The organism is Acinetobacter sp. WCHAc060033, assembly GCF_004209125.1.
Classification (GTDB): Bacteria; Pseudomonadota; Gammaproteobacteria; order Pseudomonadales; family Moraxellaceae; genus Acinetobacter; species Acinetobacter wuhouensis.
Genome location: NZ_SGSW01000032.1, coordinates 1 through 51038, shown reverse-complemented (window position 1 = coordinate 51038; position 51038 = coordinate 1). Strand labels below are relative to the sequence as shown.

Sequence of the window (51038 nt, the reverse complement as noted above, 5' to 3'; positions counted from 1 at the left end):
TGCTTGCCAGCGTTGTACGTGGACGGCTGTGGGTTGTAGGCTGCGTTGTCCGATAAAACTGGTGATGCTGTCTTGTTTTTCTGTGGCACTACTTCGGTGGTAGCGGATGTTTCTTCGATCTAGGGCTTTGTATTGGCTGTTGTCATCAATGAGGCGAAGTTTTTGTGCTTGGATTTGTGTTGCTGAGTTAGGGACTTGCAGTTGTACTTCATCAATCAGCCAGTTGATGCCTTCACTGCGCATTAAGCGAGTCAGAAAGTCGTAATCACTTTCGTTACTTTGCATGATGAATGGACGAATGTCGTAGTCTTTTTGCAATCCGCTTTTATCAAGGCTTAGGCTTGATGCGAATAAAGGGCTTTTGTCTTGCCATTCTTTAAAGATGGTTTCGATGACTTCGACTGCCGATTTGTTCATAAACACACGGCTATTACGGCGTTTGTGCCATAGTGAGGTGGCATCTTGAAGTTTGAGTTTGTAAATCGTTAGTGAACCATCACTTTGTCCTTGAGCTGCTTCGGTGATGATCCCTGTAGTACGGAACAGTTGTCCTGCATCGGTGACTTGGTCGATGGCAACTTGTGTACCAATGAATTGTTTCAGAGGAATGGTTGCAGATGTTGATAGGCAAATCAGTTCAGCAGACACGCCTTGATTCAACGCATGTTGTCCGTCGATGCGTTGTAAGTAGACTTGTTGGTTTAAGTCTGTATTTGTAAATTGGATATGGATGGCACGTTTTTGGGCAGTGAGTCCAAGTTGTTCTAATGCCTTAAATATATTGGCGAACATAATGATATTCTTATAATTAATTTAATCTTAAAAATTACTATTATTTAATCAAATTTAACGACAAAAAACTACAAATGATACAATTTAACTAATAAATAAAAAACCAGCACCAAGGTGCTGATTTTAAAATAAATTCAATGCTTTATTTTTAAATTGAGTAAAAAATTATTCGGCATCCATCATTGATGCACTCATACCGACGGTATTAAAGCCTGCATCAACATAAAGGATTTCACCTGTAATCCCATTCGCCCAAGGTGAGCAAAGGAACAATGCAGCATTACCTACATCTTCAATCGTCACATTACGTTTTAATGGTGCAATTTTTTCATTGGCATCTAACATTTTACGGAAAGATTTAATGCCTGAAGCTGCCAAAGTACGGATTGGACCTGCTGAGATTGCATTAACACGAATACCTTCGGCACCAAGGCTAGACGCCAAATAACGCACACCCGCTTCCAAAGATGCTTTTGCCATACCCATAACGTTGTAGTTCGGCATTACAGACTCAGAACCTTGATAAGTTAGGGTCAATAAGCAACCTTGGCGAGCCAATAACAAAGGTTTTGCAGCACGTGCCATCGCAACAAAGCTATAAGCACTAATATCATGCGCAACTTTAAAACCTTCACGATCTGTTACATCTGTAAAGTCACCGTCAAGGGTATTTGCAGGTGCAAAGCCGATCGAGTGAACCACACCATCTAAACCATCCCAATGTTTTGCAAGTTCAGCAAAAGCATTGTCAATGTCTGCATCGACAGCAACATCACAAGGAAAAACTAAAGTTGAACCGAATTGTTCAGCAAACTCATCTACACGTTTTTTAAGTTTGTCATTTGGATATGTAAATGCAAGCTCTGCGCCCTCACGGTGAAGTGCTTGAGCGATACCAAATGCAATTGATAATTTACTCGCAATACCTGCAATTAAAAAACGCTTACCTGCCAATAGTCCTTGTGCCATGAAATTCTCACTTGATCAATTTTGTAAGCATAATGCCAAGAGTTGACACAGAACTAAATTGCATAATGCATCTTTTTTTAAAAGATTACCAAAAACATAAAAAAACGCGCTATATCAAGCGCGTTTTATTTTGGTCAATAACAATATAAAAATTAGTCATCACCAGAAATTAAACTGAATAAACGTAGGAATGAATAATACATCCAGACCAATGTTGCGAGTAATGCGATACCACATAACCATTCGTATGATTTAGGGGCGCGTTGTGCTGCTGCCGATTCGATTAAATCAAAGTCTAAGATCAAGTTTAATGAAGCAATCACAGCAACAAAAGCAGCAAAACCAATGCCTAACCAAGAGCTTTCAAATAGACCTGGAATGCTGCTTCCAAATGCTAAACGCATGATGATCTGCACAACAAATACCAAAGCAATCGCAATTGAAGCAGAGATCACGATCGATTTAAATTTTTCAGTTGCACGAATGATTTGGAACTTATATAAAGCAAATAAAACCAGTGTCGTCACAAATGTTGCCAATAAAGCTTGTAAAGGTACGCCTGGAAATTTCATCTGAAAAATAACAGAAACACCACCTAAAAATGCACCCTCAAAAAATGCATAAGGAATCGCTAAAACACGAGCTGTATTCGGTTTAAATGTGGTAATCAAGCCTAGAATCAGACCACCCACTGCACCGACAATAGCAGATGCAACAGCAATTCCTGCATTTAAGGTGAGCATACAATAAAAGAAAATACCTAAACCAAGTACTGCTGCAATCACAGTCAATAAAACTGACTTCTGAATTGCACCTTGAATCGTCATTGGTTGTTCATAATCCGCATAGGTTTCCGCACGGCTTAAAATCGGGTTATTACTTTGCATAAGCGATCTCTTTGTAATAATTCAAATATATAAAAGGATATTAAAACGTTTTATATGCAAACAAATGTACTGCTTGCTATTTTTTGTAACGAGTTGTCGTAAATGATACGCACTCAGTATAACTGAAAATTCCAGAATACAAAGTGAATAAAAAAGAGGCAATAAATGCCTCTAATTTAACTTTACGACTTAAACGAACATTACGGTAGATTTAGTCTTGATTCGCAATGAAAAAATATTGACGATAATATTTCAATTCTGCAATCGAATCACGAATGTCATCCATTGCCAAATGTGATGCGTTCTTTTTCAAACCACCCATAATTTCAGGTCTCCAGCGTTTCGCCAACTCTTTAACAGAAGACACATCTAAATTACGATAATGGAAGAATTGTTCAAGCTCTGGCATTAAGCGATGCATAAAACGACGGTCTTGGCAGATCGAATTCCCACACATTGGTGAAGACTTCGCATTTACCCATTTCTTTAAGAATTCTAAAGTCTGTTGTTCCGCATCTTGAGCTGTCAATTTGCTACGACGAACACGTTCAATCAAACCCGACTGACCATGTTGTTTGGTATTCCACTCATCCATTGCGTTCAGAATAATATCTGATTGATGCACAGCCAGCACAGGCCCTTCCGCCAAGATGTTGAGATTATCATCGGTCACAATTGTTGCGATTTCAATGATCTTATCATTATCGGTATCCAACCCTGTCATCTCAAGGTCGATCCAAATCAAGCGGGTATCTGGAGTGCTGCTCATATCATGCAATCTTATTGGGCTAATAAAACAAGAATAGTAGCAAATTTCTTGCAACTTCGCTGTAATTCATTCGCCCATCATGGTATTTTTGCGTTCTAATTTTCAAGGTTTTTAGGATATGAATGGCTTTAATTCGTAAACGTCGTTTAACTGAACAGCAGCAACGTCGCATTCAGAAACAACATCAAACACGTCAAGAAGACCTCGATACCTCCAATGACCTTGAAGGTCTAGTTGTTCAACATTATGGACGACAACTCGAAGTACAAGCCCTTTCTACGCCTAGCCCACATCCGCAAAAGCCGATTGTCAATGACGGCGAACCTGAACCGTTTTGGAAACCCATCGAGCTCAATAGCGTTTGGCGCTGTCATACCCGTACCAATTTAGAACTTTTGGTCACAGGTGATCGCGTCAAATGGCAAGCTGATCCCAATACGGGTTTAGGCATTATCACTGCGATTCAGCCAAGAAATTCATTGCTGACACGCCCAGATCGTTATCATAAAGTTAAGCCTGTGGCTGCCAATATCAGTTTAATTGTCATTGTATTTGCACCACTTCCAGAACCTGCACCGACATTGATCGACCGCTATTTAGTGGCATGTGCAGATGCAGATATTCCTGTTTTATTGGTCTTAAACAAATCAGACTTGCTCAAAGAAAATGATCCAATTCTAGATATGCTCAAAGAATATCAAGACTTAGACTATGAAGTGTTAATCACTCAATCTGAGGGTGATATTAGCGAGCTTGAAAAGCGACTAGACAATGAAACAGTTGCATTTGTTGGGCAGTCTGGTGTTGGTAAAAGTACCCTGATTAATATCATTGTTCCTGACGCAGCACAAAAGACCAATATTATTTCTGAAAACTCTGCACTGGGACAACATACCACCACCTCAACCCGTTTAATTCGTTTTGGTGAAAATGGTGCATTGATTGATTCTCCAGGAATCCGAGAGTTTGGTCTGTGGCATTTAGATTTAGAAAAAATCGATGCAGGATTCCCAGAAATTTCAAACTTAATTGGACATTGCCAATATCGCAACTGCACCCATACCCATGAAAAGCAATGTGCAATTAAAAAAGCCGTGCAAGAAGGTGAAATATTGGGCAGACGACATGAAAGTTATTTACGATTAATTGAAGAAATAACTGAGGCACAACAAAAAAATTAAATTTCTTTGTTGCTGACCTTGAAGCGGTGATTTTGATCACCATATATATACGCTATACTCGACGCAATTTTTGATTGTAATTAGGTGACTTGTGGAACGTTGGTTTGAGTTTATGGGGAATCACCCCTTCTTATTTGGTATTTTAGGGGCACTGATTATTTTGTTCTTTATTTTTGAAGGGCAACGTAGTGGTCGTAAAATTTCACCACAATCACTCGGTATTTTAGTAAAAGCTAAAAATGCGATGTTGATTGATTTGCGTGATGCTAAAGATTTCCGTGAAGGACATGTCAGTGGTAGCCGTAATATTCCATATAGTCAAATTGCAACGCATATTGAAGAGTTAAAAGCTGCGGATCGTCCGTTGGTGTTCATCTGTAACTTGGGTCAAGTTGCAGGAAGTGCCTTACAACAAGTCGGTCATGCAGATAGCTATCGTTTAGATGGTGGTATTAGTAACTGGAAAGCCCAAGGCTTACCATTGGTTAAAGCTAAAAAATAAGCTATAGGAGCTCAACATGACTGCTGAAGTAAAAGTTTATTCAACAACTTTCTGCCCTTACTGTGTACGTGCAAAGTCTTTACTTGAGCGTAAAGGTGTAACTTTTTCTGAAATCAATCTGGATCAGGAAGCACCAGAAGTTAAGCTTGAGCTCATGCAAAAAACCAAGCACCGTACCGTGCCACAAATTTTTATTAATAATGAATTTATCGGTGGTTTTGACCAGCTTTATGCTTTAGAAAAAGCAGGCAAGCTCGATGAATTACTTGCATAATGAATTGTTTTACAAATCACTTCTGAGAATTTAAGGAATAAAGAATGAGTGAAGAACAACAAGCTCAACCACAATTAGCTTTAGAACGTATTTATACAAAAGATATTTCTTTTGAAGTGCCTGGGGCTCAAGTTTTTACCAAAGAATGGCAACCTGAACTCAACATCAATTTGTCTTCTGCTGCTGAAAAAATTGATGAAACACACTTTGAAGTATCTTTAAAAGTTGTGGTTCAAGCGAATAATGCCGGTGATACTGCATTTATCGTCGATGTAACTCAATCTGGTATTTTCTTGATTGATGGTATCGAAGAAGACCGTCTTCCTTATATCTTAGGCGCTTACTGCCCGAACATTTTGTTCCCATTCTTACGTGAAGCGGTGAATGATCTTGTGACTAAAGGCAGCTTCCCTCAATTACTTCTTACTCCAATCAACTTTGATGCCGAGTTCGAAGCGAATATGGAACGTGCTCAAGCCGCTGCTGCTGAAGGTCAAGCTTAATTCTCTTGGATTAAGTTTTGATTCAAAAGACCGCTTTATGCGGTCTTTTTTGCTTTGAAATAATTGTTCTAAACGTCAGATTAATTCGTGATGTCTTCACTTTCTTCGTCGGTGGTAAACCGTGTAACCAAAAGCTTTGGGTACAATCTTTCATGACCAATAAACTGCCATGTTCCAATAAGACTTCAACTTTTTCTTGCGTATTCTTATGCTTAAATAAAAATCTTCGTTCTGCACCAAAACTCAACGAAGCAATTGCCCCATTCTTTTTTAAATCTGTTTCACCATCACTGTGCCATGCCATCCCCTCTTCACCTGAGTGATAAAGGTTCAATAAACATGAATTAAATGTTTCGCCAGTTTGAGATTCAATCAACTGCTTTAATGCCAATAACTCACTCGTCCATGGCAATGCATGTTTTTCCGTTCCAGAATAACGATAAGAAAAATCCTGTTCTCCATACCAAGCCACTTTCCGCTTCGTTACAATCATTTTTCCAAAAATAACTGCACGATCATGTTGCCACTCTATAGTTTGCAATAACTGATTGAAATAATAGTTTGCACTATCATGATCTAAGACTTTGCCAAAATAATGAACTGTTCCATCTTGAGGTAATAAATTTTTATTGATACGCATTTCAGAGTTTTCTAAATCAAAGCCGATTTGTTCTGAAATTATCTTAGACTGGCTCATGACAGTGCCCTGCTTCCCAACCGATCATTGCCGTTTTTCGAGCTTTCCCCCAATGATATTCACCTAGAACACCCGTTGCTTGAATCACTCGATGGCAAGGAATTAAAAAAGCCACAGGATTTGAACCAATGGCTGTGCCCACTGCACGAGAGGCTTTTGGAGCATCTATATGTTTGGCGAGCTCGCCATAAGTAGAAAGTTGTCCCATAGGAATTTTTAACAAACTTTCCCAAACTTTAAGCTGAAAATCCGTGCCTTTCAGATGTAATTTAATTTGTGGTAAATCTACATTCTCCAATGAAAATATGGAGAGCGCATTTTCTTGTAACTCATCTGATTGCCAAATAAATTGAGCTTTTGGAAATTGTTCAACTAATTCATTTAATGCCTCTATATCATCCTGAATAAAAGACATTTTACAAATGCCTTTTGAGGTTGAAGCAATAAAAACTCTGCCAAATCGAGTATCTGTACACTGATAATTAATTTTAAGATTTTCCCCACCATTTTTATATTCAGCAGGCGTCATGCCTTCAATTTGTACAAATAATTCATGTAAGCGGCTGGTACTGGATAATCCTGTTTCAAAGGTTGCATCAAATACACTACGATCTTGTTTTAGAATATTTTTAGCATGCGTCAAACTGATATATTGCAAAAATTTCTTCGGGCTAGTTCCCGCCCATTCCGTGAATAAGCGTTGAAAATGCGCGGGACTTAAATGCAAATGCTCGGCAACCTCATCTAAATTCGGCTGATCTTTAAAATGGTTTTGAATATATTCAATAGCTTTAGTAATACGTTCAAACTGAATCTGTGCTTGCATCATATTTCCCTCATCTTCTTGTTTTAACTTAGCAGTAACATCGAAAAGAAAAAATCCGAATCATGTGCAGTTTGAATATTTTTATGTTTTAGCCTTAAAAAATAAAAACCGCTAGTAATCCAACTAGCGGTTTTTGAATTATCACTGGCAAGAATTGATATCAATTAATGATAAATTTTATGCCCTTGATCACGAATCTCTGCAATTTTCTTGCCTTCCATTTTGGCATGATCTAAATGCCCTGCTTTTACCACAGCCTGTGTTTTGTCAATTTGAGCAATCAATTGATCATATAACTGTGTTGAAGTTGGTGCTTTGGCATCACCCCGACCTTTCAACTTCACTTTTTTTGCATCCGTTGCAGCAGCACGCATATTATCGAGTGCTTTATTGGCTTCTGCAGCATTATTGGTTTGGTTAAACGCTTTATAATTTTTTCCAAGCGTTTTCATATTGTCTTCTAAACTTGCAGCAAAACTCATTGAACTGATTGCAACAGTTGAAACAAGCATCATCGTGGCTAACGTTTTTTTGATCATTTTGATCTTCCTTAAAACTTTGGCTATTTGAATGATTATCCATTTTTAAGATTAAACATAATTTAAAAGTTCAAAAAATACCAATAAAAAATGCAACGAATTCGTTGCATTTTTTATGTCTAAAATTCAGTACTAAACAGGCTCTATTTCATTGTGCAAAGCATCATGAATCGCTTCCACCAATTGCTGTGCAATTTCTTGCTTAGAGGCTTTTTCAAGATCACGTTTTTCCATTTGATATTGCTCTGCAAAGAACACAATCATGGCATTTTCATCAGAAGCAAATCCAATGTCTGCACGGGACACATCATTACACGCAATCATATCCAGTTTTTTCGCAACTAATTTCCCAGCTGCGTATTCTTCTACGTTACGTGTTTCTGCTGCAAACCCCACCATAAATGGGCGCTTTTCTTGCTTGGCAATGGTTGCGACAATATCAGGGTTTTTAATCAAAGAAACATTCAGCTCATCGCCTGCTTTCTTGATTTTATGTTCAGCCACTTCTGCCACACGATAATCAGCCACCGCTGCTGTTGCGATAAATACATCACAACCTTCTTCGAGTTGATGCAAACTTTCATCTAACATTTTAATAGCAGAAGAAACATTAATTCGTTTAACACCATTTGGGGTATCTAGGCTCACTGGACCTGCCAATAAAGTCACTTTTGCCCCTGCGCTATAACATGCAGCGGCAATCGCAAAGCCCATTTTACCAGTACTGTGGTTAGAAATATAACGTACAGGGTCAATTGCTTCTCGTGTAGGTCCAGCGGTAATCACCACACGCTTGCCTGCCAATAAACCAAACTTTTCAGCAATCGCACGCTGCGCTTGATGGAAATAATCTTTGACTTGTTCTGCTAGATCTTCAGGTTCAGGCATACGTCCCAAACCGACATCACCACATGCTTGTGAGCCTGATTCAGGCAAGATCACATGCACACCATCTTCAACCAAAGTATTTAAATTGCGCTGAGTTGGTTTTGCCGCCCACATTTGTTGATTCATTGCTGGTGCAACCCAGACAGGTGCTTTGGTGGCTAAGTATATGGTGCTGAGTAAATCATCTGCCAAACCTGCTGCAAACTTAGCAATCGTGTCACAACTTGCAGGAGCAACCAGAATCAAATCCGCCCATCGTGCTAACTCAATATGCCCCATGCCTGCTTCCGCTTCTGGGTCTAATAATTCAGTATGCACAGGATTGCCAGATAAGGCTTGAAAGGTTAATGGCGTAATAAATGCTTGAGCGCCTTTGGTCATGACCACACGTACATTAAAGCCATAATCCTTTAAACGGCGTACTAGAATGGCACTTTTATAGGCAGCGATACCACCAGTAACAGCGAGAATAATGTTTTTATTAGAAAATACACTGAGATCGAAACTCACGATCAAGTCACCTTTCTGTTGCAGTGGCGCTCACAATAGCATTAAATAGAGCATCTCCCAAGCAGTTCAGAGGAGAAATATGAAAAGTAAAATAATTTTAAAATGTGAACAATAATGAATAATTCCACAACATCCTTGCCTCACCAGTCCATTAAACAATGGCCAGAACAAGAGCGCCCAAGAGAACGCTTACTTTTACAAGGTGCGCACAGTTTATCCGACGCAGAACTACTGGCTATTTTTCTACGCTCAGGCTCTAAGCAACACTCTGCAGTGGAGTTGTCACGTTTATTGATCCAACACTTTGGCAATTTAAATGCGGTCTTTGATTCATCTTTAGAAGATTTAAGACAATTTCATGGCATTGGAGATACCAAATATTCACAACTCATGGCAGTGAAAGAACTCGGTCGACGTTATCTAAAACATCAGTTAGATCAAGGTTTAGATCTCAGCCGTTCTGATTTAATTCGTGATTATTTACGTTATGAATTGCTCGGTGAAGCACAAGAAGTTTTTGCTGTACTTTGCTTAGACAGTCAGTTACGCAAAATCAGTTTCAAGAAATTATTTTTTGGTTCCATCAATTATTGCAATATTTCCATCAACCAATTATTGCGTTATGCCATTCAAAAGCATGCCACCTTTATTGTGATCGCACATAATCACCCCAAAGGTTTTGCCAAACCTTCACGTGAAGATTACGATTTAACTCAACAAATTTTGACTGCATGTCAACTGCTTGAAATAGAATTATTGGATCATATTATTATTGCTTCTGAGCAAAGTTATTCGTTTGCTGAACATGCGCTTATCAAATCGAAGACTTTCCCTGCGAATACTGTTGACAAGTGCCCATGAAGCAGTGAAGATCACTTAAAAAATATAGATACAAATGCAATGATTGTTCGTGAACAAAACGACACCCTAAAACTGTTATTTTCTTGGCGTGGAACGATTTTACCCAAGGTTTTACCCCCGCTCGGCTTTGTGATGCTGATTTCAGCAATTGTCGGAGGTATTGAATATACTGACATTTACCGTTTTCCGGAACTTCCTCTTGTCGGCTTCACCCTGATCGGTGTAGTGCTTTCGATCTTTTTAGGTTTTAAAAATACTGCATGTTATGACCGCTGGTGGGAAGCGCGTAAGCTCTGGGGCATGCTCATCGCCAATGCACGACACTTTGACCGTGACTGTCGTATTTTCCCTCAAGGTCGTCGTGAACGAATCATTCAACATGTGATTGTCTATGCCAATGTGTTACGTGATCGCTTAAGACATCAAACCATGAATCCTGATGCACTTGTACAAACCAGTGGCATGAGCCAACAGGCTTTAACACAGCTGTACCAACAGAATAATGCACCACAATACACGCTCAGTTTGATTCAATGGGAACTGATGCAAGCACTAAAAGAAGGTGAAATTTCCGATATTATTTATACGCAGTTAAATGAGCATGTCAATGAACTCAGCCTTGTTCAAACGGGTTGTGATCGTATTGCAACAACGCCATTACCTTTTGCATATTCAGTATTACTCAATCGTACGGTGTACTTTTTCTGCTTTATGTTGCCATTTAGCTTAGGTTCTTTATTAGGTCTTGCAACTCCACTTTTAGTCGGAATTTTGGCTTATACTTTTTTAGGTTTAGATGCACTGAGTTCAGAAATCGAAGAGCCTTTTGGCACACAAAGCAATGACTTACCGCTTGATTCGATGGTACGTATGATTGAAATTGAATTACTAGGAACGCTCGGAAAACCAACACCGCCACCAATTCAAGCACATGATAATAATTTGTTGTAGTCAAACCATTATCTGAATCAGCAATAAGGAATCATTGTGAAATATGTTGTGATTTTTAAAGCCAAAGTAAAACAGCTAGATCCTGAATATTTTCAAACAGCGCAACGTTTACGTGATAAAGCCTTAAGCCAATTTAATTGTAAACAGTTTGAATCTATCGCTGAAAATGGTTTTGAAATCGCACTGTCTTATTGGGACTCACTTGAAGATATTCAGGCTTGGCATAAAGATGCAGAACACCAAGCAGCACAAGGCATCGGTAAAGAAAAATGGTATGAAAGTTTTAGTGTTGAAATCTGTGAAGTTTTAAGACGTTATCCTTAATAATTGACTCAATTAGATTGATGAATGAATCATTATTCATCAATCAACGTACTTCAAACTCAGCTTCCGCAGGATCAAAGCGCCAAGTTCGAATAATACGTAGCTCTGAAATGTCCTTCATTTTGGAATCAAAGCGCCCAAACGGCGCACCCTTACGGACTGAGTTCTTGGCTGCTTCATCCAAGATTGAATGCCCTGAGCTTTCTACCAGACGGATTGCTCGTATTCCACCTTCATTATTTAAAATCACCATCAAACGAACCTCACCAGAAAGGCGTTGTTGCTTCGCAAGATCAGGATAATAACGGTTGCCATACATTTCGACTTTTTCACGAAACTTATCTAAATAACCAGCTGAAGCATCTTGTTTAGCTTGTATACCATCGAGGGTTTTAATTTTCTGTTGCTTACTAAAATTTTGTTGTTTCTGTAAATATTGCGCCTCTAAGCTTGCCACCATTGCAGCCTTAGCTTGCATTTGGCTTTGCAACTCTTCCATGGCTTTTTTACGATCATTTTGTTCGGCTTGTTTCTGCCAACTTAAAACCGTCATCAATACTTTTTCTTCAAAGTTTAATTCACGCTTTTGTTGCATTTGTTCCAAAGCTTGTAACTGCTGATCCCCAGCACTTTGATCTTCTGCTTGAGCAGGCATATCGCTGGACATACGATGTTCTTTACGGAATGTCCCTGAACCCTGCTGATCAGCTTGAGCGAGAAAGTCCGCATCTTTGACTTTGTCTTCACTTGGTCGAATTGAGATCGCGATTTCTTTGGTCGCAGCATCATTTTGTTGAGGCATGCCAAATTGGATCGATAAAAAAAGCAGATGCGTAATGACTGCAACTGAGACAGCACCGATAAATAACGGATCTTGCCACCAATAGTCTGAATGCTTGGTATCTGCATATAATTTTTTTATCATGACATTTATCCGACAAAATTCCCCAACCGCCAAATTTAAAACGCATTAAAATAAGCTTAATCTGACATTATTCAGCAACTTTGCGACTGAATGAGTGTAAATAACGACGTAATTTTAAAACACTAAAAATGGTGCAATGTTTTTTGTTAAACTGCAATCCTTAGACTTAATTTTTTTAATGATCGACAAGTTTATCACCTTAAAATGTTGATGATTTGGGACAATACTTATGCCGACGCTGCTTTCTAACATTGCTAAACGTATTCGACAAGTATACCAAAAAGCCGAAGGTTTTATAGAAGAAGAACGCGAGTTTCCAGTTTCTCAAGTATTTTTAAATGCAACCTTTCAGCGCTATGTCACAGACAACGTAAAAATTTTAGAAGACTTACACGCTGACCTACATGATGACTGGTTAAGACTCTATGCAACACTGAATGTAAAAGGCATGCATCTGGTACTTTCTGTAGATCTAAAATTGATTCAAATGGAACTCAATAAAGATATGCAACTGATCGTATTTGAACAGATTAGTAATACCCAAGTGATTGAAGCCCAATATCCAAGCTGGTTCTATAAAATTGGGGTTAAATCGGCGCTATTTTTCTATCAGAAAATATTAAAAAAAGATCCACTCGGTATGATCTTAGAGAAATTTGAAGTTGTCACAGTTAAAGATGAATTACTTCATTTAGACCTGAATCGCTGGTTAGGCAAAAACCGTTCTATCATCGATGCATTGAATAAAGTTCATGTTAATCATGCTGAATTACGAGAAGCGGAATTGGTGGTGATTGGCAATGTCAATCTCACTGCACTATTTAGTAAATTCCGTGAAGATCGTTTTGATGATTGGGAAGATGATGATGACTATATAGACAGCGAAGTCACACCAATCAAACAAAAGAATGATGATTAACTGATGTTACGCAGTAACATCAAAATCACAAATTGCATCTCGATAAAAAATAGATACGCGATAACGTCATCCGCAACGTGTTTGAGGCAGGACTACATCTGTAAGTTAACGTTTCTGCAATATATCAATCAAAAGATGGTAGTTGACGAGTTTTGCGGTGAGGAGCAACGCTCCGCAAGGTGGTTTTCTTACGAAGCTTCGCTTCTCATTTTCCCGAAAGAAAAGTAAGTCCAGCGGAAGGCTAATCCCTAAATCAAAACTTTTGATGTAAGACTCCGCTGAGTAAGCTTCAAAACAGTTTAAAACGATACTTTACTTTTGAAGTACGTAATATCAGTAATTAAATTTCAAGGCTAAATACTCAAAACTTATACATAAGTTCACAGTTTTAATTAAAAATTTGATATTTTATACCGAATTAGCCTCCATAATAGACTCAGACTTTTAAATGCATAGGACATTTAATGATGGCAAAAACATTATTCAAAACATTGAGCATGGCAACAGGTCTTTCAACTGCAATGCTTTTAGTGGGATTTTCAAGCAATGCGCTTGCCATGAGTCCATTCCAAGCAAGTTATCAGTTTGCTTACAATGGTAAAAACTTAGGTTCAGCTACACGTACTCTGAGCCAAAGCGGTAATAATTGGAAATATGTCTTTACTGCCAAAGCGATTGGTATGGCATCTGCTAGTGAAACCAGTAACTTTAACTTTAGTAATGGTCAAATCACTTCAAATAGTTTTAGCCGTACCAGTAAAATTTTGGTACATAGCGATACCATGACCATTAACTTTAATCCAAACAGCAAAACCATTAACACCAAGAAAAAAGACACGCCGCGTTCTTTTGCTTGGAAAGCAGGTGCATTGGATGAGTTAAATGCTGAACTTCAAGTTCGTGAAGACTTAAAAGCGGGTGGTTTAAAATCAAGCTATTTGATCGCGGATGCCAAAGGTTTAGATACTCGTCACTTTGTTAAACAAGGCACTGAAACAGTAAAAACACCTGCGGGAACATACAACACCATTAAAGTTGTACTCACCCATGACAATAAAGCTAAAAGCTCAATCTTTTGGTTAGCACCACAATTAGACTATGCACCTGTGAAAATGTCACACGTCGATGGCAATACTTCTTATAACTTAACCTTAACAGGTTACAAAAAATAAGAGATTTTTCACCATTTAGTTAAATTCAGCTTGCATTTTTTTGGGTGCTTTTTAAAATACGCCTTTGCTTTAAAAAGCACCTTGCCCTTAGAGGATTCTCCCTGTGTACGCACTAGAACAGAAAATCTTAGCTGAAGGTATCGTTCTATCTGATCAAGTTCTGAAAGTCGATTCTTTTCTAAACCATCAAATTGACCCTGCGATGATGCAGCTCATTGGTCAAGAATTTGCTCGTCTTTTTAAAGACGCAGGTATTACCAAAATCATCACAATTGAAGCTTCAGGTATTGCACCTGCTGTGATGGCTGGTTTGGAACTTGGTGTACCCGTTATTTTTGCCCGTAAATATCAATCTTTAACACTTAAAGATGATTTATACCGTTCAAAAGTATTCTCTTTTACCAAACAAATTGAAAGTACCATTGCGATTTCTAAAAAGCACATTGTCAAAGGCGACAAAGCTTTAGTGATCGATGACTTCTTGGCAAATGGTCAAGCAGCATTAGGTCTTGCAGATTTGATTCATCAAGCTGAAGCTGATGTTGTCGGTATTGGTATTGTGATTGAAAAATCTTTCCAACCAGGTCGTCAACTTTTACTTGATAAAGGTTACCGTGTTGAATCATTGGCTCGTGTTGAGTCATTGGCAAATGGTACTGTGACTTTTGTGAAAGAATAATCTCGAACAAAGCCTTGTATCTAAAATCGAGCGCGCTATGCGCTCTTTTTTATACTTTTTGAAAATATAAGCATCATTTTGACCATTCATTTAACCTACATTTTCAACTATATTGTTTTTAGAAATAAAATTTAGGTCAATAAAATAGAATGGAATCAATTACTCAGAATCTTATTAACTTACTCAATGTGCAGAAAATGGATGAATACCTTTTTCAAGGGCAATGTACCAATCTATTTGGAACACATTTATTTGGTGGGCAAATTCTTGGGCAGTCTCTAATTGCTGCCTCCAAAACCACAGATCGCCCTGCACATTCACTACATGCCTACTTTATTCGTAGTGGACGAACTGACCTACCTGTGCTTTATAAAGTAGAAAATTTACGTGATGGTAAAAGCTTTGCCACTCGCCAAGTTTACGCACTACAAGATGGTGCAGTAATATTTTCAGCGATGATTTCCTTTGCCAAACCTGAACAAGGCTTGGAGTATCAAACTGCTGCACCAGAATATCCTTTGCCAGAAAGCTTTAAATCAGAACAAGAGCTTAAAATACTCAATCAAAATGATATTCCTGAATTCATGCGTGAAGTTGTCATGCGCCAGTTCGATTTAAGAATGCATCCTGTGAATCCCGTCAATCCATTTCGCCCAGAAAAAGCAGATGCACAATACGCAGAATATGTTCAGACTTTTGATCCATTAACCCATGACTTTGATATTCCCATGTTCCACCAAGCCATTTTGGCATATTACTCAGACTACAATCTGCTCACCACTTCGCTACGACCACATGGCATTAGCTATGTCAATGGTGGTGTTCGCAGTGCAAGTCTAGATCATGCGATTTATTTTCATAGTGAATTTCGTGTAGATGACTGGTTGCTCTATGACATGCATGCGACACGATCAAGTCAATCACGTGGTATTAACTATGGTCAATTTTGGCAAAATGGTAAATTGGTGTGTAGTGTGACCCAAGAAAGTTTAATGCGAGTCCGCCCATAAAATTCATGTTTGTAAGAAAATGACTTGATTCATGTTTCGATTGTATTCACATAAAATATAAAGACTTATCTGGTCTTTCGTTTACAATCAAAAATATGTCATGTATCTGACATGGTTGTTTCAAGAGTTTTGAGTGATTAAATATTCTTAAATCACTATAAAATCAGATACTTTGAATAAAAATATAGATTAATCATGGCTTAATAAAGAAAAATGGACTTTATTGAGTGAGTACAAATCAATGACTGATGAACAAAGTGTAAGTTGCCCAAAGTGTGGCTCTACAGACCTAGAACGACGTGATCACGAACAACTTTTAGGCAAAGCAGGCAGTGTGTTACTGACTTCCGCAGGTGCTGCCGCAGGAACAGTTGGTGGCGCAGCTTCTGGCGCTTCAATCGGTGCGGCAATTGGAACGGTTGCTGGCCCTTTAGGTGTCATCGTTGGCGGAACTGTCGGAACATTTGTTGGGGCAATTAGTGTCGGAATTACAGGTGGTTTCCTTGGTAATCGCTTTGGTAAAAAAGCAGGTGTGATTGTCGATCAAAATATTTTCTTTGATTATCAATGCAAAAACTGCAAACACCGGTTTAATGTAAATTAATACGATTATAGAATTCCTGTAAAAGAACGATGCTCTTTTCAATGATTATTTACATCACAAAAGAGCTTTGTTTATTTAGCATTCCAAATTATAAAATCTATACATAATTAAAATTTTGGAATCTTTGTGTTCCAAATTCAGGGTAAATTATAGAAAATGCACATTAAAATTGAGCAATCTAAGCCATCCACAACAACATTAGAATTCGAGAATCATCAATTTTCAGACGAGGAAATTGAATATATCTTACAATGTAAACGCTTATTGGGGCTATCTTTTAAACAATGTATTCTTTCAGAACATCATTTCGAAAAAATTGCACAACTTCCGAAATTGGTTAATCTAAATTTTGAAAATACCCAAGTTTCTGATGTCGCCCTAACCCACTTGTCTCAAATTCAAAGTTTAAATTACTTATTCATTGTAAATTCAAAATTGACTGGAGACGGTTTCAAATCTTTTACAAATCATAAAAAGTTGGATTGTATTTGGGTCTGCAATACTCAGGTGAATGATCAAACCTTGCAATACTTTCTCAACATCCCAAAACTTTCAACCTTGTTACTACATGATACCCAAGTGAGTTTTGATGGCTTAATGACTTTAGCACAACATCCTAAATTGCGAGTGATTGCTAATATGTTTAGTGCTGCACAAATTGCAGAATTCGAACAAAACCAACGTGATTTACAAAAGAAAAATAAACAATATTTTAGTCATACTCAAATTGAGGACGCCAAAGCTAAACTAATCCATTTCTTTGAAGCAATAAATCAATGGGAAGCATCTGCTGAACAAATCGGTTTCTGCGACGAACTTCAACAAAAATGCCAACAGATTTTTCAGCAATATTGCACAGATAAGCCACGTCATGGCTATCGCCCAGATGGTTTACATTATTCACATGCACCTAATTTCAGCTATACCGATGAAATCATGACTGATATTGACCATGCAAGTAAAAAGAAGCTGTATATTTTTACCCGTGATCGTTTAGAAGGGCAAAATCGCTATACATTGCTTCTCATCGAAGGTGAATGGCGTATTGATGAAAAACATCATTTTTCAGGTGGTTGGAAAAAATATGGGCTTTGATGCTAATTATATATTAGGCTCAATTAGCATCAAATTTAAAACTTAAACACTCAGTTTTCTCACCACCTCACCCAAACGCTTCCCTTGTGTTTCACACAATGACTTTTCATCTGTACTCAAACTTTGATCATGGCGTGGTCCACTGACATGCGTTGCACCATACGGCGTTCCGCCTGATTTAGTATTCGATAGTGCTGGATTGGCATTGGTCAGCCCCATAATCATCATCCCGTGATGGAACAGAGGTGGCAACATGGTTAATAGTGTACTTTCTTGACCACCATGCATCGAACCTGAAGAAGTGAATACACAGGCAGGTTTATTGTGCAAAGCACCATTGAGCCAAAGACTGGTGGTTTGATCCCAAAAATACTTCATTTCCGAAGCCATATTGCCAAAACGGGTTGGCGAACCTAGTGCCAAACCTGCACAATTTTGCAAATCATCCAAAGTACAGTAAATATCACCCTCTTCTGGAATACTTGCAGCAGCCTCAGTCACGACAGTCGCTAAATTGGGCACTGTACGAATTTTGACTGTAACACCTGCGCTTTCAATTCCATTGGCAATCAAATGTGCCATTTCTTTGGTTGAGCCATATTTACTATAATAAAGAACAAGAACATAAGGTTGCATAGTGATAATTTAAATTTGAATTAAAAGAAAACTATACGGTATTTCTCTGTATTTTTGGGTAAGCTATTTGAGTAAATAGCGAAAGATAAATTAAAAAGCAATTGAAGAATAGCTGAGATCAAAGATATATGATTGAATTACTTAAAAAATTACCCTTTTATCAGAAAACTTGGTTTCAGTTTATTCTTTTCGTGATTCGTCGTTTTGAAGCAGATCGCTGTCGTGAACAAGCAGGTTCCTTGACCTATACCACCTTGTTCGCAGTTGTACCGATGTTGACAGTTTTCCTTGTCATCATTTCATCGATTAAAGCCTTAGAGCCTGCACGACAACAGCTTCAACAGATGATTTATAGCAACTTCCTGCCGAAAACCAGTATTGCATTTGATAAAGCCTTTAATGTCTTTACCGATAACTCCAGTAATTTAACAGTCATCGGGGTATTATTTCTATTCGTAACTACTGTGCTCATGCTGACCAGTATTGAAACTGTATTTAACCGTATTTGGCGTGTCCAAGAAACACGGAATGGTATTATCGGCTTTATGCGCTATTGGACAATTATTTCGCTTGGACCTATTTTACTGGGAAGTGCCTTTGTCATTTCGTCTGCAATGGCGTCAATGAGTGTCCTGAGTAATAATTTTGCAGGTTATCAGGTGGATAGCTCCATCTTATTGATGTTGGTTTCCTTTGGCTTAACTGTTTTAGGCTTTTTCATTCTCTATTGGACTATTCCAAATCGCAGCATTCCAATTCAAGCTGCGGCAATTGCAGGATTATTTGGTGCAATCGCTTTTGAATTATTGAAAAATCTTTTTGGTTTTGTCATGGCGAATTTCACCAGTTATACCATTGTGTATGGTGCATTTGCAGCGATCCCAATTTTCCTACTCTGGATTTTCCTCTCATGGAATATCGTGCTTTTGGGCGTTGAGATTAGTTATGCACTGACCGCATTTCATACAGGGAAAATTCAGACTCGCCACCCTGTTTTGATGATGCTGGATATTTTAGAACTGTTTTATAAAAAACAAAAAACAGGTGAAGTAGTCACCGATGTCGAAGCCCTAGATATTTTAGGACGCGGTGAAATTGGACGTTGGCCTGTCTATGTACAATTATTAGAAAAACAGAACCTCATCAAACGTACTGATAATAATGAGTATGTTTTGGTGAGAAATCTTGATGAAATTGATTTTTGGTCATTTTATACCTCATTACCATATACCTTGCCACGGCGTAAGGATGTCGAACATGTCCATGACGATGATGTGTGGATGAAGCATATCGGACCAACATTGATCGAATCTGATGAATATTTGGCAGCGAAGTTATCTATTCCGCTTTCAACCATTTTAGATGATAAATAGCTGATTATTTGTCAATAAATAATACGATTCTCAAGTGCATGCTTCACTTGAGAATCTTGCACTTGAGAATCATCGCACAATACATTGAAAATAAGATCACTCAGAAATGTGCAATACTTTACGCTGAATCCATCCTTGTAAGCTCACCACTAAAATTCCCAACATCACCAAAGCAGTGCCAATCATAAAATTCACTTCAAGCTTTTCATCTAAGAAAATAATACCGAATGCGATCCCGAACAGCGGTGTGAGGAATGAAAATACCCCAAGATGATTAGCTAGATAGTTTCTCAATAACCAAAACCAAATCATCAAACTAGCAAAAGACATAATCAAAGTATGAAATGCCAAACTTGAAAAGGTGAGTAAAGTCCAACGAATTTCAGTTTGCCCTAAAGCAAATGCCATAGGCATGAGTAGAATAAAACCGCCCATCAACTGATAAAACAAAGTTTGTGTCGGATGCGCTTCGGCAAGTTTGGTTAAACGCAATGAAATCGTGGTTAAAGCCCACATGATCCCTGCAAGTAATGCCATCGCATCGCCCAAAAGCACTTTGGAGAATTGCCCTGTTTGAGTGTCTTTTCCCATAAAAGTAACGACAATTCCCACAAAGGCAATAAAGATTCCTGTCCATTGCAAAGCAGAAAGTCGTTCAGAGGCAAATTTCCAATTTAGCCCCAATGCGACAAAAATCGGTGCGGTATAGAGTAAAACTACGGTATGTGATGCAGAAGTAAAACGTAAAGCTTCTGCAACGAGAAAGAATTCGGCTGAGAATAAAAATGCCAACCACATCCCTGCCAGTAAATAATCTTTGGAGAATAAGCCGACACCTTGCGGAAGTCGAATCAATGGATAAACCATCAATGCAGAAAGCCCACATCGAATTGCGATTTGCATGATTGGTGCAATATCTACGGCTGCAAGCTTCAAAACCACTTGTTGCAAGCCCCAAATCATACACAGCATGATCATTAAACCTGATGCTTTGGCATCAAGTGCTTTACGCATATCCACGATATTTATCCTGACTGATACAATAGACTCACTATAATCCTGTCACTTTTATAAGATATACTCCAAGACAGACAAACCATCCTCAAATTCAGGCAAATTTCAGATGCCCCATAAAATCAATAAAAAAGCCCTACAAGCTGAAAATTACACTCAATTATTGACCAATGATGAAATTGAAGCACCACTTTGGATTGATTTTCGAGATGATCCTGCATTGTCGATTTATCCTCTTCATGGGCATGCTTGGGGAGAATTTGTCTATGCCTTTAATGGCGTGATGGAAGTGAATATTGATCAGACCAATTATATTACCCCGCCCCCTTATGGCTTGTGGTTACCCCCGAATTTGCAACATAGTGGTTTAAACCGTACCTCGGTATCCCATGCAACCTTGTATATTCACGAATCATTATGTCAACAACTACCACAACAGGCGGGGATTTTATTAACCGCACCTTTGGTCAGTGCAATTTTATTGCATTTAAAACAACACCCGATTACGGATACAGCTGAACATTTACGGCTCTTACAAGTGCTTCTTGATCAGTTGCACCATGCACAATATGTGGCAAGTTATTTACCACATACCGATCATCCGACGCTCAAGCAAATTTTGAATTATCTACATGACAATCCAGCTGATCAGAGTGCCCTGTCTGAACTGGCTATGCAGATCAATACCACAGAACGCACCCTTGCGCGTTTGGCACAAAAAGAACTGAGCATGTCGTTAAATGAATGGCGACAACGCTTAAAAGTAATGAAAGCCATGAGTATGTTAAGTGAAGGAAAAACCGTTGAAGGCATTGCACTAGATTTGGGTTATGCCAATGCCTCGGCTTTTATTGCCATGTTTAAGCGTTGGATGGAAGTGACGCCTGATCAATTTAGGAGATCACTCGAAATCTGACTCAAGCCGAAAGTTGTAATTTCCGTTTTCCACTACGGCGATATAGCACTGCCAAAATCAACGTTGGAATTACAAATCCAATCGCCACAAAAATACCATGTGTGATTGAAGCATTGGGTTCAGATAGCATTGCGACATGTTTCATTGGTGATGTCCACGGTGACATTTGCACAGCCAACAATCCAATCAAAACCACTTGCCAGAAGATATTCTCGCCCTGCTTTTTATGCTGAATAAATGCATAAGCCAATAGAACAATTGAAAATACAATTTCTAAAACCCATGCACCTATTCCCAATTTGCCCCATAACCCCAAACCTAGATGTTGTTGCGCAAAGGGATACAATGCCATATCAGCATTATGCATCGGTAAGTCTGCGATAAAATGCAGAAAACAAGATAAGGTCGCAATGATGGCGATTTGCTTATTTTTAAAAAATAACGCACCCCAAAAGAGCGACCAAATGATTGCCATCAATAAAGAATGATCCCAATCAATAAAGGTCAAATCAAAATATAAATAAGGTAAAGCATCCAAATTTGGCGTAACTTTTTCGATGCCTGTCGCCACCAAAGTCCCATTAATTAAGTCTAAAAACCCTGCTCCCAAGATGACAGGTAAAACAGGTGTTTGTGGATATTTGGCTTTTAATGCCATGCCTACTGCAAAGTGTCCAAAATACATGTGAATACCTCATGAATGAATAAAACTTACTGAACAAACGTTCAGTTAAAAATTAAAAAATTTAAGAAATCGGTGCCCAAAGCATCAAAGTATGTTCAACAATCGCCTGACGATCTTGTTGCTTTGACAATGAATAACCCACATTCATATTCAATAATTTCCCCAAAGCATATTGGATGCTCATGGCAAGAAACTGTTGTGCAGACAATTCAAAATTCATCTCACGCACTTCACCCAAAGCACAACGCTGTCTTAATAGATTTGCCAACCATTCAATCCGCGAACGAATCACATTTTGAATAATATGCACTTCTTCAAGCCCCATCACATCACTTTCACGCATGATAATTTTCAATAATTCAGGGCTTTGATTAAAAAGTTGCTCGCACATTTCATAAAGCGTTGCTAAAACAATGGCTAAGGGCTGTTGTTCTAAATTGTGATTTTTTTGGTTCAAGGCCATCAACACTTCAGCCAGACCTTGTTGCACCATGACTGCTAAAATTTCACGCTTTCCACCTGAAAAATGATGGTAGAGAATCCCTTCCGACATATCTAGAGACTTCGCCAAGGCACGAATCGACGTATTGGCATAGCCTTTTTCAGCAAATAATTTTCTTGCTTGTACCAATAATTTCTCTTTAGTTTCTTGCGCTTGGTCTTGACGTAAATTTGCCATCAACATTTTCACTGAACAAACGTTTAATGAAATATATCATGTTTCGCATCCCTTTTAAAAGTCCTGTTCTATTCACTTTCTAAAAGTCAATAAAAAAGAGCTGCAAAACTACAGCTCTTTTTGGATTTTAAAATATTGATCAATATTTTATTCAGCGACCCATTTACATGAATTGCCAAATGAAACTATATGGCTTGTTGTTCTCTGTTTTCAGTATCGAGATACGCTTCCAAAGAATCATCCAGTGCATATAACCACGGCGTATGATGTGGCTTCGACATTTTCCCTGTCATCACTGAACGATACGTTTTATCTCTAAAGCCCATAATGTTGTCTTTTTTATGCTTTTTCCATTGCATAAAAATTTCATTTACCGCATCAATGTTAAAACTTGGATAGTCGGTTTGAGTAATCAATTGCTTGATATATTCACCTTGAAACTTCACCATTTGCTCAGACGTTTTTAGCTTGCTTTCTCGTGCAATCCACTTTTGTGAATGGGCTTGCATCTCCGCTTGCTCAGGTAAATCAATTTGACCCAAAATGATGTCACGCACATACCATGCTTGCGCATCAAACATATTGAAAGTGTACCACTGGTCTTGCATACCTAAATAGAACAGTTTTGGATTATTTTCCCAAACCACGCCTTGATATAGCGATTGTGGATATAAGCAATTGTGAGTTTTAAGCTTTAAATCTTCCGCCATATACGGAAAATGATGCAAATAACCTGTACAAAGAATAATGGCATCAATCTTGGCAGAACTACCATCAGCAAAATATGCTTTGCTTTCATCGACTTTTAACAGTTGTTGCTTTTCAGCCCAGTTTTTTGGCCACTTATAACCCATCGGTTGACTGCGATAACAGCTATAAATCTGTTTTGCACCATATTTATAACACTGTGAACCGACATCTTCAGCAGAATAACTACTACCAACGATGAGTATCGTTTTGCCTTTAAATTCAACAGCATCACGGAAATCATGTGCATGTAGAATCCGACCATTAAATTGATCAAAACCCTCATATTCTGGCACTTTCGGTGTTGAGAAATGTCCAGATGCAACAACAACATAGTCGAATTGTTCTGAATACACTTGATCTTGTGCATGGTCACAGACTTGAACCGTGAATTGTTCAGTATGTTGATCATAATCAATCTGTTGAACTGCCGTATTAAAACGGACTTGATCTTTCACACCCGCTTTTTCAACACGTCCTTTAATATAATCCCAAAGCACGGCGCGTGGTGGATAGGATGCTATCGGTTTTTTAAAATGTTCATCAAACGTATAGTCTGCGAACTCCAATGCTTCTTTTGGTCCATTTGACCATAAATAACGATACATACTTCCGTGTACCGCTTCGCCATGTGCATCTACACCTGTACGCCAAGTGTAGTTCCATAGTCCGCCCCAATCGTCTTGTTTTTCGAAACATACAATTTCTGGAACTTGCAGACCTTTGGCCTTTGCTGATTGAAATGCTCTTAGTTGAGCCATGCCACTTGGGCCCGCTCCGACAATTGCAATTCTCGTCATTGCTATCTCCATTAGTTTTGAGTTCTTTGAAAAAAGCTCCTAAAGATCGACGAGTCTGCTAGAAGTAAAACTCCATAAGAATCATCTTTATTTTGAAAAAAAAAGAAAGAATAGAATCTTAATTCTAGGATAAACATCATCGTTCAAATTAGGATGCTGATACAAATGCATATGAGTTCTTAGAGAAAAGCACATTGTTTATGCAACAAAATATCTCTAAATAAGAATAAAACTCATACAAAGAAAATACACCATATCACAAAAATAGATTTAGGTTAGTCAAAATCATCAATTAAATGAATAATAATTTGTTACAAGAGTTTCTAAATATTTCAATTAGTTATTTTTAATAATCATAAAAAAAGCAGATCAAAGACATATTTGATCTGCTTTTCAATATTTTTTCTGGTGGAATAAATGGATTATTTCACAAAGGTTTTCCAAACAAAATCTTGGCTCTGACCATTTAATGTCATGGTTAATTGATCGCCTGAAGCCAAAGCACCTACGCCTGCGGGTGTACCTGTCATCACCACATCACCAGGCTCTAACGCAAACACTTGGCTAATGTCTGCAAGTAAATAACCAATATCAAAAATCAATAAAGAGGTATCACCTTTCTGGCGCACTTGATCATTGATAGCAAATTCAAAGGTGATCGCATCCCATGCTTTCACTTCATCAATACTCACCCAATCAGCCAGTACACATGAACCATCAAAAGCTTTTGCTCGCTCCCAAGGCTGGCCTTTTTTCTTTAAATCATCTTGAAGATCACGTAAGGTCAAATCTAAACCGAGCGTCACAGCACCAATCGCTTCCAACGCTTTCTCAGGATTGGTTTCACCTTTTAGTGGCTGATCAATACGTAAAGTGACTTCACACTCATGGTGCAAACTGCCCCAATTTTCATTCCAAGCAATACCCTCTTGCAAAGAAACTAAACTGCTCGGTGGTTTAATAAATAAGACAGGACGATCTGGTGTAGCATTTCCCAACTCAGCGATATGTGCAGCATAGCTACGACCGACGCAGACAATTTTAGATGGACGTGTACTCATATTCTTCCCTTCCTATTTATCATCAAAATAACAACTACATGAATTTTAAAATCATGGTTTTTTAAATGTATTTACAAAAAGTGTTTTATCTTCTGAGCTTTCAAATGCACGTTTTGGCACAATCACCACAGTACGATCTTTTAACTCAATCATATAGGTCAATTTGCCTTCAGCGAATTTCGCCACATCAGTATAGTGATGAATTTTCTTTGGACGACCACTACTGAACAATTCCAGATATTCTTGAAACAGTTCAATACCTTGCTCGCTTTTACCAAATTGATATTTCACAAATTGGCGTTTAAACATCATCGGTAAAAACCAATAACGCATCAACATTTGTAACAGCAGAAAAAAAGCACCTAGACCAATATAATACTGACCCACACTGCTGTTATTGATCACAAGATAAATCCCCCAAATGATAATCCCCACGCTCACTAAAGGCGTTAGCATTTGAGTAATTTGCTTTTTACCAAAAGTTGCTAGTTTAAAACCATCTTGTGATTCTTCTAAATTTAAATAATAACGTGCAGATAATGCAGGCTTACTGTCTGACATAGTGCTTCAATACAAAAAATTCGATGCCCAAATAGTACACCAGATTGTGCGTTGACATGATGATTTTCATCCCAAATTACACAACACCTCTATTTTTTAAAGCTAAATCATTTAAATATGTTTATTACCGATATTACGTAGCAACATCAAAATTTTGCTTTTGATCTCACTAATACAGTTGATACGCGGAAACGTCATCCGCAATTGTCTGAGGCAGGACTCATTCTAATTAAAAATGTTTCTGCGAATTAGTGAATAATTTGATGAAACTTGACGAGTTCTGCGGATGACAATGGTTTTGGGTACTTTTGCCGAAACAAAAGTACCTCGAGCCGAAGGCTAATCCTGAAATTAAAACTTTTGATGTAAGACTCCATTAAGTAAACCTTAAAATAGTTTAAAAATGAGTCACTACTTTAAAAAAGCGTAACATCAGTTATTTATAGAAAACCCTCAAATAAAAACAATTGAAAATATACAAAAGGAATTGCAATGAACCATTTTTCTGCGCCTATCTGCCTGATTTTTTTAGCAAGTATTAGTCCACTGAGTTTCGCAAAACTAGTCACTTGGTCAGATAATATTCCCAGTGCCTTAAAACCATTTGATAATAATGCCCAAGAAATTGCATCCATAGCACAAGATCAGATTTTGATTTATTCACATCCTGCTATAAAAACCTCGCTCCCTACATTGGTTAAAAATCCTCAGCCCATAGCTAAATTTTCTACCGCAGCAATCGTCGTTCCTGTCAGTACCCAAGACGTTGCCAAAACATTAAGCAATTATAATCAATATGTTGGATTATTTCCGACGCTTAAATCTGCTAAGGTTTTAGAACAAGCAGGCAATGTCAGTCAGCTCAAATATAAAATTTCGATTCCTACCCCAATTCCTGTGTTGAATTTCAATGAAGATGTCGTGATGCAACATCAAATTGGGCAAAACAGCATTTCAACCATGGTCATCAGTGGTCCTATTCCCTATGGTTTAGGTAAATTTGAATGGTTTAGTTTAGGTGAAAACAAGACCTTAATTACCCTAACCCAATGGGGTGACTTAAATCAGCCACAAGGCTTTTTATTTAAGAAAATTTTAAATGCGTTCCCTGAAGTCAAACTTGCCATTCCTAGCGGTTCAGGCGCATTTGTGATGGAGGCTTTAAAGAATAAATACACAGCTAAAAAAGTCACTGCACTGAATGCAGGACAATTACCAAGCCCTCAACTGAATACAACGCAAATCAATAAAATTGCACAAGTCAGTGCAAGTTCACAACAACCTGTAAGTTTGGTACTGAATCCAACAACTGTACCTTATACGCATGGTCGAGAAGCACTAAGATTCACCACGACATATCAATATTACAATGCCACACCACAGCAGCTGCAAAAGTGGACACAACCTTTGTCTTATAAGGAAATATTGCCCAATCAGATAAAGAATATTAAAGTTGAACCCATCACTGCTCAGGGGCAAGATACTGAGTTTAAAATTAGTGTCGGCTTAGGTGTAATCAGTATTCCGTTTGATTTTAAAATGCACTTTACCTATCCAAAACCAACTGAAAATAATTTTTATGCCAATGGTGGGGACTTGCGTTATTTAAAAGGACAGATTCAGTTTGTTGCACATGGCAATGGTGATGCTTTATTAAAAATGACCACAGCAATGAAAATTGATGACAAAGCACCTTTCCTACTTAGAGCCGCACGTAGTTTGCCATATCATGAAATGTTGCCTGCGGTTGGAGCCAATGCATTATTTGCGCAGAAAATTAAACCATAGAGTTAAGAATAGACAAGGATTATATGTTAAAGGGATGTCGCCAATATTTAGTCAGTACATGCGCATTTTTATTGGTTGCATGTGAGGAAATGCCTGAATATCAAGTTCCTATTACGCTTGAACCCGAATATACCTATGTCCCTCCACAAAAAATCGAGGCATTAGATGAACATGGTTATCTCATGTTTAACACCACAGCTTTGAGTGAAAAACCATTACATAAAATTTATGATGAATATCGCTTTCATTATGCGCATTTTCGTTGCCCTGTGAATGACCAATTTGAAGTCACAGGCTCTATTGCTGCAAATGAATTTGAAGATAACCTGATCGTTTATGAGAATCATCATTTTAAATATGATGTTTTATTTAGTATTTGTCCTGAAAATGATGCATCTAAACTGAATTGTGTCTATGAGTTTAAGCAATTAAAAACATTGCCTAAAGAACTTTCCTGTCTTGTCATTTTTGGACGAATGTTTGGACGTAGTGTGGTCATTTCAGACAATATTAAAATGGATATTTCTCAGCTTGAGCATGCGAAAGAGCATGAACCTTCCGAGCTTGAAGACACAGATCAGCTAGAAAAAACTGAATGATACTGATTGAATAATCTTATAATTTTCAGACACAAAAAAACCGCAATGAAGCGGTTTCTTGTCAATTTTACATCTTTCGATGATCAAGTTGGTGCGCTCAGAGAGATTCGAACTCCCGACCCCTTAGTTCGTAGCCAAGTGCTCTATCCAGCTGAGCTATGAGCGCGACGTCTTGATGGGACGCATTATACGCCTTTTCACTTTATTGAAAAGCGTTTTATCTATCTTTTTAGACTGTATGTTTAGGAAATAAGCACCCAATCCAAATATCGTAGATAAATCCATCAAAACATCATTAAACCCATTCAAATTTATTCTACTAGTAAATCTTTCGGATCAATCGTATCACCATAAACTGGTTTTAAGGTTTTTTCATAGGCTTGTTGAATAACACCTTCTTTAGATAATTTTTCTAAATCTTGATTGAGCCAATCCAACAATGCTTTATCACCTTTTTTCACCGCAGGGGCGATCAAGTCATGCTGACCTAGACTGGTAATGCCTACTGTATAGTTGGGATTCTCTTTTGCCCAAGCCAGAACCAAAAGATTGTCATGTGCTAAAGCCACACCACGACCATCTTTCAGTGCATCAAAGGTTTCAGTATTTTGCTCGTATTTTTGCAACTTAATTTCAGGATGTGACTTCGTGAAGAATGAATCTGCTGTTGTGCCTTTATTCACCAACAAGGTTTGATCTTTCAATTGTGCAATATCCGTGATCGGCTTGGCTTTTGGAGAAACCACTCCCAAAGATACTTTTAAATAAGGTTTCGCAAAATCAACAACTTCTTTACGCTCAGGCGTTACCGTGAAATTAGCAAAAATAATATCGACTTTATTGGCTTTTAAATATTCCACACGGTTTGCCGCTTCAGTGAGTACGAACTCAACTTTGTTTTCATCACCCAATAGATCTTTAGCAACATGCTTGGCAATTTCAACATCAAAACCTTGGTTTTTACCTTGTGCATCCAAATAACCAAAAGGTGGTTTATCACTAAATACCCCGATGCGCACCACACCATTTTTCTTAATTTGCTCAATGCTTGATACGTTTGTTTCAGTCTCAGCTTTTTTCTCCGCTGTCGGTGCATTTTTATTACATGCCACCAAACCCAAACTCAAAACTGTTGCAGCCAATACATGACTAAGATTTTTTAAAGATAAATTCATTATTTTCATCCTATTATTCACACAAAATTTACAATATCGGTTTCGCGATAAAACTAATAATTCAACATATTTAAAAAGGCTTTGGTACGTTCAGTTTGTGGATGCTCAAAAAATTGCTCAGGCGTAGCTTGTTCAATAATTTTGCCCTTATCCATAAAAATAATCCGATCTGCGACCTTTCGAGCAAATGACATTTCATGTGTGACGATCAACATGGTCATTCCCTCATGGGCAAGTTTTAAAACGACATCTAAAACTTCGCGTACCATTTCTGGATCTAAAGCGGCGGTAATTTCATCTAAAAGAATGACCTGCGGCTGCATCACCAACGAACGCACGATGGCGATTCGTTGCTTCTGTCCACCTGATAGTTGTCGTGGATAATCTTGCTTTCGCTCATACAATCCGACCCGCTTTAACAACTCATCTGCGACTTTTTCCGCTTCAGCACGACTTCTTTTTTGAACTTTAAGCGGACCAAGAAGAATGTTATCAATCACATTCATATGTCCAAAAAGTTCATAGTTTTGAAACACCATGCCGATTTTTTGACGAACATTGACCCAAGGTAAATCTGTACCTAGAACACCTGAACCTTGTAAATGAATCGTCCCACTTTGAATTTTCTCCAAGCCATTGATACAACGCAATAAGGTGCTTTTCCCACAACCTGATGGGCCGAGAATCACCACCACTTCACCTAGTTTTACGTCCAAATCAATGCCTTGTAAAATATGACTTTCTGCAAATGATTTCTGTAAATCTTGTATAGATAACAAAGTCATGGTGTCTCCCAAACTTTTTCTAAATGTGTCGCCAAACGTGATAAGGGATAGCAAATCAGAAAATATAAAATAAAGATCAAACCATAAATCCATAGCGAAGCATTCGGGACGATTAACAATGAATTTTCAATAATTTGCTGTCCGACTTTAATTACTTCCACCACACCGATCAGTACTGCCAATGAACTGGTTTTCACCATCCGTGTGAATAGATTAATTGCCCCTGGTGTAACCCGTTTTAGGCTTTGCGGAAAAACCACATAGAATAATGTTTGATTCTGGCTTAACCCCAGTGCATACGCTGAATCTCGCTGATGCTGATCTATAGACGTAATCGCAGCTCGAACCAGATCCCCCATTTCCGCAGTGCCCCAAAGTACAAAAACCACGATACATACCACCACTGCTGAAAACTGCCAATTGAACCAAGTGGCAAAACCAAAGTAGAAAACGAACAGCAAAACGAGAATCGGAATAATTCGGATGATTTCTAAATACAGACGACACAAACTTTTAATGAATAGATTTTTTGAGGTCATAATCACCCCGAAAACCGTGCCAAAAATCGCTGAAAAAAATACGGAAATAAAAGCAATTTTTGCAGTGATCCATAAGCCTTGTAGCAAGCGATAGAGATGATCTGGCTGAAATAAGTAATTAAACTCCATGGCTCACCTTCCGACTACGATATTCCAAATAACTGGTGAGAATGGACACAGGTAATAAAATAATTAGGTAAGACATAATCAGTAGAAATAATGCTTCCGTGGTTTTGTAATCCATACCAATCAAGTCTTTGGTGACAAATAACAACTCCACCACGGCGATGGCACTGACGACTGAACTTTCTTTGATAAGGAATAAACAATTCGCACCAATCGCAGGAATCGAAACAGCTAAAGCTTGCGGAAAAATAACGTATTGAAAAACTTGTACTGGACTTAACCCAATGCTTTCCCCTGAATCTATTTGCCCTTTTGCAACAGCTTGCAAACCTGCTCGAAAAGCTTCTGCCATATAGCTTCCACCAAGGAAAGTCAGCCCAATCACACCACAAGTAAAACCATCAATTTTAATACCGAGTTTTGGTAGACCGTAGTAGAGGAAAAAGAGCTGAATAAGTAGCGGTGTATTACGTGAGATTTCGATATAAATTTTGGCTATTTTGTCGAATATCTTGATTTTATACGTGATTAAGACACTGCAAATTAAACCAACCACTATGGCAAGTATGATGCTAATCATTGAAATTTTGAGTGTCGTCAGAGTTGCTGAAACAAACTGTGGCATCACACTGTAGATATATTGCCAGTTCAAAGAATTCGTCCAAATATTTTATGATGCTTTGCGCTAAAGCAGAAAAAGTGATTTGAAACAATCTTACAGTGGTTATTTTTTCTAAATAAATATTGTTATCAGATAAGCTTTTCGATAAAAATGAATGAATATTGTTTAATTTAAAAATACATTTTCTTTAAAAATATAATTCGACAGTTAGATTGCATCGTTAGTCTGTTGCAACCAACTCCAACTGCTCCATACATTCAGCACAGAAAATTACGGATTCATTATCAAAACTTTGAATCTGAAGCTCATAAACAAAGCCTGTCATTGTTCGATTACAGCCATCACATTGTTGTAGATTGAAATGACAAACAAAATCAATATGCTGGTAAATATAATATCCGTCTGTATATTTTTTCATGTTCTTTCAATACTTCTATTCTTCTCTTTATTTTAAAGCTTTTCATCTTCATTTAGCGCTTAGAAATATCACAGCGCGACAAAAATAGTCGCTCTATTCCGTTAGAATGAAAGATCGTTTATTTTAGTCCAATAGATAAAAACTTAGAAAGTAGAAAAATAATGGGACATTATTCAACACTTTGGATTGCGAAAGACAAAGAAACATACAATGAAGAAACCGATGAATATCTGGAAGTAAAATATGCCATTCCACTGTTTTGGATTGCTTTATTTACCGTTGAAGACATCACTACACTTAAAGATGAAGACGATTCAACCTATTACACATTCAGCGCATCGGTTTTAAAGGCTTGCGATACATTCAAATCAAGATTAAACATTTGGTCTACGCTTTATAACAATGATAAAGCTGAAGTTTTGGCTAAACTTTTCTTAGCGTATTTCGAACGTATTCCAACCTTTAACGTTGAATTAAATGTCACTGATATTATGGGAATGTCGATTGACCCCTTTAGTGAAGAAGCTAAAGAATGCATGATTGATATGGTTCATTTTATTGATGAGAAACAAAAAAATCCGAATTATATCTCACCATCAAAAATGTGGCTTCCTACAAATTTTAAGCTTGAAGTCCCTAAAGATCGCTATTTAGACATAGATGGTTTTGGTGAGGAATTACTGCCTTATCCTGAACTTGATCAATGGTTAAAACAAAATGAAAAAGCAAAACTAGAAATAAAACCTGTTAAATCACCATCAAAGAAACGGCTATATATCAGTATCGTTATTATGATTATTTTCACATTCATTTATTTTTATAAATAAATCAAAATTTTACAGTAATTAGCTCTCAAATCACAGACACAAAAAAACCGCAATTAAGCGGTTAATTTCATCAAGTTGGTGCGCTCAGAGAGATTCGAACTCCCGACCCCTTAGTTCGTAGCCAAGTGCTCTATCCAGCTGAGCTATGAGCGCGTACCTGATTGCCTATAAAGGCTTCGTCACTTTTCGAATACTTATTTAAATTGGTGCGCTCAGAGAGATTCGAACTCCCGACCCCTTAGTTCGTAGCCAAGTGCTCTATCCAGCTGAGCTATGAGCGCATCATAAGTATTCGTTGGCGGTGAGAGAGGGATTCGAACCCTCGATACAGTTACCCGTATGCATCCTTAGCAGGGATGTGGTTTCAGCCACTCACCCATCTCACCGTAACGAGCCGCCATAATACAAACTAAAAGCCGATTCGGCAAGGGATGACATTAAAAAAAATAGAGAAATTTACTCAATTAAATACTTTTTAAGCAATTTTCATCATTTTGTATTTTTTTTATGCTGCAAAATAATCATTTAGCTTAAAATTTAAAAAAAATTTCGTAAATCAAAATTTAAAACACAATATTGCAATCAATTACGTGCAGTATTTGCCTGTATGACTTATGCTAATCCTATCTTCTGAATAGAAACCAAATACATGATGAAAAATTGGGTCGATCCTGAAGCGAAAGCTGAAGCCGAACGTTACGACAATCCTATCCCAAGTCGTACCCTTATCCTTGAAACGATAGAACAAAAACAAGAACCACAATCACATGCTGATTTAGTGGAAGCATTTGAAATTGCCGATCAAAAAAGTATAGATGCGTTGAGCCATCGTTTAAGCGCAATGGTGCGTGATGGTCAACTGATGAAAGATGGTTTTAAATACCAACTCATGGCAGACCAACCAACCTTAGATGCGACCGTTTATGTCAACTCTAAAGGCTTAGGTGTTGCCAGTATTGATGGTAAAAAAGAAGAGTTTTTACTCCCTGAACGTGAACTGCGCCAAGTCTTCCACGGCGACCGTGTAAAAGTCCAACAAACCTCAGTAGATCGTAAAGGTAAAGCTTGGGGCTATATCACTGAAGTGACACAGCGCCGCGTGAAACAACTGATTGGTAAAGTCGCTGAATTTGAAGATGAATATTTTATTCAACCTTCAAATCCCAATGCACATCAGCCGATTACCTTAGAAAAAGAACTGATTGAGCATGCCAAAGCTAAAGTTGGCGATTCAATTCGTGTCGAAATTGATGATTATCCAACCCGTGATGAATTTGCCACAGGTCATATCATCCAATCCATGGCGGATAAAGCGGATACAGAAATCATTATTCCACAAACCATTTTAGAATATGGTTTACCGTACGAATTTCCAGAAGAAGTTGTAAAAGAAGCTGAAAGCTTTAAAGAGCCTTCGGCAAAAGATCGTGCGGGTCGTATTGATTTGCGTGATTTGCCTTTAGTTACCATTGATGGTGAAGATGCACGCGACTTCGATGATGCAGTTTATGCTGAAAAGCGTCCGGGTGGCGGTTATCGTGTTGTGGTGGCAATTGCCGATGTCAGCCACTATGTCCGCATCGGTAAACCTTTGGATGATGAAGCGCAAGAACGTGGTACATCGGTATATTTCCCACATTTCGTCTTGCCAATGTTGCCTGAAGCACTGTCGAATGGTTTGTGTTCTTTAAATCCACACGTTGACCGTTTGTGTATGGTCTGTGATTTGAATTTAAGTCGTGCAGGTCGTGTGACGAAGTTTGAATTCTACCCGTCTGTGATGCATTCAAAAGCACGTTTGACTTATACCCAAGTCGCTCAATACTTAGATGGTGACAGCAAAGCAGTTCCTGAAGATCGTGATGTTCGTAAGTCGTTAAATACACTTTATCAATTGTATGAAACATTGAAAGGTTTACGTGCTGAACGCCATGCAATGGAATTCGAAACTGTTGAAACCTATATGACATTTGATGAGTTAGGTGGAATTAAAGAAATCCTACCGCGTTCACGTAATGTTGCACATAAACTGATTGAAGAATGTATGTTGCTTGCCAACGTGGCAGCCGCTGAATATTGCTTAAAAAATGAAGTGCCAATGTTGTACCGTGTACATGAAGCACCTGAGTTTTCACGCATTCAAAAAGTAAAAGACTTTGTAAAATTGCTTGGTTTGCCATTCCCTGATCAGCCGACACAAGCCGATTATCAAAAAGTCATTGAAGCAACTAAAGATCGCATTGATGCGCCAAGTATTCATGCTGTCTTATTACGCTCAATGATGCAAGCCTATTATGGTCCGAAAAATGTCGGTCACTATGGTTTGGCTTATGAAGCGTATACGCACTTCACTTCACCAATTCGTCGTTATCCTGATCTGTTGTTGCATCGTGCGATCAAAGCCAGTTTAACGACTAAGAAATATCCGCTCTCAGGTTCAGCCTTGGATGAAGCAGGTGAACACTTCTCTGCAACCGAACGTCGTGCCGATGAAGCCTCTCGCTCAGTCACTTCTTGGTTGAAATGTCACTATATGCAGCAACATATCGGTGAAGAATTTGTCGGTGTGATTAGTGCGACTGCTGAATTTGGTTTATTCGTGACGCTGAAAGATTTATATGTCGATGGCATGGTGCATGTCAGCCAACTCGGTGATGATTACTTTGTCTTTGATCAAGTCAGTCAAAGTCTTGTCGGTCAAAATCGCGGGCAAGTCTTTGGCTTAGGCGATGAGGTGAAAATCAAAGTTGCTGGTGTGAATATTGAAGAACGCAAGATCGACTTTGAGCTGTTACAACAGCTTTCTCATGCAGGTCGTGTGATTCGTAGTCGTGCGCCACGCGTTGCGAAACCAACAGCAAAAGAAGAAGTTTTTTCTGATCGTCCTACACGTGTTAAATCGGATGCTGACAATAACAATGTCAGTGACGATGGAGAACGTCCCTTTCGAAAGAAAAAATCAAAAGGAAAGCCTAGTTCTTACGGTAAAAAGTCTAGTAAAAACAGTGCAACGAAGCCTGAAACAAAGGCTAAAGATAAAGTGAAGAAAAAGGCTAAACCGAAAAAGAAAAAGTCTAATGCTAAGGCAAAGGATGAGTAGCTTTTTAAGTACATAGTTTAGTTTTTAAATAAGAGCGCTTCGGCGCTCTTTTTGTTTATAATTATCTAAATTTTAAAATAAAATTTGCCATGTCAAAAAGTTCAATTTCTAAATATTATTACCATTATTATGTGATTTTCATTCTGTTTCTTTCACTCATTAGTGCAACTTACGGGGTTTCATCTGTTAATTTTCATGCAACAAAAGCGGTTAATATCTTTGCTCTTTGTGCTTCAATTACTCTTTACTGTGCCATCATTCTATATTTTTTCTTTTTATATCGTAAGCAACAATGGATCATTCCGCGTTCATGGAAGAATTTTCAGAAACGACCTTTGCTTTATTGTCTGATCATATTTCCCATCTGTTTTATACCTGTATTCTGGCTTAATTTTTCTCAGTTTTTTCCTATGTTTTATACGAAAGTATCAGGAATCAAATCTGTTGAAATTTTAGCAGCACATACAAAAGAACATAGCTTTAAAGGAAATACAACTTATTGCTTATCGAACAAATACTCCTGCTTACCTATTTTCAAAATCAATAAAGATGAATTTGAGCGATATAAAAATAAAAAAGTCGTTTTGCAAATCACCAGTCAAAAAAGTTCACTTGGCACAATTGTTTACTCAATTGATCATATTCGTATATCTGAGAAGAATCATTAATCGGCTCTCAAATTGCATAAAGTTCATGCTAAAATTTGAATATAAAACAAAAAGATGATGCATCAATGAAAAATATAATTTTGCTCACTCTGCTTATTTCCACAAATCTTTATGCAGAATCTATATTTACTACTCACTCTGTCCCTAAAAAATTCAGCTCATTTACAGGTAATATTCCCTACATTCAGGCTAAAGACTTTGAAAAGATCAACCAACAAATTCAACAACAACTTTTACAGGATGAGGGAGTACCGATTGACTTTGAAAGTGACAAAATTTATCAAGACCATGATTATTTAAGTATTCGGGTGAATCAAGAAATTTCAGGTGGTCATACGTATTATCGAAGCCGATATTTTGTGATTGATCTTAAAAATAAAAAACTCATGACACTAGATCAAATTATTAAAAAATATCAGCTTTCAGCAACAAATATTTCACGAAAAATTGGTGAAGAACTCAAACCATGTATCTTACCCAAAACACCAATCACCGAAGAATGTAATAGTGCTGATCTGCAATATTTATATCGAGATTATGCAGAAGATCCGCATACAATTGATTTAAAAAATGCAGATGGTTTTTATCTTAAAAAGAACATTCTAGGAATTAGTTTTGATGCAGGTGTCTATTCAGTGCCATTTGAATTCGATCTAAAAACCAAGAAAATCCAATAGCACTGTTTAAATTTATTGCCAAAGCTTGATTTCCCTGTCCAGAAGCCCTACATCTATAGATAATTCAGGACATTATTTTGGCATCACCCATGACCTTAGAAACAATGACATTAGAAAAGGCGACATTGCCTGTACCACAATTCGATCAAATCACCTTAGATCAACTCAAAAAAAATATCGAACACGCCATTCAAGATGGTCAGAGTTTTTTAAATGAACTGACACAAGTCCCAGAAAGCATCCAAACACAACTGCATGTTTTAGAAAAAGTAGATACGCTTGAAAATAATATGAGCGAATCATGGGGCGTGTTATCACACCTCAATGCGGTGATGAACAATGCTGAAACACGTGAAATTTACCAATCACTCTTACCGAGTTTAAGCGAATATTACACACAGCTTGGACAACACGTTCCGCTATTCCAAACCTATCAAAATATTCATGACAATCTAATTTTCGCAGACTTGCCTGCTGCACAACAAAGCGCAATCAAATTGGCTTTACGTGACTTTAAACTTTCAGGTGTGGCACTCGAAGGTGAAGCGAAAAAACGTTATGCGGAAATTTCAGCACGACTTTCACAACTGTCATCTGACTTTTCCAACCATGTTTTAGATTCAACGCAGGCTTATCACAAGCCATTAAGTGAAGATCAACTTAAAGGCTTGCCACAAAGCAGTATTGAACTGTTAAAACAATATGGTCAGCGACGTGAGTTAGATCAACCTGTTGCCACTTTAGATATTCCATCTTATTTGGCGATCATGACTTATGCAGAAGACCGTGCACTACGCGAAGAAATCTATCACGCTTATGTGACACGTGCTTCTGACCAAGCGCAGGATACACAGTATGACAATGCCCCTGTGATGGTTGAAATTTTAAGTTTGCGTCAAGAAATGGCGAAACTTTTAGGTTTTGATAATTATGCAGAATATTCACTGGCTTCAAAAATGGCACCTGATGTTGAAACTGTGAATCAATTCCTTGTTGATTTAGCTGAACATGCGCGTAAGCCTGCCCTACAAGAAATCGAAGAGCTGAAAGCCATTGCTCATCAAGATGGCATTGATGAATTAAAACCGTGGGACAGCACCTATTATTCTGAAAAACTCAAAGTACAAAAATTCAATCTTTCTCAAGAAGATTTAAAACCATACTTCCCTGCACCTAAAGTGATTCAAGGTTTATTCAATGTTGTAAATCGTTTATATGGCATCAAAGTTGTTGAACGTGAAGCACCGCTTTGGCATGCAGATGCGCATTATTATGAATTGGAAGATAAAGGCTTTGTGATTGGTGGTTTCTATTTCGATCTCTATGCACGTAGCGGTAAACGTGGCGGTGCATGGATGAGTGGTTTCCGTTCACGTATGCAAACAGATGAAGGCTTACAAAAACCGATTTGTTATATGGTCGGAAATTTCACGCCACCTGTTGGTGACCAACCCGCCCTACTCACTCATGATGAAGTGAATACATTGTTCCATGAGTTTGGACATGGTTTACACCACATGTTGACTGAGGTAGATAATATTTCTGTAGCAGGAACACACGGCGTGGCGTGGGATGCAGTGGAATTGCCTAGTCAGTTTATGGAATTTTGGACGTGGGATACTGAAAGCCTCGCCCTAATCAGCGAACATATCGAATCTAAAGATACATTGCCAAATGATTTGCTTAAAGCATTGTTAGATGCTCGTTTCTTCCAATCAGGTATGCAGACGTTACGTCAAATCGAGTTTGCCTTGTTCGATTTGAGCATTCACAAACTAACACCTGCTTTAAATGCGGAACAAATCCAAGCAACTCTAGATGATATTCGCAATAAATATGCGGTATTAGCTACTGCACCTTATAACCGTTTCCAAAATGGCTTTAGTCATATTTTTGCAGGGGGTTACGCAGCGGGCTATTACTCATATAAATGGGCAGAAGTTTTAGCCAGCGATGCCTTTGATCGTTTTGAAAATGAGGGCGTTTTTAATACCCAAACAGGTCAGGAATTCCGTAAGGCAATCCTTGCAGTTGGCGGAAAAGATACGGCACTTGACGCATTTATCAATTTCCGTGGGCGTGAGCCTAAAATAGATGCATTATTACGACATCAGGGTTGGACGAATAACGCTAAAAGCGCTTAAACTAAGCTTTAAAATTGTTTAAAGTGTGGTGGGTGTATGAATATTAAACGTCGTTTCATTGCTGGTGCAAAATGTCCTAAATGTGAAGCGATGGATCGTATTGTTATGCTCACCCAAAACGATGCTGAATGGATTGAATGCATCGAGTGTGGCTACTCTGAAAATCGTCCTACCCACATAGACGCACCTGAAGAGCCTGCCGTACCTGATGAAATTGGGGTAATTCAATTCAAGCCTCGTTCCTCAAAGTAGATTGGATCACAAAAAAATGCAAATAGATCAAAGGAATAATCCAAAATTAATGTGGATCATTGCGGCTGGCTTAGTTGTTGTTATTTTACTCATCGCTGTTTTCTTCTGGTTGAATAGTCCATCGAATAAAACTGCAACCAATGATCAACTAAACACATCGATAACGACGAAAAAAACTGAAGTTGTTACACCACCTGTTGCACAAGCAATTGAACAAACAGCAGCATCTGAATCGAATCATATTGAATTGGTGAATGAAACTATTTTAAAAGATAAGGTTCCTGAAAATGCGAGTCTTGCCAAAGAAGAAGTTGCCAAACTAGATGACATTCAAACACAATTGGGTGAACAACAACAAAGTTTAAAATCTCAACATGCTGATGCAGACCAACTGATCAAGCTAAAAGAAGAACAAATCAAAATCCTTGAACAGCAATTGGCTGCACAAACTCAATAATCCACGCTTAATAAAGCTTTAACTCAAATGGTTAAAGCTTTTTCAAATTTAAATATACTGTTAAGAATCAAAAACTTTAAATTATTAAAAATACACAGATCATCCTCTGAATTTTAATCGGTCAAAATTTGCTAAGATTCAACATAAATCTCGCCAATGCATCCATCATGAACACAGAATCACCCAATAACAATATTTTGATTGCAATCGGCTTACTCATGCTCTCTGCTTTTTTATTTTCAATCATGGGCGTCTGTATCCGCTATGCATCATATACTCTAGATAATTATACGATCGTGTTCTTCCGTAATTTTGTTGGGATTTTTATTTTCCTACCACTGATTTTTAATAAAGGCATTGGTTTTTTTAAAACCCAAAAATTATGGATGCATACATGGCGTGCGCTTGTGGGACTCACGGCGATGTATGGCTTTTTCTATGCCATAGCACATCTTAAATTGTCCAATGCCATGGTCTTTACTTATTCTTCACCGATTTTTATCCCATTGATTGCATGGTTATTTCTCAAAGAAAAAATTACCTTGTCGATGCTTATTGCTGCTGGACTCGGACTATTTGGTGTCATTTGTGTCGCTAAACCTGACAGCGGAATGTTCAATCAAATTTCAATGATTGGTTTGAGTGCCAGTTTTTTAGCCGCGATGGCATTTGTCACCGTTCGTGCGTTGACCAGTACAGAACCGCCTGAACGCATCGTATTTTATTTCTGTTTTATTGGCACAGTCATTTCAGCAATTCCGATGTTTTGGATGATTCGTCCTTATACAGTTAAAGAATTAGCATTTTTAATTGGTGCTGGGCTTTTAGCGAATATCAGTCAAATGTTTATGTCCTATGCCTACAAGCTTGCACCTGCGGGACAAATTGGTCCTGTGAATTATATTGCGATTATTTTTGCAGGGACATGGGGATTTTTATTTTGGGGTGAAATACCGGATCACTATAGTTTAATTGGATTTGGCTTTATTTTAGTTGCCATCATTCTGTGTAATCCAATATTACAGAAGAAATTAAATCAATTTAAACCCTAATCTCATGCTTAGAGAGTATTCATAAAATACCCGTGAATCCTCCCATATTTTATTACAATCAGTTGAACACTAAGCTTTCCCTCTTTCCTTCTATCAATCATCATTTCTCAATCATTCTTCTTGTATAACTCAGCAAAAACAAAAGCGCCCGAAGGCGCTTTCATCTATCACTATATTTTAGTTCAACTACTTGTTCGGATACCAGTCGAACAGGTTAAACAAGTATGGACCGTAGGTGACCAAGAGCAGTGAGGAGAACAACACCACGATTGGCAAGATCCAACGTTCATATCGATAATAGAAGCTTGTGTATTTGGCTTTCGCTTCTGCATCGGCGGCGGCGACTTCCGCATCACCGACGGAGAGCCTCGTCAGCAAGTGATTCAGTGCCACTGGTGGTGTCACATAACCGAATTCAAATGCAACCAATACAATCATCCAGAAGTGGATTGGATGGATACCATTCTCGAAGGCAACAGGCGCAATTGTCGCAGCTACAAGAATCACCGCACCGAATGGATCTGTGGTCATACCGATCATCGCGAGTAATAACGCCATGAAGCCAAGTGTGATCAAGATACTACCCAAATGCGTTGGAACCATAGTCACGATTTCACTACGCTCAATCAGACCACCCACACTTGCAGATAACGCCATCAAGATAATTAAAGCACCAATATGCCCCACACTTTCAGAGGTTGAGAACCAAACTGAACCTGCAAAACCACGCTTCTTCTCAGCCGTATTCCCGTGTTCACGTAAATATTCAGAATCTTGCTCATGTTGCAATGCAAGTGCTTTATTTGGATTCTCAGGTACTGGTAACTTATCACCAAAGAACTTATCAAATAAGATAAATGCCAAGAGCATAATTGGAAGAATTACAGGTGCTGTAAACTCATCCATTTTAGTGTCTAAGCCATATTGGTAGAAACCAATTACTGCAATAACCACTAAAACATAAGGAATCACAGGTACTAAAGCACGTAGCATTCCAGGTACAGCTGTTTTCGGTGAATTAATACGGAATTTATCTTCAGCAAGGAATAAAGACACACCAAGGAAAATAAATGCAGTTAACCAGAATACATAGATACCATGATCAAATAATTCATCTGAAGTCACATGACGGCTATCCAGCATCGAGATCAGAATAACAAGCAAACATGGACGGAGTACGACACCCAATGAACCTGACATTGCAGATACAGCCAATGCATATTGACGACGCGCACCTGAGTTCCAAACTTCCTTATAAATGATCGCACCCGCTGCAACGACGAAGATACCCGAAGCACCCGTATAAGCAGTTGGAATTGCAGCACCAATCAAAATGATCCAAGTCAATGTTTCTGGCGCAAGATTCCATGGGCGTAAAATCGCTAAGAATAAATCCATGACGCGTGTTTGCGTCAACAACATACCCGCCCAAATGAACAATGCTAAATTCAAGAAGATATTCGAGAACTCAGTCAACAAGCCAAGGTAAATTCCTTGCCCCATTGGATAGTCCATAAAGAAGGTAAATGCAATACCTGTGACTATCGCCATGAATGCGTATAACGGAATACTCAACATTGCGAGTCCGAAGTTACCACCCTCTTCAGCATCAGCAGGTGTACGGAACAATTTAAACAAACTGATAATGGTCAAGATGACAAATAAAATCATCCATAGCCAATATACACCTATGGTTTCGTGAGTAGACTCCACACCAGAATTTAAAACAGAACGGTATTGGCTAATCACTGAATAGCTCAGTAAGGCATTACCGATTACCATTGCGATGTTATAGACTTTGAAATCAAGTTTGGTACGCGCAGGACGCAAACCGATGTGGTGCATTTTCAATGAAGCTGTAATTGAAGCAATTACCACCATTAAAATAAGAATCAGAACGCGGTTCTCTGTACCCCATTTGAGGATCCAGAAGAAACCCGTTTCCATCGAACGATAGCTACGAATCGTTGAATGCTGTTCCATATGCTTATTGGCTTTATCATAAAAAGCATATTTTTGATTACAGTCTGATTGAGCTGAAACAAATGAAGCTCGAACATCAGCCTCTGGGGTTAAACCGAAAAACGCTGCATCCGGATCTTTTGCTTCCTGCTCCATTTTTTCTTTTACAAGCTTATCGATGTCCATATTACGGTCACACGATGGCTTGGTGGGTTCAGCACGTAAATAGGAATATTGCATTCCTATTTTCTCATCTCCATATAGACGCTCACCGAAACGAAGCATCTGTCCATGAATCATATCCCCTGTTCCAATGATCAAAGTCAACAGAAGCAGAACAAGGACGACAAAGGTTGAGATCCACTCATTCCAGATATAACTGAGTAGACCTAATCCTGATCTATTATTTACAGAATCTTGCATTGTTATTCCAGTTTTTATGCCCACCGTACAACAAACATGTACAGCTCATCTTTATTATTAGGTGATAGTAAAATCCTTTACCAATACCCATTCCTATCATTACACTCTAAAGGTGCCGTAATTTTCTTAAAAAAAACATGACAAAGATTTATTTTTTCGGCGAGTATTTTGTCAACTCATCGCTTAGTTTAAAAATTAATGTCTACACATCATCTTATGCCTATCTTTTATTCTTATTAAAATACCTTGAATTTCAAATGAATCAATATAAATAGTGACTGATTATTCATTAATCACGAAAAAATTAATAAAAATTCAGGTTTTAACTCTAAAAATGCATTATTGTAAATATTTTCTTCTCATTGTTTTAAATAAAACTAAGCAGAATCAACCCAATACACTTTCTTTGTGTTTTTGAAATATGACCATAAAATTCCTCACAGCACATCATTCATTTCAACATTTTCAATCAAAGTGCGATTCTTTTGAAGTCTGTAGTTTTGTGTTAAAAACATTGATTTGAAAAAATAAACACAACGCAGCGGCTAAACTTCCATAGATCACGCCAAGTAAGTGAGCTTGTGTCAAGACTGGATGCCCGATCAATTGCTGCGTTTGTAATGCGCCAAAAAAATGTTCCCAAACAAGCTTTAAAATGATGCCCAGTAAAATAATCAAAGCAAAATGTCTTTCTGACTTTTCTTTTAAACTCATCAATGCAGAAAAAACAAATAAACCATGCAATATGCCTGATAGTCCTGCATAGGCATAAATTTCAGGATAAAAATAATAAAAGTTCAAGCTCAATAATGGTGGTAAAACAATCAGCAAACCTAATAAAGCTTTTTTATTGATCTGCGGAAATAAAAATGGCAAACACATCAAAGCCAGCACATTTAAAACGTAGTGTATCCATCCTACATGTACCCAATGCGCTGTCCACCAACGCCAAGGCTGACTAAAAAACAAGTCCTGTCGATAAATCAAATGATCCTGAAAACATTGCAGTACCGCAAAAAAAATCAGACTGAAGAAAATAAACAATACTGTGTCATTTTGCTTAACTTGTATCATTTTCCACCATGAAAATGTAAAAAAAGAAGAGCGATCGCTCTTCTTTGATTCTAACTCATCTTCAAACTTAATGATCTTTTATCGATCAGCGCTTGCATAACGTCACCTAAAGTTAAGGTGCTACAGTTGTATCTTCAGCTGGCGCTGCTGTATCTCCAGCACCTTCTGTTGGCGCAGGCAAGTCATTAAATAACTCATCATCACCACTTGAAGCTTGTTCGTCCCAGAATGTTGTCATACCATCATCTGCAGCACGAACCCCAGTATGCTCAGTCCAATAACGATCTGCGATACCTTGAATCATTTGACCAGCCATACCATCCAATAATCTAAACTCAGGATTGATCGGCTTATCATCTGCACGTGATGCCGCATATGATTTCAATGCGCCTCTTAACTTAGCATCATCACCACTGGCTTGTGCTGCTACCGCATTCATTGCAAAAGCTAAACGTACACCTTTTTGTTCAGCAATCTGCATCGACTGTTGTAATGTTTGATAAGGATCCGGCTTACCATCACCCGCACCAGGTAATAAAATCCAAATCACTGCACGGGTCGCCATTGGCGCGCCCCAGAATTTATTATTGTCCAAACATGCCATACCACGTTCAACAATCGCGGCAATATCTTTTGGCACGTTGACAGCACCACCCGAGTTAATGTCATTGGTCATGGCTTGTAAACCACTCAACATACCAATCAGGTAAATCGTCTGATCTAAATCTTTACGCATGGTTGGACAAGAGTCGCCAAGTGTATATTTATATTTTGCTTGCCAACGTTCTGCAAAAAGTTGATAGCCCGCATATTGACGCTCTGCAGCAAGCGCAGCCCAGCGTTTTTGCTCTACGCGGGCATCCTGAGCTTCTGTCACTTTACCGTCTTTTGAGGCACGTAAATATCTAAGTTCCGCATCGAGCGCACGATTTTCAGCACACATACCCGCTGCTGAATAGAGCAATACCGCCATACGTGTAGGGTCTGCACCCATATCTTTGGTTGCCATAATTGCAGGTGTTAAAGCACTACCTGAATTACAAGCCATGTCTGTATCATTACCTGCCAAAATAGGTGGAACAATGTGCTTTTCACTGAATCCTAATGCTACATTTGCACCAGATTTAACGACGTATGAACAACCTGATAAAACAGATGAGGCAACAACTGCGGTCAGCATCAATTGACCAAACTTGTGGACCTTAGACATACTTCCTGTCCTCTATATAATTGTGTTTATATCCTTTTTCACTCACAATATCAGAAGCTACTTCTGAATAAAAGAGTAATAGCTCTAATTTTATCTCAACAATTTGCCATACTTCAAATGTTGTGCAATTGACCCAATGTGATTTTTATCAAAATTTTAGGCAAAAAAAGCAGCATAGCGACGGTTCGGCACATGCTGCTTATTAAACGGTAAACTCTAAGAGAGCTTATTTGTTTTGAGTTTTCTAAATTTACGGCTAATAAATGTATTACTGTCCGCTTTCTCAATCTGTTCCCTCAGCATAGTTCCTAATCTTCCTACAGTAATCGCAAGTACAATTGCGACGATTAGAAACCAATACGTATGAATTTCACCCATTTGGAAATTCCTCATTCGCTGTTGGTAGGTTTAATTTACCTGTAGAATGAATTATTCATCATGAAAATTGTCTAACAATTCTATTTTGCTGTGATTTTCATGCGATCTCGTCTAACAATGTTTATTATTTAGACATATTTTTATGTAAGAAATTGTTTTATAATAATTATTAATTTTATCAAAAATTTAGAATTGTTTAACAATCAATTCAATCTTGCACGTGTTTGCATCGATTTCCATTGTTGTTTAGATAATTGATCACACCAAATGATTAAATTTGGGTCTTCTTTGTTTTGAAAAGTGATCACAATATACAAAGAGTGATTAAGTATTTTTTTGACTTTCACTTGTTGAATCAACCTACAATCAGCCTGTTGTAAACTCCACACATCATGATCAAGTTGTTCTAAACAAATAACCGTAGATTGCTTCCTAAATAATTTTAATATCAATAAAGCAATGCCCAGTAAAAGAATACACAACCATATATTCAATAAAAAAGACAATAAAATAGTGATACACAAGAGACTAAAAAGCTGAAAACCCAGTGCAACACGACTGGGTTTTAACGCATAGCGCTGATGCATACTCACATCAATTCACTTAAAAATTGATTCATCAGAATCAACCATGAACATAGTGTTTGAGTTTATTAATCAAATCTCGTAACTCAGGACGTGGCGGTTCTGACACTTCCATAAACCAGTCCAATAAATCAGGATCTTCTTGATCAACCAATTCTTTAAAAAGTAACTTTTCTTCAGCATCTGCCTGTAAGTAATACTGTTTTACATAAGGGTCAAAATATACATCGATTTCTTTTAAACCACGACGTGCGCGATAAATCACTTTACGTTCTTCTAAAGTCAGTTCTTCAGACATCATTTTCCCCTATGGTAAATTCTGCATTAGTTTACCTGATTCCCCATAAATTTCTTGCTAAATTCTACCAAATGACCAAATTCATCATTTAAAAATGGGTTTTGAGCATTCATCTCATTGCGAGTCTATTCTTTTTCACATAATTTCAAAGCACTAAAACTCATATGGATATTATAAAAATGCAATCAGGTGCAATCCGACCTTTAGCAAATATGTTACCACGTAAATTATTTAATGCTGAACATGAAGCATTTCGTGAAACTGTACGTAAATTTTATGAAAAAGAAGTCGTTCCCAATATTGCCAAATATGAAGCTCAACAACATGTAGATCGTGATTTGTGGAATAAAGCGGGTGAAATGGGCTTACTCTGTGCAACCATGCCTGAAGAGTATGGTGGTTATGGTGTAGATCGCCTTTACAGTATGATTTTGATTGAAGAACAAGCTTATGCCATGGATTCTTCAACAGGTTTTTCTTTACATTCAGACATCGTTGCGAACTATATCAATAACTTTGGTAATGAAGAACAAAAGAAACATTGGATTCCAAAAATGGTCTCTGGTGAAGCAGTCACTGCAATTGCGATGACTGAGCCAGGTACAGGTTCAGATTTACAAGGTGTACGTACCACTGCTGTTTTAGATGGTGATGAATATGTTATCAATGGTTCTAAAATTTTCATCACCAATGGTTACTTATGTGACATGGCAATCGTGGTTTGTAAAACAGGTAATTCTGACAAAGGTTCTGCCAACTTGTCTTTAATTATTGTTGAAGCAGATCGTGCTGGTTTCACCAAAGGTAAACCGCTCAATAAAATTGGGATGAAAGGACAAGATACTTGTGAATTGTTCTTTGAAGATGTGCGTGTACCGAAAGAGAATTTACTCGGTATGGAAGGTATGGGCTTCATCATGCTCATGAAAGAGTTAGCATGGGAACGTATGTTGGTTGCGATCATTTGCCAAGCAGGCTCTGAAGCAGCTTTAGCGCACACTGTTCAATACACCAAAGACCGTAAGGCTTTTGGTAAACCGATTGGTGCTTTCCAAAATACCCGTTTCAAACTTGCTGAAATGCGTACAGAAATTGATTTTTGCCGTGCTTATTTAGATCGCTGCATGGAACTACAGCTTGAAGGTAGCTTAGGCGTAGATGCAGCTGCGGCAGCAAAATATAAAATTTCTGAATTATTCTCAGAAGTTGTCGATGAATGCCTACAATTACACGGTGGCTATGGCTATATGCTTGAATATCCGATCGCCCGCGCTTATATCGACAACCGTGCGAACCGTATTTATGCAGGCACCAATGAGATCATGAAAGAGCTCATTTCACGTTCAATGTAAACAAATTGTCAATAAATTCAAAATAGATCAAGGAGCGAAAGCTCCTTTTTCTTCATCTACCTTTCGTAATCCGCCGTTATCTTTAACAAATCAATTTAGGCTATAACGGATAAACCACACTGCAATCAAGTTTCGTTAAATTCATCTATATTAGCTATAAAAATAATACTTTACATAAAATTTTACATGACCCATTTGTATTTTATTTAAAATTGAATTAAATTCAATTCAAAACAATAAGGAAGTTTAAAATGACAAAAGTAGTTAAAAACCTCAATGAATTAAGTCAAGACTTAGCAGGTCGCCACACATGGACGAAAAGTACTGGAACTGAAGAGATTGATCCTGTACTCATTGAAAATGATCTAAAAAATTTGTTAACGGATGGTTATGTCATTATTCAAAACCTGTTAACGCATGAAGAACTAGAGGAGATAAAACAAAACATAAATCCCCTATTGAATCACACAGGACGAAATACATTTGAGGGGGTTAAAACTCAGCGTGTATATAATGTTCTTGCCAAAACTAGAGCAGCTGACAAAATGGCACAGCATCCACGTGTCTTAGCCTTGCTTGATCGCATTTTATTGCAAAACTATTTGTTATCTCAGATGCAAGTCATCAAAATTTTACCTGGTGAAAACGCACAATTATTGCATACGGATGATGGGCAATATGTTGTGCCCCGCCCAAGGAACGCTATTGGTGCTGCAACAGTTTGGGCAATCGATGAATTTACCACAAGTAATGGTGCAACTTCAGTTATCCCAGGCAGCCATCTTTGGGATGGGGAAAGAACGCCTCTCGAAAGTGAAGCTATTCCTTGTGTAATGCCCGCGGGATCGGTTGTAGTATTTCTCGGTACCTTATGGCATGGTGGTGGAGCAAACCATTCAAACGCTGCGCGTTTGGGTTTTACATGCCAATATTGTGAACCTTGGTTGCGTCAACAAGAAAATTTTATGATGGAAGTGCCACTGGAAACAGCAAAGGGACTGTCTGAAGATTTATTACGTATGATGGGATATAGTATTTTCCCACCGTTTTTTGGGATGGTGGATGGCATGCATCCTAAAAGATTACTGGAACATCAAAATACCAATGAATAAACCTAAAAAAAGTAAGGTTAGAGATGCTTCAATAAGCACATTAACCCTTATAAATGCAGCAAATGAAATTATGATCGAAGGTAATGGTCATATTGAAATGGCTGAAGTTGCGCGTCGTGCTCAAGTTTCCGTTGGTTTAGCCTATCATTACTTTGGCTCTAAAGCAGGTCTCATCGCTGCAGTTGTCGAAGCCTTTTACGATAAACTCGATGCGGAAGTTTTATTTTCAGTATCACATGAATCTGATTGGCTAAAGCGTGAATGGGAACGTACTTTAAATCTTGCAATTTTTTATCAGAGCAATCCTCTGTCAACGGTAATACTTGGCTCATTACGAAGAGAATCTATCGTTGTTGATATAGAGCAAGCCAGAATAACCGCACAGATTGAAGAAGGAACTCGTAATTTTCAAAAAGGTCAACGACAAGGCGTAATCCGTCAAGATATAGCAGCACATGCTCTTGCTGCTTTTGTCTTGGGTGGTGTGCGAGAACTTATGCGTTCAGCACTTCAACAACCACAAGATCAGCGCCCTATGGCTGAAGATATAGCAAAATCTGCATGGAAATTGATCGTTCCATGTATTTCTCTTGAATACAAATAAAGTTGAGCGATAAAGCGAAAATCACCACTCAAGCTTTTGCTTATTATTTATGTCCGAGATGAAATTTATTAGGTATCTCTTGATCAAATTTTACAATATCGTCCTACCCTTATATAAAAAGTAAAAAAGGAGCCAACGCTCCTTTTTCTTGTTCCAAGCAAAATACCAGCCAATCCCCAAGATAGTATTTTCGCTGAATCAGTTGAGCTATTTATGCAGTGTAGAATACCATTGATGTTCTATATCACTTAAAACTCAACCGCACTTTCAAATGCTTCAATCCAATACTGAAAATATACGACGAACGATCAGCACACCACATTTGACTGTATTATTATGGTCTGGTGACAGTTCGTCCATGTTTGCGACTTTGTGTATTTTTTAGCTGATACTAGGCGTGAAATACGAAACTTAGTTATTCTAAGTGAGTAGTTCACAACAAAGTAGCAGCAAAAAATACACT

The 51038-nt window shown here is 38.0% G+C and carries 54 protein-coding genes and 4 tRNA genes; 28 read left to right on the top strand and 30 right to left on the bottom strand.

Translation table 11 applies throughout. The annotated features are described in order from the left end of the window. The 4 genes from EXE10_RS14345 to orn form a co-directional block, all read right to left on the bottom strand. Nucleotides 1-792, bottom strand: a 792-nt coding sequence (locus EXE10_RS14345; protein ID WP_213073854.1) for a phage late control D family protein, incomplete at its 3' end; no start/stop codon positions are given. A 165-nt stretch (nt 793-957) separates the two neighbouring features. After that, the gene (locus tag EXE10_RS14340) at nt 958-1761 is read right to left on the bottom strand and encodes an enoyl-ACP reductase FabI (RefSeq protein WP_087553810.1); all 804 of its coding nucleotides are present in this window, start codon (nt 1759-1761) and stop codon (nt 958-960) included. A gap of 152 nt (nt 1762-1913) precedes the next feature. Beyond that, on the bottom strand, nt 1914-2648 hold the full coding sequence (locus tag EXE10_RS14335) for a Bax inhibitor-1/YccA family membrane protein (protein ID WP_087553811.1): 735 nt from the start codon (nt 2646-2648) through the stop codon (nt 1914-1916). Nucleotides 2649-2859: 211 nt separating this feature from the next. Beyond that, nucleotides 2860-3417 (bottom strand): oligoribonuclease, encoded by a 558-nt coding sequence (gene orn, locus EXE10_RS14330; protein ID WP_068973632.1) that lies wholly within the window; start codon nt 3415-3417, stop codon nt 2860-2862. Between the two features lie 122 nt (nt 3418-3539). Here orn and rsgA point away from each other — a divergent pair, with 122 nt between their 5' ends. The 4 genes from rsgA (at nt 3540) to secB (ending at nt 5877) form a co-directional block, all read left to right on the top strand. Beyond that, on the top strand, nt 3540-4598 hold the full coding sequence (gene rsgA / locus EXE10_RS14325) for a ribosome small subunit-dependent GTPase A (RefSeq protein WP_130113819.1): 1059 nt from the start codon (nt 3540-3542) through the stop codon (nt 4596-4598). A 91-nt stretch (nt 4599-4689) separates the two neighbouring features. Further along, complete coding sequence (locus tag EXE10_RS14320; RefSeq protein WP_068973630.1) at nt 4690-5100, top strand: rhodanese-like domain-containing protein; 411 nt, start codon at nt 4690-4692, stop codon at nt 5098-5100. Between the two features lie 16 nt (nt 5101-5116). Next, the gene (gene grxC, locus EXE10_RS14315) at nt 5117-5374 is read left to right on the top strand and encodes a glutaredoxin 3 (protein ID WP_068973629.1); all 258 of its coding nucleotides are present in this window, start codon (nt 5117-5119) and stop codon (nt 5372-5374) included. Between the two features lie 44 nt (nt 5375-5418). Then, nucleotides 5419-5877 (top strand): protein-export chaperone SecB, encoded by a 459-nt coding sequence (secB, locus tag EXE10_RS14310; RefSeq protein ID WP_068973628.1) that lies wholly within the window; start codon nt 5419-5421, stop codon nt 5875-5877. Nucleotides 5878-5899: 22 nt separating this feature from the next. On the opposite strand, the gene EXE10_RS14305 is transcribed toward secB, so the two are convergent. From EXE10_RS14305 to coaBC, 4 genes are all read right to left on the bottom strand, one after another. Further along, nucleotides 5900-6517 (bottom strand): alpha-ketoglutarate-dependent dioxygenase AlkB family protein, encoded by a 618-nt coding sequence (locus EXE10_RS14305; RefSeq protein ID WP_213073855.1) that lies wholly within the window; start codon nt 6515-6517, stop codon nt 5900-5902. A 43-nt stretch (nt 6518-6560) separates the two neighbouring features. Further along, entirely contained in the window at nt 6561-7400 is an 840-nt protein-coding gene (locus EXE10_RS14300; protein ID WP_130113821.1) for a bifunctional transcriptional activator/DNA repair enzyme AdaA, read from the bottom strand. Nucleotides 7401-7564: 164 nt separating this feature from the next. After that, nucleotides 7565-7939: a cytochrome b562 gene (locus tag EXE10_RS14295; protein ID WP_130113817.1), complete on the bottom strand. Its 375-nt coding sequence runs from the start codon at nt 7937-7939 to the stop codon at nt 7565-7567. 132 nt (nt 7940-8071) lie between these two features. After that, nucleotides 8072-9337, bottom strand: a complete 1266-nt coding sequence (gene coaBC / locus EXE10_RS14290; RefSeq protein ID WP_068973626.1) for a bifunctional phosphopantothenoylcysteine decarboxylase/phosphopantothenate--cysteine ligase CoaBC — start codon at nt 9335-9337, stop codon at nt 8072-8074. A 114-nt stretch (nt 9338-9451) separates the two neighbouring features. Here coaBC and radC point away from each other — a divergent pair, with 114 nt between their 5' ends. From radC to EXE10_RS14275, 3 genes are read left to right on the top strand one after another with little or no spacing between them, the layout of a single operon-like run. Continuing rightward, nucleotides 9452-10198 carry a RadC family protein gene (gene radC, locus EXE10_RS14285; RefSeq protein WP_087553819.1) on the top strand — a complete coding sequence of 249 codons (747 nt, stop codon included), beginning with the start codon at nt 9452-9454 and terminating at the stop codon, nt 10196-10198. A gap of 39 nt (nt 10199-10237) precedes the next feature. Next, on the top strand, nt 10238-11149 hold the full coding sequence (locus EXE10_RS14280) for a bestrophin family protein (RefSeq protein WP_068973624.1): 912 nt from the start codon (nt 10238-10240) through the stop codon (nt 11147-11149). Nucleotides 11150-11185: 36 nt separating this feature from the next. After that, complete coding sequence (locus EXE10_RS14275; protein WP_068973623.1) at nt 11186-11473, top strand: antibiotic biosynthesis monooxygenase family protein; 288 nt, start codon at nt 11186-11188, stop codon at nt 11471-11473. Nucleotides 11474-11516: 43 nt separating this feature from the next. Here the strand turns inward: EXE10_RS14275 and EXE10_RS14270 are convergent, their stop codons facing one another. Continuing rightward, nucleotides 11517-12398, bottom strand: coding sequence for an energy transducer TonB (locus tag EXE10_RS14270; RefSeq protein WP_130113816.1), 882 nt, complete (start codon nt 12396-12398; stop codon nt 11517-11519). 229 nt (nt 12399-12627) lie between these two features. Here EXE10_RS14270 and EXE10_RS14265 point away from each other — a divergent pair, with 229 nt between their 5' ends. From EXE10_RS14265 to EXE10_RS14240, 6 genes are all read left to right on the top strand, one after another. After that, nucleotides 12628-13317 carry a hypothetical protein gene (locus EXE10_RS14265; protein WP_087553822.1) on the top strand — a complete coding sequence of 230 codons (690 nt, stop codon included), beginning with the start codon at nt 12628-12630 and terminating at the stop codon, nt 13315-13317. A 464-nt stretch (nt 13318-13781) separates the two neighbouring features. Further along, a complete protein-coding gene (locus tag EXE10_RS14260; RefSeq protein WP_130113815.1) occupies nt 13782-14489 on the top strand; it encodes a DUF3108 domain-containing protein in 708 nt (235 codons plus the stop codon). A 103-nt stretch (nt 14490-14592) separates the two neighbouring features. Continuing rightward, nucleotides 14593-15168 carry a xanthine phosphoribosyltransferase gene (locus EXE10_RS14255; protein ID WP_068973620.1) on the top strand — a complete coding sequence of 192 codons (576 nt, stop codon included), beginning with the start codon at nt 14593-14595 and terminating at the stop codon, nt 15166-15168. Between the two features lie 149 nt (nt 15169-15317). Beyond that, nucleotides 15318-16178, top strand: a complete 861-nt coding sequence (locus tag EXE10_RS14250) for an acyl-CoA thioesterase (protein ID WP_130113814.1) — start codon at nt 15318-15320, stop codon at nt 16176-16178. A gap of 241 nt (nt 16179-16419) precedes the next feature. Further along, nucleotides 16420-16782, top strand: coding sequence for a hypothetical protein (locus tag EXE10_RS14245; RefSeq protein ID WP_130113813.1), 363 nt, complete (start codon nt 16420-16422; stop codon nt 16780-16782). 156 nt (nt 16783-16938) lie between these two features. Then, nucleotides 16939-17877, top strand: a complete 939-nt coding sequence (locus EXE10_RS14240; RefSeq protein WP_130113812.1) for an NTF2 fold immunity protein — start codon at nt 16939-16941, stop codon at nt 17875-17877. A 42-nt stretch (nt 17878-17919) separates the two neighbouring features. Here EXE10_RS14240 and wrbA read toward each other — a convergent pair whose 3' ends face one another. Continuing rightward, on the bottom strand, nt 17920-18513 hold the full coding sequence (gene wrbA / locus EXE10_RS14235; RefSeq protein WP_087553826.1) for an NAD(P)H:quinone oxidoreductase: 594 nt from the start codon (nt 18511-18513) through the stop codon (nt 17920-17922). A 128-nt stretch (nt 18514-18641) separates the two neighbouring features. On the opposite strand from wrbA, the gene EXE10_RS14230 reads away from it, so the two are divergent. Further along, nucleotides 18642-19886, top strand: a complete 1245-nt coding sequence (locus EXE10_RS14230; protein WP_130113811.1) for a YihY family inner membrane protein — start codon at nt 18642-18644, stop codon at nt 19884-19886. A 96-nt stretch (nt 19887-19982) separates the two neighbouring features. Here the strand turns inward: EXE10_RS14230 and EXE10_RS14225 are convergent, their stop codons facing one another. Continuing rightward, the gene (locus EXE10_RS14225) at nt 19983-20906 is read right to left on the bottom strand and encodes a DMT family transporter (protein WP_165383025.1); all 924 of its coding nucleotides are present in this window, start codon (nt 20904-20906) and stop codon (nt 19983-19985) included. Nucleotides 20907-21009: 103 nt separating this feature from the next. On the opposite strand from EXE10_RS14225, the gene EXE10_RS14220 reads away from it, so the two are divergent. After that, nucleotides 21010-21816 (top strand): AraC family transcriptional regulator, encoded by an 807-nt coding sequence (locus EXE10_RS14220; protein ID WP_130113810.1) that lies wholly within the window; start codon nt 21010-21012, stop codon nt 21814-21816. A gap of 1 nt (nt 21817) precedes the next feature. Here the strand turns inward: EXE10_RS14220 and EXE10_RS14215 are convergent, their stop codons facing one another. The 5 genes from EXE10_RS14215 to EXE10_RS14195 all read right to left on the bottom strand — a co-directional run bounded on the left by EXE10_RS14215 (nt 21818) and on the right by EXE10_RS14195 (nt 26349). Then, a complete protein-coding gene (locus tag EXE10_RS14215) occupies nt 21818-22501 on the bottom strand; it encodes a hypothetical protein (RefSeq protein ID WP_130113809.1) in 684 nt (227 codons plus the stop codon). A gap of 61 nt (nt 22502-22562) precedes the next feature. Further along, entirely contained in the window at nt 22563-23180 is a 618-nt protein-coding gene (locus EXE10_RS14210) for a TetR/AcrR family transcriptional regulator (protein WP_165383024.1), read from the bottom strand. A gap of 185 nt (nt 23181-23365) precedes the next feature. Continuing rightward, the gene (locus EXE10_RS14205; RefSeq protein ID WP_130113807.1) at nt 23366-24727 is read right to left on the bottom strand and encodes an NAD(P)-binding domain-containing protein; all 1362 of its coding nucleotides are present in this window, start codon (nt 24725-24727) and stop codon (nt 23366-23368) included. A gap of 422 nt (nt 24728-25149) precedes the next feature. After that, nucleotides 25150-25788 carry a fumarylacetoacetate hydrolase family protein gene (locus EXE10_RS14200; RefSeq protein ID WP_130113806.1) on the bottom strand — a complete coding sequence of 213 codons (639 nt, stop codon included), beginning with the start codon at nt 25786-25788 and terminating at the stop codon, nt 25150-25152. A 51-nt stretch (nt 25789-25839) separates the two neighbouring features. Beyond that, complete coding sequence (locus EXE10_RS14195; RefSeq protein ID WP_068973609.1) at nt 25840-26349, bottom strand: YcxB family protein; 510 nt, start codon at nt 26347-26349, stop codon at nt 25840-25842. A 492-nt stretch (nt 26350-26841) separates the two neighbouring features. Between EXE10_RS14195 and EXE10_RS14190 the strand changes: the two genes are divergently transcribed. Both EXE10_RS14190 and EXE10_RS14185 read left to right on the top strand, forming a co-directional pair. Next, on the top strand, nt 26842-28137 hold the full coding sequence (locus EXE10_RS14190) for an SRPBCC family protein (RefSeq protein ID WP_130113805.1): 1296 nt from the start codon (nt 26842-26844) through the stop codon (nt 28135-28137). Between the two features lie 23 nt (nt 28138-28160). Continuing rightward, nucleotides 28161-28736 (top strand): hypothetical protein, encoded by a 576-nt coding sequence (locus EXE10_RS14185; RefSeq protein WP_130113804.1) that lies wholly within the window; start codon nt 28161-28163, stop codon nt 28734-28736. Between the two features lie 89 nt (nt 28737-28825). Here the strand turns inward: EXE10_RS14185 and EXE10_RS14180 are convergent. From EXE10_RS14180 to EXE10_RS14155, 6 genes are all read right to left on the bottom strand, one after another. Then, nucleotides 28826-28902, bottom strand: a tRNA-Arg gene (locus tag EXE10_RS14180). Nucleotides 28903-29047: 145 nt separating this feature from the next. Further along, a complete protein-coding gene (locus tag EXE10_RS14175; RefSeq protein WP_068973606.1) occupies nt 29048-29911 on the bottom strand; it encodes a cysteine ABC transporter substrate-binding protein in 864 nt (287 codons plus the stop codon). Between the two features lie 53 nt (nt 29912-29964). Then, entirely contained in the window at nt 29965-30696 is a 732-nt protein-coding gene (locus EXE10_RS14170; RefSeq protein WP_130113803.1) for an amino acid ABC transporter ATP-binding protein, read from the bottom strand. After that, nucleotides 30693-31364 carry an amino acid ABC transporter permease gene (locus EXE10_RS14165; protein WP_130113802.1) on the bottom strand — a complete coding sequence of 224 codons (672 nt, stop codon included), beginning with the start codon at nt 31362-31364 and terminating at the stop codon, nt 30693-30695. The genes EXE10_RS14170 and EXE10_RS14165 overlap by 4 nt, the downstream gene beginning before the upstream one ends. Continuing rightward, nucleotides 31354-32013, bottom strand: coding sequence for an amino acid ABC transporter permease (locus EXE10_RS14160; RefSeq protein ID WP_068973603.1), 660 nt, complete (start codon nt 32011-32013; stop codon nt 31354-31356). Before EXE10_RS14160 ends, EXE10_RS14165 begins: the two co-directional genes overlap by 11 nt. 190 nt (nt 32014-32203) lie before the next feature. Further along, nucleotides 32204-32401, bottom strand: coding sequence for a hypothetical protein (locus EXE10_RS14155; protein ID WP_130113801.1), 198 nt, complete (start codon nt 32399-32401; stop codon nt 32204-32206). Between the two features lie 161 nt (nt 32402-32562). Between EXE10_RS14155 and EXE10_RS14150 the strand changes: the two genes are divergently transcribed. Next, the gene (locus EXE10_RS14150; protein WP_130113800.1) at nt 32563-33228 is read left to right on the top strand and encodes a hypothetical protein; all 666 of its coding nucleotides are present in this window, start codon (nt 32563-32565) and stop codon (nt 33226-33228) included. A 76-nt stretch (nt 33229-33304) separates the two neighbouring features. On the opposite strand, the gene EXE10_RS14145 is transcribed toward EXE10_RS14150, so the two are convergent. The 3 genes from EXE10_RS14145 to EXE10_RS14135 all read right to left on the bottom strand — a co-directional run bounded on the left by EXE10_RS14145 (nt 33305) and on the right by EXE10_RS14135 (nt 33614). Beyond that, nucleotides 33305-33381: transfer RNA gene (locus EXE10_RS14145), tRNA-Arg, on the bottom strand. A 51-nt stretch (nt 33382-33432) separates the two neighbouring features. Next, nucleotides 33433-33509: transfer RNA gene (locus EXE10_RS14140), tRNA-Arg, on the bottom strand. 15 nt (nt 33510-33524) lie between these two features. After that, a tRNA-Ser gene (locus EXE10_RS14135) sits at nt 33525-33614 on the bottom strand. 263 nt (nt 33615-33877) lie between these two features. Between EXE10_RS14135 and rnr the strand changes: the two genes are divergently transcribed. From rnr to EXE10_RS14100, 7 genes are all read left to right on the top strand, one after another. Then, complete coding sequence (rnr, locus tag EXE10_RS14130; protein ID WP_130113799.1) at nt 33878-36328, top strand: ribonuclease R; 2451 nt, start codon at nt 33878-33880, stop codon at nt 36326-36328. An 89-nt stretch (nt 36329-36417) separates the two neighbouring features. Further along, on the top strand, nt 36418-36996 hold the full coding sequence (locus tag EXE10_RS14125) for a hypothetical protein (RefSeq protein WP_130113798.1): 579 nt from the start codon (nt 36418-36420) through the stop codon (nt 36994-36996). A gap of 65 nt (nt 36997-37061) precedes the next feature. After that, nucleotides 37062-37673 (top strand): hypothetical protein, encoded by a 612-nt coding sequence (locus EXE10_RS14120; RefSeq protein ID WP_130113797.1) that lies wholly within the window; start codon nt 37062-37064, stop codon nt 37671-37673. An 89-nt stretch (nt 37674-37762) separates the two neighbouring features. Then, nucleotides 37763-39817, top strand: a complete 2055-nt coding sequence (locus EXE10_RS14115) for a M3 family metallopeptidase (protein ID WP_130113796.1) — start codon at nt 37763-37765, stop codon at nt 39815-39817. 42 nt (nt 39818-39859) lie between these two features. Beyond that, nucleotides 39860-40069, top strand: a complete 210-nt coding sequence (locus EXE10_RS14110) for a YheV family putative zinc ribbon protein (protein ID WP_171405037.1) — start codon at nt 39860-39862, stop codon at nt 40067-40069. Nucleotides 40070-40085: 16 nt separating this feature from the next. Continuing rightward, complete coding sequence (locus EXE10_RS14105; RefSeq protein ID WP_130113795.1) at nt 40086-40526, top strand: hypothetical protein; 441 nt, start codon at nt 40086-40088, stop codon at nt 40524-40526. 167 nt (nt 40527-40693) lie between these two features. Continuing rightward, complete coding sequence (locus tag EXE10_RS14100; RefSeq protein WP_130113794.1) at nt 40694-41578, top strand: DMT family transporter; 885 nt, start codon at nt 40694-40696, stop codon at nt 41576-41578. 186 nt (nt 41579-41764) lie between these two features. On the opposite strand, the gene EXE10_RS14095 is transcribed toward EXE10_RS14100, so the two are convergent. The 5 genes from EXE10_RS14095 to EXE10_RS14075 all read right to left on the bottom strand — a co-directional run bounded on the left by EXE10_RS14095 (nt 41765) and on the right by EXE10_RS14075 (nt 47507). Then, nucleotides 41765-43963, bottom strand: coding sequence for a TRAP transporter large permease subunit (locus EXE10_RS14095; RefSeq protein ID WP_087553847.1), 2199 nt, complete (start codon nt 43961-43963; stop codon nt 41765-41767). Between the two features lie 465 nt (nt 43964-44428). Continuing rightward, nucleotides 44429-45037 (bottom strand): rhombosortase, encoded by a 609-nt coding sequence (gene rrtA / locus EXE10_RS14090; protein ID WP_130113793.1) that lies wholly within the window; start codon nt 45035-45037, stop codon nt 44429-44431. A 112-nt stretch (nt 45038-45149) separates the two neighbouring features. Further along, nucleotides 45150-46247, bottom strand: coding sequence for a hypothetical protein (locus EXE10_RS14085; protein WP_087553849.1), 1098 nt, complete (start codon nt 46245-46247; stop codon nt 45150-45152). Between the two features lie 581 nt (nt 46248-46828). Then, on the bottom strand, nt 46829-47218 hold the full coding sequence (locus tag EXE10_RS14080; RefSeq protein WP_130113792.1) for a protein YgfX: 390 nt from the start codon (nt 47216-47218) through the stop codon (nt 46829-46831). Nucleotides 47219-47249: 31 nt separating this feature from the next. Beyond that, nucleotides 47250-47507 carry a succinate dehydrogenase assembly factor 2 gene (locus EXE10_RS14075; RefSeq protein ID WP_068973589.1) on the bottom strand — a complete coding sequence of 86 codons (258 nt, stop codon included), beginning with the start codon at nt 47505-47507 and terminating at the stop codon, nt 47250-47252. A gap of 179 nt (nt 47508-47686) precedes the next feature. Here EXE10_RS14075 and EXE10_RS14070 point away from each other — a divergent pair, with 179 nt between their 5' ends. The 3 genes from EXE10_RS14070 (at nt 47687) to EXE10_RS14060 (ending at nt 50575) form a co-directional block, all read left to right on the top strand. After that, nucleotides 47687-48859 (top strand): acyl-CoA dehydrogenase family protein, encoded by a 1173-nt coding sequence (locus tag EXE10_RS14070; RefSeq protein WP_087554085.1) that lies wholly within the window; start codon nt 47687-47689, stop codon nt 48857-48859. Between the two features lie 251 nt (nt 48860-49110). Beyond that, a complete protein-coding gene (locus tag EXE10_RS14065; protein WP_130113791.1) occupies nt 49111-49971 on the top strand; it encodes a phytanoyl-CoA dioxygenase family protein in 861 nt (286 codons plus the stop codon). Further along, nucleotides 49922-50575 (top strand): TetR/AcrR family transcriptional regulator, encoded by a 654-nt coding sequence (locus EXE10_RS14060; protein ID WP_228256840.1) that lies wholly within the window; start codon nt 49922-49924, stop codon nt 50573-50575. Before EXE10_RS14065 ends, EXE10_RS14060 begins: the two co-directional genes overlap by 50 nt. The last annotated feature ends 463 nt before the right edge of the window (nt 50576-51038 follow it).

Excerpts from the sequence above, each read along its gene's own strand:
- EXE10_RS14340 (WP_087553810.1), bottom strand. The coding sequence starts at position 1,761 with ATGGCACAAGGACTATTGGCAGGTAAGCGTTTTTTAATTGCAGGTATT.
- EXE10_RS14335 (WP_087553811.1), bottom strand. The coding sequence starts at position 2,648 with ATGCAAAGTAATAACCCGATTTTAAGCCGTGCGGAAACCTATGCGGAT.
- orn (WP_068973632.1), bottom strand. The coding sequence starts at position 3,417 with ATGAGCAGCACTCCAGATACCCGCTTGATTTGGATCGACCTTGAGATG.
- rsgA (WP_130113819.1), top strand. The coding sequence starts at position 3,540 with ATGGCTTTAATTCGTAAACGTCGTTTAACTGAACAGCAGCAACGTCGC.
- grxC (WP_068973629.1), top strand. The coding sequence starts at position 5,117 with ATGACTGCTGAAGTAAAAGTTTATTCAACAACTTTCTGCCCTTACTGT.
- secB (WP_068973628.1), top strand. The coding sequence starts at position 5,419 with ATGAGTGAAGAACAACAAGCTCAACCACAATTAGCTTTAGAACGTATT.
- EXE10_RS14305 (WP_213073855.1), bottom strand. The coding sequence starts at position 6,517 with ATGCGTATCAATAAAAATTTATTACCTCAAGATGGAACAGTTCATTAT.
- EXE10_RS14300 (WP_130113821.1), bottom strand. The coding sequence starts at position 7,400 with ATGCAAGCACAGATTCAGTTTGAACGTATTACTAAAGCTATTGAATAT.
- EXE10_RS14295 (WP_130113817.1), bottom strand. The coding sequence starts at position 7,939 with ATGATCAAAAAAACGTTAGCCACGATGATGCTTGTTTCAACTGTTGCA.
- radC (WP_087553819.1), top strand. The coding sequence starts at position 9,452 with ATGAATAATTCCACAACATCCTTGCCTCACCAGTCCATTAAACAATGG.
- EXE10_RS14280 (WP_068973624.1), top strand. The coding sequence starts at position 10,238 with ATGATTGTTCGTGAACAAAACGACACCCTAAAACTGTTATTTTCTTGG.
- EXE10_RS14270 (WP_130113816.1), bottom strand. The coding sequence starts at position 12,398 with ATGATAAAAAAATTATATGCAGATACCAAGCATTCAGACTATTGGTGG.
- EXE10_RS14265 (WP_087553822.1), top strand. The coding sequence starts at position 12,628 with ATGCCGACGCTGCTTTCTAACATTGCTAAACGTATTCGACAAGTATAC.
- EXE10_RS14260 (WP_130113815.1), top strand. The coding sequence starts at position 13,782 with ATGATGGCAAAAACATTATTCAAAACATTGAGCATGGCAACAGGTCTT.
- EXE10_RS14250 (WP_130113814.1), top strand. The coding sequence starts at position 15,318 with ATGGAATCAATTACTCAGAATCTTATTAACTTACTCAATGTGCAGAAA.
- EXE10_RS14245 (WP_130113813.1), top strand. The coding sequence starts at position 16,420 with ATGACTGATGAACAAAGTGTAAGTTGCCCAAAGTGTGGCTCTACAGAC.
- EXE10_RS14240 (WP_130113812.1), top strand. The coding sequence starts at position 16,939 with ATGCACATTAAAATTGAGCAATCTAAGCCATCCACAACAACATTAGAA.
- wrbA (WP_087553826.1), bottom strand. The coding sequence starts at position 18,513 with ATGCAACCTTATGTTCTTGTTCTTTATTATAGTAAATATGGCTCAACC.
- EXE10_RS14230 (WP_130113811.1), top strand. The coding sequence starts at position 18,642 with ATGATTGAATTACTTAAAAAATTACCCTTTTATCAGAAAACTTGGTTT.
- EXE10_RS14220 (WP_130113810.1), top strand. The coding sequence starts at position 21,010 with ATGCCCCATAAAATCAATAAAAAAGCCCTACAAGCTGAAAATTACACT.
- EXE10_RS14215 (WP_130113809.1), bottom strand. The coding sequence starts at position 22,501 with ATGTATTTTGGACACTTTGCAGTAGGCATGGCATTAAAAGCCAAATAT.
- EXE10_RS14210 (WP_165383024.1), bottom strand. The coding sequence starts at position 23,180 with ATGGCAAATTTACGTCAAGACCAAGCGCAAGAAACTAAAGAGAAATTA.
- EXE10_RS14205 (WP_130113807.1), bottom strand. The coding sequence starts at position 24,727 with ATGACGAGAATTGCAATTGTCGGAGCGGGCCCAAGTGGCATGGCTCAA.
- EXE10_RS14200 (WP_130113806.1), bottom strand. The coding sequence starts at position 25,788 with ATGAGTACACGTCCATCTAAAATTGTCTGCGTCGGTCGTAGCTATGCT.
- EXE10_RS14195 (WP_068973609.1), bottom strand. The coding sequence starts at position 26,349 with ATGTCAGACAGTAAGCCTGCATTATCTGCACGTTATTATTTAAATTTA.
- EXE10_RS14190 (WP_130113805.1), top strand. The coding sequence starts at position 26,842 with ATGAACCATTTTTCTGCGCCTATCTGCCTGATTTTTTTAGCAAGTATT.
- EXE10_RS14185 (WP_130113804.1), top strand. The coding sequence starts at position 28,161 with ATGTTAAAGGGATGTCGCCAATATTTAGTCAGTACATGCGCATTTTTA.
- EXE10_RS14175 (WP_068973606.1), bottom strand. The coding sequence starts at position 29,911 with ATGAATTTATCTTTAAAAAATCTTAGTCATGTATTGGCTGCAACAGTT.
- EXE10_RS14170 (WP_130113803.1), bottom strand. The coding sequence starts at position 30,696 with ATGACTTTGTTATCTATACAAGATTTACAGAAATCATTTGCAGAAAGT.
- EXE10_RS14165 (WP_130113802.1), bottom strand. The coding sequence starts at position 31,364 with ATGGAGTTTAATTACTTATTTCAGCCAGATCATCTCTATCGCTTGCTA.
- EXE10_RS14155 (WP_130113801.1), bottom strand. The coding sequence starts at position 32,401 with ATGAAAAAATATACAGACGGATATTATATTTACCAGCATATTGATTTT.
- EXE10_RS14150 (WP_130113800.1), top strand. The coding sequence starts at position 32,563 with ATGGGACATTATTCAACACTTTGGATTGCGAAAGACAAAGAAACATAC.
- rnr (WP_130113799.1), top strand. The coding sequence starts at position 33,878 with ATGATGAAAAATTGGGTCGATCCTGAAGCGAAAGCTGAAGCCGAACGT.
- EXE10_RS14125 (WP_130113798.1), top strand. The coding sequence starts at position 36,418 with ATGTCAAAAAGTTCAATTTCTAAATATTATTACCATTATTATGTGATT.
- EXE10_RS14120 (WP_130113797.1), top strand. The coding sequence starts at position 37,062 with ATGAAAAATATAATTTTGCTCACTCTGCTTATTTCCACAAATCTTTAT.
- EXE10_RS14115 (WP_130113796.1), top strand. The coding sequence starts at position 37,763 with ATGACCTTAGAAACAATGACATTAGAAAAGGCGACATTGCCTGTACCA.
- EXE10_RS14105 (WP_130113795.1), top strand. The coding sequence starts at position 40,086 with ATGCAAATAGATCAAAGGAATAATCCAAAATTAATGTGGATCATTGCG.
- EXE10_RS14100 (WP_130113794.1), top strand. The coding sequence starts at position 40,694 with ATGAACACAGAATCACCCAATAACAATATTTTGATTGCAATCGGCTTA.
- EXE10_RS14095 (WP_087553847.1), bottom strand. The coding sequence starts at position 43,963 with ATGCAAGATTCTGTAAATAATAGATCAGGATTAGGTCTACTCAGTTAT.
- rrtA (WP_130113793.1), bottom strand. The coding sequence starts at position 45,037 with ATGATACAAGTTAAGCAAAATGACACAGTATTGTTTATTTTCTTCAGT.
- EXE10_RS14085 (WP_087553849.1), bottom strand. The coding sequence starts at position 46,247 with ATGTCTAAGGTCCACAAGTTTGGTCAATTGATGCTGACCGCAGTTGTT.
- EXE10_RS14075 (WP_068973589.1), bottom strand. The coding sequence starts at position 47,507 with ATGTCTGAAGAACTGACTTTAGAAGAACGTAAAGTGATTTATCGCGCA.
- EXE10_RS14070 (WP_087554085.1), top strand. The coding sequence starts at position 47,687 with ATGCAATCAGGTGCAATCCGACCTTTAGCAAATATGTTACCACGTAAA.
- EXE10_RS14065 (WP_130113791.1), top strand. The coding sequence starts at position 49,111 with ATGACAAAAGTAGTTAAAAACCTCAATGAATTAAGTCAAGACTTAGCA.
- EXE10_RS14060 (WP_228256840.1), top strand. The coding sequence starts at position 49,922 with ATGGCATGCATCCTAAAAGATTACTGGAACATCAAAATACCAATGAAT.